Origin of the sequence: Alloyangia pacifica (assembly GCF_003111685.1) — a bacterium.
Classification (GTDB): domain Bacteria; phylum Pseudomonadota; class Alphaproteobacteria; order Rhodobacterales; family Rhodobacteraceae; genus Salipiger; species Salipiger pacificus_A.
Window position 1 is genome coordinate 2,502,677 of the sequence record NZ_CP022189.1, and the last position, 55,938, is coordinate 2,558,614.

Consider the following 55,938-nt stretch of genomic DNA (forward strand, 5'->3'; position numbering starts at 1 on the left):
CATCCTCGGTCCTGGTCCATTCGTAAAAGCCGCTCGCCGGGATCAGGCAGCGGCGCGCGCGGCAGGCGCCGCGGAAGGCGGGCTTTTCGGCGATGGTCTCGGCGCGGGCGTTGATCAGAAGTGGGCCGTCATTGGGCGCCTTGTACCACTGCGGGATGAAGCCCCAGCGCATCGAGACAAGCAGCCGCGTGCCGTCCTCGGAGCGGATCACGTGGACGTCGTTCGTTGGGCAAACGTTGTAATTGGGCACAGGCGGCAAGTCATTGCCGGGCATGGCCTCGAAGATCTTGGCCATGGCATCGTCAGGAAGGGTGACCGCGAAACGTCCGCACATGTGCGCTAGGGTAGCGCGCCGCGGGCTGCGCGCCAGCCCCTCAGATGTCGCGCCATTCGCCCGGCGGGATGCCGTCGAGCGTCCAGGCCCCCACCGCCCAGCGGACCAGCCGCAGGCAGGGCAGCCCCACATGCGCCGTCATCCGCCGCACCTGCCGGTTGCGCCCCTCGGTGATCTTCAGCTCGATCCAGGCATCGGGCACCGATTTCCGGAAGCGCACCGGCGGGGTGCGCGGCCAGAGCTCGGGTTCGGGGATCAGGCGCACTTCGGCCGGGCGGGTTATGCCATCCTTGAGCTCCACGCCCTTGCGCAGCTGCGCGAGCTGCGCCTCGGTCGGCGTGCCCTCGACCTGCACGAGGTAGGTCTTGGGCTGCTTGAACTTCGGGTTCGAGATGCGCGCCTGCAGCTTGCCGTCGTCGGTGAGGATCAGCAGGCCCTCGCTGTCGCGATCGAGCCGTCCCGCGGGGTAGACGCCCGGCACCTTCACATAGCTCGACAGCGTCTCGCGCGCGCTGCCTTCGGTGCCCTTGTCGGTGAATTGCGACAACACGTTGAATGGCTTGTTGAGAAGGATCACCCGGGCCATGTCACGCCTCCCATCTCACACCTCCCTGCGCGCGGCAAAGAACTCTTTCAGCAGCATCTCGGCCTCGGGGGCGGCGAGCCCGTCGTAGACCTCGGGCACATGGTGGCACTGCGGATGCGCGTAGACGCGCGCGCCCTGCGCCACGCCGCCGGACTTGGGGTCAGACGCGCCGTAGTAGAGCCGCCGGATGCGGGCGAAGGAGATCGCCGCGGCGCACATCGGGCACGGCTCCAGCGTCACGTAGAGATCATGCTCGGGCAGCCGTTCCGAGCCGAGCACGGCACATGCGGCGCGCAGGGCCAGAACCTCGGCATGGGCAGTGGGATCGTTCAGCTCGCGCGTGCGGTTGCCAGCCGAGGCCAGCACCTCGCCCGCGGGCGAGACGATGACGGCGCCCACCGGCACCTCGCCGCGGGCGGCGGCCGCGCGCGCCTCGGCCAGCGCCTGATCCATGTGAGAGCGAAATTTCATCCCGCTCGCTTAGCGCGAAGCGCGGCGCTTGGCGAGTCGGCTTCCCCCGGCCCCGCCGATGCAGTATGGCGAAAGGCATGAGCAAACCCCCGTCGCGCCCCGCCAAACCCTCCGGTCCCAAGTCCCGTGCCAGCACGGGTCCGAAGGCTGCTCCGAAAGCCGGTTCGAAGCCCGGCGCCAGGCCAGGATTCAAGGGCGGACCGAAGGGTGAATTTGCAGGCGGTGCGCGCGGCGCAAAGCCCGAGGGCAAAACGTTCGGCAAACCGGCCGGTAAGCCCGCCACCAAGCCCAAGGGCCGCGGCATCGTCCGCGACGAGGCAGAGTACGCAAGCGCTCCGCGCGGCGGTTTCAAAGCGGGCGGCAAGCCCGGTGCGACGCCCGCCCCCCGCGGTGCCCGTCCCGGCCCGAAGCCTGCGCCCGAGCCTCGGCCGACCGGCACGCCGATCGCCACCGAGGACGGCCGCATCGCCAAGGTGCTGGCCCGCGCCGGGGTCGCCAGCCGCCGCGAGGCGGAGAAGATGATCGAGGAGGGCCGCGTGTCGGTGAACGGCAAGGTGCTGGAGAGTCCCGCGCTCAACGTCACCGCGAAGGACCGGATCACCGTCGACGGCGTGCCGCTGGCCGCGCCCGAGGCACCGCGCCTCTGGCTCTATCACAAGCCTGTCGGCCTCGTGACCACCACCAGCGACGAGAAGGGCCGCGAGACGATCTTCGACCGGCTGCCCGAGGATCTGCCGCGGGTGATGAGCATCGGGCGGCTCGACCTCAACTCCGAGGGGCTGCTGCTGCTGACCAACGACGGCGGCATCAAGCGCAAGCTCGAGCTGCCCTCGACCGGCTGGCTGCGCAAGTACCGCGTGCGGGTGAACGGCTCGCCCACCGAGGACATGCTGAAGCCGCTGCGCGCGGGCATCATGGTGGAGGGCCAGAAGTTCCAGCCGATGGAGGTCACCCTCGACCGCCAACAGGGCGCCAATGCCTGGCTGACCGTCGGCCTGCGCGAAGGCAAGAACCGCGAGATCCGCCGCGCCATGGCCGATATCGGCCTGACGGTGAACCGGCTGATCCGCGTGTCCTACGGGCCGTTCCAGCTCGGCGAACTGAAGGAAGGTGAGGTGCAGGAGCTCCGTCCCAAGGTTGTACGCGACCAGCTCGGGCTGGAGGGCGCGAAACCCGACAAGCCAGCGCCCCAGCGCCAGCGCCGCGGTCCACCGCCCAAGAAACGCTCCTGACGAAAGCGAATGCGGCGGCAGGCGGGCGCAGGCGCCCAAATGCGGTCATTCTTGTCCTAATGCGCCGTTAACGCTCAAGAAGTTTTCACGGATTGGGCGGGATGACGCCCTCATTTCGCCCGGATTCGGCGACAATCTCAGGGGCATGAGCACACTTCTCGCCCTGACCATCCTTGCCGCGACCTCTGCCCTCGTTCTGGGCAATATCCGCGTTGTCGCGATCGACACCTTCCGCGCGCTGGCCGACGCCACCTCCCGCGCCCGCGCCAGTGGCACATTGGGCGCGAAACTGGCCTTCGGGCTGCTCTGGCTGATGATCTTCCTGCTTGGGTATGTATGACCCGGCCCCGTCCCGACCAAGCGCGCGCCGCCTGACGGTGCCGCCCCCTTCCCGGTTGCCCGGTCAGAGACCCGCGGCCGTCATACCATGGACCCAACCACGGACCTGAGCATGAGAATGACACGACCTTCTCGCCAGCAGCCCCAATCCCCCGGCCCGCTCGAATCCGGCATTGGCGTCCTGATGCTCGCGGTCTTCCCGCTGCTGCTGCTGCTCTTCCAGGGCCCGCCCGCCACCGCATTCACCGCCGTGCTGATGCTTTCGCTCTTCGCTGTGGCGGTGCGGCTGATCCACCGCGGCGCGACCATTGCCGCGGCCTATGATGCCGCAGAGAGCGCCAAGGCCCCGCGCCTGCCCCGCAAGATGATCGGGTCGGCGCTGCTTGGCCTGCTTGTGATGATTCTCGCCGGGCACCATTTCGTCTCCCTGGTGATGCCCTTCGGGCTCGGCGTGCTCGGCTTCGGGCTCGGCGTCGCCGCCTTCGGCAGAGATCCGCTCACCGACAAGGAAGGCGCCCCCGGCGAGGAGCTCCGCCAGCTGCGCACCCAAGAGACGCTCGACCGGATCGACGCGGCGATCACCGTCGCCGTGGCCGATGTTGCCGCGCTTGGCGATGCAGAGCTCAGCCGCCGTGCCGAAGCCCTTCAGTGCGGGGTGATGGGGCTGCTGCACGCGATATCGCAGGATCCGCTTGCCGCACGCCGCCTGCGCAAGCCCGTGGCGCGCTTCCTCGACCTTCTTGGCAAGGAGAACGCCCGGCTGATCGACGCCTGGAACACCGACGACCGCCTTCGGGCGCGGCGGCGCTACCTCGGTCGGCTGACCGCCCTCGGCGAAGCCTTCGAGGACCGCCTGCGCAAGGCAGGCGCCGAGCAGGGCCGCGACGCCTACGACGTCGAAGCGGAGCTTCTGTGGAACCGGATGGTCGACAAGCAGGTCGCCTGAGGCTTCCCTACCGGAACTCCCCCCTAGCAAGTACCCTGCGAACCGCTTAGGTTCTTGTTGAACCGAGAGAGCTTGCGGGGACCATCATGACCGACAAGGGCTTGCGCAAGGTGGCCTACGTGCTGCTGATCGTGCTTCTCTTCGGAGTCACTTCCGGCTGGCTGGGAGGGCTCTGACCTTGGCACAACGCTACGGCGGAAAGTACAGCCCCGACGGGTCTTCCACCGACGGCAAGACGCAGGACGAGCGCCCGCTCTACCATGGCGCGCGCGTCGATCCCGTTGGCGCACGCTCGAACGTGCTCTTTGTGCCGCCCATCATCCTTGCCGCGACCTCGCTCACGTCCGGCGCCGCCGGGCTGGCGGTCGGGCTGGTCGGTGCCGGCGTGCTTTTGCTGGGCGCCTGGCTGCTGCGCGACGGGCTGCGTGCCCAGGCCGCCTACGACGAGCGCAAGATCGCCCGCCGCCCGGCGATTCCCCGGAAATTCTTCGCCGCGGTCTGCGCCGGTGTCGGCGTCGGCCTCGCCGCCCTCAAGACCGATCCCGGCATGGTCGCCCCGGTGCTCTACGGCCTGTCGGCCTTTGCGTTGCACATCGGCGCCTTCGGCATCGATCCGATGAAGCACAAGGGCATGGAAGGCGTCGACACCTTCCAGCAGGACCGCGTTGCCAAGGTTGTGGACGACGCGGAGACCTATCTTACCGCCATGGAGGACGCGGTGCGCCGCGCTGGCGACCGCCAGGTCGAGGCGCGCGTGCAGCGCTTCCATTCCAAAGCCAAGGACCTCATCCGCACCGTCGAGGAAGACCCGCGCGACCTGACCGCCGCGCGCAAGTACCTGGGCGTGTACCTGATGGGCGCGCGCGACGCCGCGGTGAAATTCGCCGACATCTACAGCCGCACCCAGGACCGTGGTGCGAAATCCGATTTCATGATGTTGCTGACCGACCTCGAAGAGAGCTTCGGCCAGAAGAACCAGAAGCTCCTGCTGGATAACAATGCCGATCTTACGGTGGAAATCGACGTGCTGCGCGACAGGTTGCAGCGCGAAGGCGTGCGACTGAAAAAGCCTGAATGAGAGACAGTCACGGAGGAAGTCCGATGTCCGAGAATGTGAGAACCAAGGCCCAGCAGGAGCTGGCACTGGTGGAAGAGGTGAATGCTGTGATCCTGCCCGACCCCAAGCCCGCGGATGAGGTTGAGAGCTTCGAGGCGGCCTCCCCCGAGGTGACCGAGGAGATCCGCGCGCGCATGGACGAGATCGACATGGATGACACCCAGTCGATCGTCTCCTTCGGTTCCGCCGCCCAGGCCGAGCTGCAGGAGATCAGCCAGGCGATGCTTTCCGACGTGCGCAACAAGGACGTCGGCCCGGCGGGCGACAGCCTGCGCGACATCGTCACCACCATCCGCGGGTTCTCGGTTTCGGAACTGGACGTGCGCCGCAAGCGCAGCTGGTGGGAGAAGCTGATCGGCAAGGCCGCCCCAATGGCCAAGTTCACCGCCCGCTACGAAGAGGTGCAGACCCAGATCGACAAGATCACCGACAACCTCCAAAAGCACGAGCATACGCTGCTCAAGGACATCAAGTCCCTGGATATGCTCTATATCAAGACCCTGAACTTCTACGACGAGTTGGCGCTCTACATCGCCGCCGGCGAGAAGAAGCTCCAGGAAATCGACGCCACCGGCATTCCCGCCCGCGAAGCGGCCGTCGAGGCCGCGTCCGAGGATCAGAAGGTGATGAAAGCGCAGGAACTGCGCGACCTGCGTGCCGCCCGCGACGATCTCGAGCGCCGCGTGCATGACCTCAAGCTGACGCGGCAGGTGACCATGCAGTCGCTGCCCTCGATCCGGCTGGTGCAGGAAAACGACAAGAGCCTCGTCACCAAGATCAACTCCACGCTGGTCAACACCGTGCCGCTCTGGGAAACCCAGCTGGCGCAGGCGGTGACCATCCAGCGCTCGTCCGAGGCCGCCGCCGCCGTGCGCGACGCCAACGACCTGACCAACGAGTTGCTCACCTCGAATGCCAAGAACCTGCGCGAGAGCAACGCCGCCATCCGCACCGAGATGGAGCGCGGCGTTTTCGACATCGAGTCGGTCAAGGAGGCCAATGCCGACCTGATCGCCACGATCGAGGACAGCTTGCGCATCGCCGACGAAGGCAAGGCGCGCCGCGCCAAGGCAGAGCAGGATCTCAAGCACATGGAGGCCGAGCTGCGCGACACGCTGGCCTCGGCCAAGGCGCGCTCCACCGGCACCGGCGACGTGGCGGCGACCTCGGTTCCCGCGGGGTCGTGACCATATGCGGAGGTGGGCTCGTTTCGTACTGGGTATCTTGGTTTGCGCGGGCCTCGCGGCCTGCGACAGTTCCGCCCTTGCACCGCGCAGCACCGGCGTGATGCCCCAGCCCCGCCCGTCGGGGCTGAGGCCCGAACCGCCGGCCGCGATCGCCACCCCGCGCCAATCCCTCGCGAGCTACGATCTCGAGGTTTATTACGCGAGGGTGCAGGCGGACCTGCTCTCGCAGGGGCTGCTGCGCACCGATGGCGGCGGTCCCGACACCCCGATCACCGACACCATGCTGGCGCGCAACTTCGAACGCATCGCGCTGGCCGAGGAATACGCCCGCGGCGAGGGGCTGAAACCCTCGCGCGGCGAGCTAGGCCGCGTGAAGAAATGGGAACAACCGGTGCGGGTCTCGATCGAATTCGGCGCGCACGTGCCGGAAGACCAAAAGGTGACCGACAGCAACATGCTCGGCTCCTATGTCAGCAGGCTCGCCAAGATCACCGGCCACCCGATTTCCATGTCGACCAATCGACCCAACTTCCACGTGCTCTTCATGTCGCAGGACGACAAGGCCGACGTCGCCCCGCGCATCAAGCAACTCGTGCCCGACGTGAACCCCACCGCGCTGTCGGTCTTCGACAACCTCCCGCGCGAGATCCACTGCCTCGTCATCGCCTTCTCCGAGGAACCGGGCGGCTATGCCTACGGCCAGGCGATCGCGGTGATCCGCTCCGAGCACCCCGATCTGCTGCGCCGCTCCTGCGTGCACGAGGAGGTGGCGCAGGGTCTCGGCCTTGGCAACGACAGCCCCGAGGCGCGGCCTTCGATCTTCAATGACGACGACGAGTTCGCCCTGCTCACCAGCATGGACGAGAAGATGCTGAAAATCCTCTATGACCCCCAACTCAAGCCCGGCATGGATGCCGCCGCCACGCGGCCGATCGTGGCGGAGCTTGCCGCGCAGCTCACCGGCGGGCTCGGGCCGAGCTGAGAGCGGGTCAAGACGACGGGCCACCACAAGGTCAGACCAAGACAGGAGACGATCATGGGTATTTTGGATTTCCTCTCGGGACAGTTCATCGACGTCATCCACTGGACGGATGACACCCGCGACACGATGGTCTGGCGCTTCGAGCGCGAGGGGCACGAGATCAAGTATGGCGCCAAGCTGACGGTGCGCGAGGGGCAGGCAGCGGTTTTTGTCCACGAGGGCCAGATCGCCGATGTCTTTACCCCGGGTCTCTACATGCTCGAGACCAACAACATGCCGATTATGACCAGCCTGCAGCACTGGGATCACGGCTTCCGCTCGCCCTTCAAGTCCGAGGTCTATTTCGTCAACACGACGCGCTTCAACGGGCTGAAGTGGGGCACCAAGAACCCGATCATCTGCCGCGACCCCGAGTTCGGCCCGGTGCGGCTGCGGGCCTATGGCACCTATTCGGTGCGCGTGTCGGATCCGGCGAAATTCCTCGTCGAGATCGTCGGCACCGATGGCGAGTTCACCTCGGGCGAGATCAGCTTCCAGATCCGCAACATCATCGTGCAGGAGTTCTCACGCCTCATTGCCTCCTCGGGGATCCCCGTGCTCGACATGGCGGCCAACACGCAAGAGCTGGGCCAGATGCTGTCCAAGGGCATTTCGGCCACCATCGCGGAATACGGGCTCACCCTGCCCGAGCTCTACATCGAGAACATCTCGCTGCCCGACGCTGTGGAACGGGCGCTCGACAAGCGCACCTCGATGGGGGTGGTCGGTGATCTCGATGCCTACACCCGCTTCCAGGCTGCCGAGGCGCTGGGGGCCGAGGGATCAGCGGCCGGGCAGGCCATGGGCACCGGCTTTGGCGCCGGCATGGGCATGGCGATGGGGGGCGCGATGACCGGCGCTCAGGCAGGGCCGTGGGGCGCGCGTCCGCAGCAAAGTGCTGCCGCCGCTCCGCCTCCCCCGCCGCCGCCGCCGGTCGAGCACGTCTGGCACGTGGCTGCGAATGGCGAGACGCAGGGGCCTTTCTCCAAGGCGCGCATGGGCCGGATGGTGACCGAGGGACAGCTGACCCGTGAAAGCTATGTCTGGACCCAAGGGCAGGACGGCTGGAAGCGCGCCGAGGACGTGACCGAGCTGGCACAGCTCTTCACTGTTCTGCCGCCGCCTCCACCGGGAGCGTGACGGGACTGTAGGAGGCGGGCACCGGCGCCTCCGTTTCCGCCTGCCCCAGCAGCGCCGGGGCAAGGCAGGCATCCGCCGGGAAGCTCACCGCGTCGTCGCGCGTCGCCGGGAAAGGCCGCGTGGGGCTCACTTGCGAGGCGATCACCAACCGTCCGTTCAGGCACAGGTCCTGCGCCGCGTTGCCGATGTTGAAGCCGAAGCCCTCGCGCCCGCAGTCGGTGCCGAAGCCGTTCATGTTCCACGCCTGCGGCATCGGGCTTTGCTCGCTGAATACCTCGAAGGCGTCCTGTTTCGGGCGGAAGGTCAGCGACCAACTGGTTTCGTCGGTCTTCATCCCGAGCGCCCAACGACCGATCGGCTCGTCCTCGAAATAGCCATCGACCATGAAGCACTCGACGTCCTCGGCATAGACGTAGTCGCGTTCGGCCAGCGCCGCATCGATGGCGATTGCCCCGCGCATCTCGTAGCCGCCGTTGCCCCGCCACTCGAAGCGCCAAGCCAGATCCGAGGCCAGCCCCGTGCCCGGCCAGCCCGCCACCGCAAGCGCCGCAATGCCCGCGCCTTTCGTCCAACTCCGCATGTACTGCTCCGCCGTGCCTCGCATGCGCATCAGCGTAGACACTGCGGCTCGGAATGCAAAAGTGCCGAGAGTGAACTTGTCGTGTGCGCGCCTTCCTCAAGGCGGGGGCGCGCGCAACGGGACGGCGAAACCTCTTCGGGCAAGAGCCCCGTATCAAAACCGGTTTTCACCGCCGCTCGCTCCGCCTAGGGTGGCCCTGCCGGAAAAAGGCGGATCTGGAGGACCTTCGGGCATGAACGAAACCCACCGTTTTCCCTGCGAACAATGCGGCGCCGACTACCGCTTCGACCCGGCGTCCAACGAACTGGTCTGCGACCACTGCGGCCACAGCCAGCCGGTCGAATCTGCCGGTCCTTGGGAAAGCGACATCCGCGAACTCGACTTCCGCGCCGCCATGGACAACCTCCTGCCGTTGCAGGAGATGGAGGAGTTGCGGGTCACCAAATGCCCGAACTGCGGCGCCGAGGTGGAGTTTGACCCAGATGCCCATGCCACAGAATGCCCTTTCTGCGCGACGCCAGTGGTCGCCGATACCGGCACCAACCGGCAAATCAAGCCCAAGGGAGTGCTGCCCTTCGCGCTTGACGAAACGACCGCGCACAAGGCGATGAACGATTGGCTCGGGCGGCTCTGGTTCGCGCCGAACGGGCTCAGGGACTACGCGCGCAAGGGTCGCAAGATGCAGGGGATTTACGTGCCCTACTGGACCTTCGACGCCAAGACCCGCAGCGCGTACAGCGGCGCGCGCGGCACCGTCTACTACGAAACCCATACCGTTATCCGCGATGGCAAGCGCCAGCAGGTACAGGTGCCCAAGGTGCGCTGGACCCCGGTGCGGGGACGGGTGGCCCGGTTCTTTGACGACGTGCTGGTGCTGGCCTCGAAGTCGCTGCCCAAGCGTTTCACCGACGCGCTCGAGCCCTGGGACCTCAGCCGGCTCGAGCCCTACCGCCCCGAGTTTCTCGCCGGGTTCCGCGCCGAGGGCTACCAGGTCGACCTTGACGCCGGCTTCGTCGAGGCGCGGCACCTCATGGACCGGCAGATCACCCGCGACATCAAGTTCGACATCGGCGGCGACCAGCAGCGGATCACCTCGGTCGACACGCAGGTCTCGGAGGTCACCTTCAAGCACGTGCTGCTGCCGGTCTGGCTGGCGGCCTACAAGTTCCGCGGCCAGACCTACCGCTTCGTGGTCAATGGCACCACCGGGCGGGTGCAGGGCGAGCGCCCCTGGTCGGCCTGGAAGATCGCCGTGGCGATCATCCTCGGCACCATCGCCGCAGCGCTGATCGGCTACATGTTGTCACAGTCGCAGGGCAGTGGCGGCTTCACGGTGCCCATTGGCTATTGAGCGCGACCGGGGCTCCGCGCTAGGTATAGCGCTAACACATCTCAGAACACGAGGGAGCGCGAGATGATCCTCTGCTGTGGCGAGTCGCTGATCGACATGCTGCCCCGGACCAGCTCCGGCGGCGAGCCCGCCTTTGCCCCGGTGGCCGGTGGCGCGGTGTTCAACACCGCCATAGCGCTGGGGCGGCTGGGGGCGCCTGCGGGCTATTTCGGGGGCCTGTCCACCGACCTCTTCGGCACCATCCTCGCCGAGGCGCTGACCGCCTCGCAGGTGGATTTTGCCGCCTGCCCGCGCTCCGACCGCCCCACGACGCTGGCCTTCGTGACCCTGGTCGACGGGCACGCGCGCTATGCCTTTTACGACGAGAACACCGCCGGACGGATGCTGGCGGAGTCTGACCTTCCCAAGCTCGGGGATGAGACCTCAGCGCTCTTCTTCGGCGGCATCAGCCTCGTGTCTGAGCCCTGCGCCGACACCTATGCCGCACTCTGCGCGCGGGCGGGAGAGCGGGTGGTGATGATCGATCCCAACATCCGCCCCGGGTTCATCAAGGACGAGGCGCGCTACCGCACCCGGCTCGCCGGGATGCTGGCGCGGGCCGATATCGTGAAGATCTCGGACGAGGACATGGAGTGGCTCGGCACCACTCCCGAGGCGCTGATCGCGGGCGGCACCGCGCTTGTGCTCGAGACCCGTGGTGCCGAGGGCGTTCTCGCGGTGACCGCGCGCGGCCGCATCGACGTGCCCGCGACCCGTGCGACGGTCGTCGACACCGTCGGCGCCGGCGACACGTTCAACGCAGCGCTGCTGGCGGGGCTGGAGCGGGACCGCCTGCTGACCCGCGCCGCCCTGCGCGAGGCCACCCTCGACGCACTGCGCCCGGCGGTTGCACTCGGCGCGCGGGCGGCAGCGGTGACCGTCAGCCGCGCCGGCGCCAACCCGCCCTGGGCGCACGAACTGGAGGCCGGCGCATGAGGGCGCTGATCCAACGCGTCTCGGAAGCCAGCGTGACGGTCGAAGGCGCGGTGGTCGGCGAGATCGGCCCGGGCCTGCTGATCCTCATCTGCGCCATGCAGGGCGACACCGAGGCGCAGGCCGACAAGCTTGCCGCCAAGATCGCCAAGCTGCGCATTTTCCGCGACGACGAGGGGCGGATGAACCGCTCGGTGCTCGACACCGGAGGCGCGGCGCTGGTGATCAGCCAGTTCACCCTCGCCGCGGACACCCAGCGCGGCAACCGCCCCGGCTTTTCCGCCGCCGCCGCCCCGGCGGAGGGCGAGCGGCTCTACGAGTATTTCGCCGGGCGCGTAGCGGCGCAGGGCATCGCAACTGCCACCGGCCGCTTCGGCGCCGACATGAAGGTGGCGCTGCTCAACGACGGGCCGGTGACGATCTGGATGGACAGCGAGGACTGAAGCCCCGCCGGATCACAGTGTCGATCCGTCGACCAGCGTCCCGCGCAGGTAGGCCAGCCGCAGAACTGCACGGGCCAGCGCGTACCTCTGGGTGATCTCTTCCTCCTGCGCCCGCAGCGCGCTCGAAAGAGGGCCAAGGAGCTCCGCCGCGGTCATCTGCCCGGTGCGTTCCATCTGCCTTGCGCGAACTGCCTCCGCCACGGCCGAAGCCCGCATCTTTTCCGCCTCGCCGAGCCCAATGCGTAGGGCCTCGCGCTCCCGTGCCACCGCAGCGATCTCGAAGTCGCCCGGGGTTGACTCCACCGGCGACCAGCGCGGGCCCGCGGTCGGCGGAGCCCAGTCCCCCGCCTCGCTGCCCTCGCCGTCATAGCCAAAGGCTTCCTCCAGCGCGGCCAGTTCCTCGGGCGAGCGGCGCGCATCAAGGCCATCGAACAGCATGTTAAGGGTCCGGCGTTCCTGCGCCTCGACTCCGGCGCGCAGGATACCGGCCTGCAGCTCCGAGAGCAGCGGCGGCGAGACCAGCTCGCGTATCGCGCCGATGCCCGCAACTCCACCGAGCCGGCTGTCGCCCATCGCCGCCAACTCGGAGCGGGCGCGCTGCGCCTCTGCCCCGGCATCGACCCGTTCCGCGCGCAGCCACGCCACCCGGGCGCGCAGCTCTTGCAGGCGCTGCGCGGGGACGAGGCCCGCCGCGACCGCCCGCGCAATCGGCCAGTCTAGCGAGGCGACATCGCGATAGGCCGCCTCGAGCAGGTCCGCGCGAGCGTGCGCCTCCTCGGCATCGAGATGGTGACCGATCGCCTCGAAGACCTGCCCGTTTGCCCCGTCCACCAGCGTCAGCGCGGCCTGGTCAATCTCGGCCAGGGCGAGGTCGCGTTCGGCCTGCTTGCGCGGCGTGTCGAAGCGCTCGGGCCGGGACTGAACGCTCTGCGACATATGCGCCAGCACTGCCAGCGACAGGTGCGGGCCGAGATCCGGCAGCCAGTCCAACTCGTCGGCCTTGCCACGCAGCCAGGCCAGGCGCAGCTCGGAGACCGACCGGAAGCCGCCGCCCTCCAGCACCGCACGCGCGATGGCCGCGTAGGGCGTCCCGGGCAGAATTGCTCCCGGTCTTTGCGCCAAGGTTCCGATCACTTTGCCCCGACCGTCGGCGCGCAGGCGCATGGCCTGCGGCGCGGTCGTCCCAACGGGGTCCGAACCCGCGTTGGTGTATACTTGCATGCATCCGGGCAGCAACGCGACCAGCGCAATGCCGCAGCCCAGACGGAAAGACGATGCACGCATCTCTCCTCCCCTCGATCACTCGTTCAACACACGCGGCAACGCGCCGCTCTCCTACAATCCCGCAGGGCGAGAGATCCCACCGCCCGGCACCATTTGCCCCGGACGTGGCAAGGCGGCCACGGCGCGCCGGTCAGGACGCGCCGTAGCCGCACTTGTCGAAGATCGCACCGCTCTGCCTGAATCGGGCCGCTCTTGTAATGGGACCGGCGACCGTGCTCCTGCACCGGGGTTACCTTATTTTCGCCACATTCAACGAGCTCACGGGTGCGCACGGCCCACGATCGCGACGCTGTCGTTGCTGGAATGCCGCATGGTCGCCGGGGCGACAGTTCAGCCCAGCAGCGCGGAGATGAGAGGAATCTTGTGCGGCGCATCGCAAAGAGTGAGCAACAGCTCGGAAAGCTCGGGCTCGTCCACCCGCTTGGCGGCGGCCTTGGGAGTGAACCACTTGCGCTTGCGTTCCTTGCGCTCTTTCCAGTCGCGCGAGAGCGTGTCGACGATCATCGGATAGACCCGCACACGGCAGCGCAGCGCCGTGCCGTCATCGCGCTGCTTCGGGTAGTGATAGACGCCGATCTCTTTCTTGCCGATATGCCCCTTGGCCCCCGCTTCCTCGAGCGCCTCGATCTCGGCCGCAGCCCAGGGCTTCTTGCCGTCCATCTCCCAGCCCTTGGGCATCACCCAGCGCCCGGTATCGCGCGAGGTCACCATCAGCACCCGAAGCTTTCCGGTCTTGTCCCATTGCATGGGAAGCGCCGCGATCTGCTCACCGAGTGAGGTCATTCCGTCCGATACCTATTGGGAAACCCAAGCCTGTTACGTGAGCAATGTAACCAGGATGTGACGACGGACAATGCGGGACGCTGAAACGGCAAAGGGCGACCCGGTCCGGGCCGCCCCCAGGCAGAAGCACTTGGCGGGATCAGTTGTCGTCTTCGGCTTCGGCCACCATGCGCGCGTCCTCGCGCAGTTCTAGCCACATCGCGTTCATCACCGCGAAGAGCGCCGCCAGCGGGAGGCCGAGGATCCAGGCGAAATACCACATAAGGTCTCTCCTTGTTTCAGTAGGCGCTGTGCGAGCGTGTCACGTCTTCCTCGGTGACCTTGCCCCAGAGCACTTTGTAGACCCAGGCCGTGTAGGCCAGGATGATCGGCAGGAAGATCACCGTCGCAACCAGCATGACAAAGAGCGTCAGGTGCGAGGACGAGCTGTCCCAGACTGTGAGCGAGCTGCGCGGATCGACGGTCGATGGCAGGATGAACGGGAACATGGTCAGCCCGACGCTGGAGATCACCCCGAGGATCGCCAGTTTCGACCACAGGAAGGTCGAGACCTCGAACCCCTCACGCAACCCGCGCACCGCCATAAACATGCCGCTGAAGCCGAGGATCGGCGCGATCAGTATCCACGGGCGCTCGGCATAGGCCATGAGCCACGAGCCCTCGTGCGCCACCTGCTTGAAGAGCGGATTCGAGGGGCCGTCCGTCACGATCTCCGAGGTGATGTGGAAGCCGTCGATGCCGAAAGCCAACCACAGCCCCGCCAGCGCATACCCACCGGCGGCAATCATCCCGGCCACGGTGCCGATGCGCTGCGCACGGAAGGCGACCATTCCTTTGGTCTTCACCGAGAGCCAGGCCGCGCCGTGCATGATCAGCATCGACAGCGAAACAACTCCGCAGAGCAGCGCGAAGGGCCGCAGCAGCCCGAGGAACTTGCCATAGAAGGTACCGTCGTACATCGGCATCAGGTCCTCGGTCAGGTGGAAGGGCACGCCCAGCAGCACATTGCCCACCGCCACACCGAAGAGCAGCGCCGGGGCCGCGCCGCCGACGAAGAGCGCCCAATCCCAGCCGCTGCGCCAGCGCGCACTCTCGCGCTTGGAGCGATACTTGAACCCCACCGGGCGCAGGATCAGCGCCGCGAGGATGGCGAACATCGCCAGGTAGAAGCCCGAGAAGCTGACCGCGTAGAGCGGCGGCCAGGCGGCGAAGATCGCGCCGCCACCGAGGATGAACCAGACCTGGTTGCCCTCCCAGACGGGTCCGATGGTGTTGATCACCACGCGGCGCTCGACATCGGTCTGGCCGACGAAAGGCAGCAGAGCGCCGACCCCCATGTCAAAGCCGTCGGTGAGCGCGAAGCCGATCAGCAGCACGCCGAGCAGCGCCCACCAGATCAGGCGGAGAACTTCGAAACTGATAAGATCATGCAAGATCATGACGGTTACTCCGCAGGTACATCGGCAAAGGGGCCCTTGCCGTCATGAGTGCGCAGCCGGTGCTCGTGCCGCGTCATCCATTGTTCGGTTTCCTCGACATCCTCCTGCGGACCCTTGCGGATGTATTTCAGCATGAGGCCCATCTCGATGATGAAGAGCACGGTGTAGAAGAGCGCGAAGCCCGCGAGGGTGAACAGCAAGTCGCCAACGCTCAGGTTCGAGGCCGAGAGCGCGGTTGGCAGGATGCCGTCGACCGTCCAGGGCTGGCGGCCGTATTCGGCCACGATCCAGCCCATCTCGGCGGCGATCCAGGGCATCGGGATCCACGCTACGGCGAGCATCAGCGCCCAGCGGGGATATGTCCCGCGTCGGAAGTTGCTGAGCACGAAGAAAAGCCCGGTGAGCGCGATGAACGAGAAGCCGAGGCCGACCATGATGCGGAACGACCAGAACAGCGGTGCCACGCCCGGCACGGTGTCATCGGCCGCCATCTTGATCTGCTCCTCGGTCGCCTCGCGCGGGTCGTCCACATAGCGCTTCAGCAGCAGCGCGTAGCCAAGGTCGGCCGAGTGCCGCTCGAAGCTCGCCCGCACCTCCTCCGGGGCGGCGTCGCGCTCGGCGCGGATCGTCATCAGCTCGTCATAGGCGATGATGCCCGAGCGGATGCGCTGCTCGGATTCCGCGACCAACTCATTGATGCCGGGGATTTCCTCGGTCAGCGAGCGGGTGCCGATCAGCCCCATGACCCAGGGAACATGCACTGCGTAATGGGTCTCGCGCGCGTTCTGGTCGGGAAAGCCAATCAGGGTGAAATGCGCGGGGGCGGGCTCGGTCTCCCACATCGCCTCGACGGCGGCGAGCTTCATCTTCTGGGTGTGGCTGGCCGAGTAGCCCGACTCGTCTCCCAGCACGACCACCGACAGCGAAGCCGCGAGCCCGAAAGAGGCCGCGACCGAGATCGACCGGCGCGCCAGCTCCACGTGGCGGCCTTTCAGCATGTACCAGCACGATACGCCCAGCACGAAGATCGAGGCGGTGATATAGCCCGCCGAGACGGTATGCACGAACTTGGCCTGCGCCACCTCGTTGAAGACCACCTCGGCGAAGTTGGTCATCTCCATGCGCATGGTCTCGGGATTGAACTCGGCCCCGACCGGATTGACCATCCAACCGTTGGCGATGAGGATCCAGAGCGCCGAGAAGTTCGATCCGATCGCCACCAGCCACGCGACGATGCAATGCCCGACGCGCGACAGCTTGTCCCAGCCGAAGAAGAACAGCCCGACGAAGGTCGCCTCGAGGAAGAAGGCCATCAGCCCCTCGACCGCCAGCGGCGCGCCGAAGATGTCGCCGACGTAGTGGCTGTAGTAGCTCCAGTTCATGCCAAACTGGAATTCCATGGTGATCCCCGTGGCCACCCCGAGAACGAAGTTGATCCCGAACAGCGTGCCCCAGAATTTCGTCATCTGTCGCCAGATCGGACGCCCCGTCATCACGTAGACCGTCTCCATGATCGCGACGAGGATCGACAGACCCAGCGTCAGCGGCACGAAGAGGAAGTGATAGAGCGCCGTCATCGCAAACTGCAAACGCGACAGCTCGACAACATCGAGCTCCATGTCAGTACTCCTCTGCGCATGTGGCCTAGAGGCAGGCTCCCTGAACGGCGGCCCCGAGCCCCTTGGTCCACAAGTTAAATTTCGAGGTGGGCGGCCACTTTTTACCGAACGACACCCTTCAGGTGCCCTGCTACACCCCGCCATTGTGACAGCGGATTGATCTGCATCAAGTTCATCATGTTTCTGGGATATAGCTTTTGAGATCGATCACCTGATCGGCAGCCGCCAGTTCCGCGGCGCGGTGCGAGGCCGTGACAATCGCCGCGGCTGGCAGAAATTTCCTCACCCCCACCAAGACTTGTCTGGCGGCTTCCGGATCGAGCCCCTCGGTTGGCTCATCCAGAAGCAGCAGCTTCGGGCGGCGCAGCAACGCCCGCGCCAGCACCAGGCGGCGGGCCTGACCGCCCGAAAGACCGGACCCGCCCTCACCCAAAGGTGAACAGAGGCCGCCTCGCTCCGCGACCGTCTGCGCCAGATGCACTGCCTCCAGAGCGTCCATCGCCTCGGCCTCGCTCAGCCCGGGGCGGGCGAGCGCGAGATTCTCGAGGACCGTGCCAGACACCAATGCCGCGCGCTGCGGCACGAGGGTGAGTACCTGGCGCAGTTCTTTGTCGCGCCACGCGGTCAGGGGGCGGTCCAGCAACAGAACCTCACCCGCCGTCACAGGCTCCAATCCGGCGACAACGTCGAGCAGGGTCGATTTTCCGAGCCCCGAGGCGCCGCGAAGGGCGAGGGTCTCCCCCGCCCGCACCGACAGCGAAAGGTCGTGCAGCAGGAGCCGGGACCATCCAGGCCGCGCCAGAGAGAGGTGCCGCAAGGACAGAACCTGCTCCGAGGTTGTCGCCGCGGGGGCGGCGACGCGAGCCGTGGGGGAGAGAGACCGCACCGGCGGGTCGGCCAGAACCCGGCCCGCCGCGTCGCGCATCCGGCCGATCTCGGCCATGCCCCGGCGCAGCGGCAGGAGCGTCTCGCCAAGCGCCAGCGCCACGAAGACGCCGATGGCGGCAAGCGCCGGGTCGAGGTCGGTCTCGGCCACCAACCAGCCCGCCAGCGCGAAGACCCCAGCCGCGACCAACGTCACGATCGCCGAAAGCGCCTGCCCTGCCGCGGTGTCGATGCGATCGAGACGGTCCATGGCGTCGCGCGCCTCGGCCTCGGCCCGGTCCAGCCCTGCGCGCCAGAGCGGCAACGCCCCCTGCAGGATCGCCTCTCGCCGTCCGCGGAACAGGCCGATGGCGCGGCGGCGCAGGGCTTGCGAGGCCTCCTCGCCCCGCGCCGAGAGGCGCAGCGTCGCGCGCGCCACCCGCCAGAGCACCACGCCGCCGCCCAGCAGGTACCCCCCCGCGACCGAGAGCGCGATGCCATGCGAGGTCAGCGCCCAGAGCCCGAAGAACACCGCGACATGGGTCAGCAGCGCCGCGGCGATGGGCAGCGCCAGCCGCAGCACCACCCCGTCGAGCGCGTCCACGTCGGCGGTGATCCGGGTCAGTGCTGTGGCGCCCCGCAAGCGCCGCAGGTCGCTCACGGGAAAGCGCTCGAGCCGCCCGAGCAAGGTGACTCGCAGCGCCGCGAGGGCGCGCAGCGTGGCGTCATGGGTCAGCAGGCGCTCGCCATAGCGCGCCGCGGCCCGGCCAAGTGCCAGCCCGCGCACGCCCGCACTCGGCCGGAAGACGTCAAAGGCGATGCCCACCCCCGCGACACCCGCCATACCCGTCGCGGTGATGAACCACCCCGAGAGGCCGAGCAGCGCCGCGCCCATCAGCAGCACGAGCACCGCGAGCACCGCGCCGCGCCACATCGCAAAGGGATGCGCCCGCCACAGCAGGCGGAGGACCTGCCAGAGCTTCAGCATGGGGCGGGCTCCAAGTCGACGATCCGGTCCATGGCCCGGGCCAGCGCAGGGTCATGGGTGGCGACGATCACCGTGCGCCCTTCGTCGGAGAGCCCCTTCAGCAGCGCGATGATCGCGGCGCCGGTGCTGGCGTCGAGATCGGCGGTGGGCTCGTCGGCAAGGATGACATCGGCGCCACGGATGAGCGCGCGGGCCAGCAGCAGCCGCCGGGCCTCGCCACCCGAGACCCCCGCCCCGCTTTCGCCGAGGACCGTCTCCAGCCCCTCGGGAAGCGCCGCGACGAAGCGCTCGGCTCGGACCCGGCGCAGCGCCTCAAGAGGCACCTCGCCGTCCGGCTTGCCGGTCAAGAAGGCGCGTAGCGTGAGCTCGGGGATATGCACCAGCTGCGGCACATAGGCGATGCGTGCACGCCAGGCGTCGGCGATCGCGTGGTCGAGCGCCTGTCCGGCCACCCGCAGCTCACCCTGGCTCGGCACGAGCAGCCCCGCGATCAGGTCGAGTGCCGTGGATTTCCCAACCCCGCTGGGCCCGCGCAGCGCCAGCGAGCCGCCCGGCCCCACCTCGACGTCCGGCAACGCCACCGACTGCGCGCGCCGCCGGACCCGCACCCCGGTCAACGTCACCGTAGCAGGCCCGGCTAATGCCACGGCCTCCGCCCCCTGCCCCAGCACCGCGATCGCCTCCGAGGTGTGCAGCGCCGCAAGGTCGTCCGCCACCGCCTCGGCCGCCGCCTTGTCGTGCCACGCCGAGGCGAGATCGCGCAGAGGCTGGAAGAAGTCGGGTGCCAGGAGCAGCAAAAACAGCCCCTCGAACAGCGTCAGCTCCGGCCCGAAGAGCCCCCAGGTGCCGATCCCGATTTCCCCCAGCAGCGAGAAGCCGACGTAGACCGCCACCATGGCCACCCCGAGCGCCGAGAAGAGCTCGAGCACGGTCGAGGAGAGGAAGGCCACCCGTAGCACGGCCATGGTGCGCTCCCGAAGTGCCTCGGCGCGGACCTCGAACGCGGCGCGCGAAGCCTCGGCGGCGTTGAGAAGCAGCAGGTCCGGCAGCGCCGAGATTCGGTCGATCAGCAGCGTGTTCATCGCGCCCATCTCCACCATCTGCTTTCGGCTCGCGTCCTGCGCCGCCATGCCCACAAGCGCCATGAAGAGCGGGATCAGCGGCCCGGCGACCAGCAGCACCAGCCCCGCCGCCCAGGAGATCGGCAGGATCACCGTAAGGTAGAGCAACGGCAGCACCCGGGCGCGCGCCATGGCCGGGCGGAAGCGGGTGACCCAGGGGCCGAGCGCAGCCAGCTTCTCGGTCAGCAGGGCCGCGAGCGCCGCCGAGGACGTTTCGCCCACGCGCAGCGCCTCGCGATTCAGCAGTGCCTGCCTCTGAGCGTGCAGCGTCTCGTCGGCGGCGCGATAGGCCAGCCTTGCGGCCCGGCGCTCGGCCCAGCCGCGAAAGAGCCCAACCAGGGCGAAGGCGAGCGCCATCCAGAGCGTGCGCGAAAGCGGCGCACCCTCGGCCCAGCCAGCAATGCCCCAGGCCAGCGCGGCAGCCTGCGGCAGCCAGAGCACGGCAGCGAGCGCGGAGAGGCGCCCAGCCAGGTTCAGCTGGTGCCGCGCCTCGGCGCCGAGCAGGCTCTCGGCCCGCGACCGCTTTGGCTCAGGGCCTGAGGACATGGCGGCTCCGTGAGAAAATCCGTTTCTCGCTCAATGTGATAGATGATCCGCCGGGGTTTCAACCCCAAGCCACTCCACGCGTCACTCTGACGCCGTTTCCGCGGTCCGCTCCGCGGGCAACCCGGCAATACATGCGCGACTGCCGCGCCGGAGATTGCGCCGAAAGATTGCGCGTGCCACCTTGCTTGCAGCAGCCGGACAGGAGATTTCCCCTATGCCCCAGCCCCCTAACCGCGCAGGAGCCCGGACATGAGCGCGCTTGAAGACGTTCTGTCCGAGATCGATTCCGCCAATGCACAGGACCCGAACCGCGAAGGAGGCCAACCCGCCGCGCTGCTCTACGGCGAACGGATGAGCGCGGAGCTGGCCCGGCTTTTCCCCGAGGCCTCGGAGATGCTAAAGATCGCCGCGCGCGGCCAGCACGTCGAGCGCTGGCTGCTGCCCCGCGACTCCTATCCGATGGACCGCGCTGGCTACTTTGCCTGGCGCAAGGAGCAAGGCCGCCGCCACGGCGCGCGGCTCGCCGGGATGATGTCCAAGGCGGGTTTTGACACCGAGGCGCAAGAGCGCGTGGGTGTGCTGCTGCGCAAGGAGGGTATCAAGCGCGACGCCGAGGTGCAGGCCCTCGAGGACGTGATCTGCTTCACCTTCCTCAAGTGGTATTTCTCCCCCTTCGCCGAGGGGCGCGACGCCGAGGCGCTGCAGCGCATCGTCGAGAAGACCGCGCTAAAGATGTCGCCTGAGGGCCGCGCGCGGGTGCTGCAGGAGTTCGACCTGCCCGAGCCCTTCGCCGGGGCGTTCCGCGACTGAGCCGGGCAAAGTCCATCGAAAGAACCTGCCAGAGTTTACGAAAACACTTGCGGTGCTACGTGACGCCGCAGGACAGACTATCGAGACCTGATGACATGACCAGATCCGCCCTCATCGTCGCCCATGGCAGTCCCTCCGATCCCGATCCGCAGGAAGCGGCACTGAAGGATCTCGCGGCGCGCATCGGTGCTCTGCTGCCCGGTTGGCGCATCGGCGGCGCGACCCTGGCGAAGGAAGGGGCCTTCGACGCGGCGGTAGCCGACCTCGGGGCTCCCTGGATCTACCCCTATTTCATGGCACGCGGCTATTTCACCAAGAAGGTGCTCGCCGAACGTGCAGAGCCTCTGGGCCTGCGGGTGCTGGAGCCCTTCGGCACCGAGCCCGCGCTGGTGACCAGCGCCGCCCATGCGCTGCAGCGCGCGCTTGGCGACAAGGGCTGGCAGGCGGCAGAGACAACTCTGCTGGTCGCCGCGCATGGCAGCAACGTGTCGCGCACCAGTGCCGAGAGCGCGCGCGACTTTGCCGCCGCATTGGAGGCCGAGATCGGATTCGCCAAAGCGCGCGTCGGCTACGTGGAAGAGCCCCCCTACCTGAATGAGTCGGCCCGCGGACTCGGTCAGGCGATCTGCCTGCCGCAATTCGCGCTCAACGCCGGCCACATGCTGGAAGATGTTCCCGAGGCGCTGGCGGAGGCGGACTTCGCAGGCCCGGTGCTCCCCGCCTTCATCGACTGGCCAGAGATCCCCGAACTGATCGCGCAAAGCCTTGAAATGCAGGCTTCCTCCGCCTGACGTGAGGGGGCGCAAACACAAAAAGAAGGCCACCGCGACGCGGTGGCCTTCTTTTTTGCCGTCCCCCGGTGGGGAGTGGCGGACCGAGGAGGATTCGAACCCCCGACCCCTTGATTCGTAGTCAAGTACTCTATCCAGCTGAGCTATCGGTCCGTGAGGGCGGGGTTTAGAGTTTGTTCGGAGGATGCGCAAGAGAGATTTCGAAAAAACTTCCCATCTTACCCTAAGTCACCGTTAGGAAGGCGAATTTCGAAGCAGGTGCCGCCCTTGTCGGAGCGCAGCAGCTGCAGTTTCCCGCCGTGATTCCGCACAAGCTCGGCGACAATCGCCAAACCGAGTCCCGCCCCGCCCTTGCGCGCACCGCCCTGGAAGGGCTGGAACAGATGCTCGCGCGCTTTCGGCGGCAGGCCGGGGCCAGTGTCGGTGACCTCGATCACCCAGGCGTCCTCCTCGGCGCGGGCCGAGACGGCAATCTCGCCCTCCACCCCCGAGCCGGTGATCGCCTGCCGGGCGTTGCGCACGAGATTCGCGATGGCGCGGTAGATCTGCTCGGGATCGCCGCGAACCTGCATCGAGGCGGGAATGTCCTCCGACAGGCTCACCTCGTGCTCGCCGATCGCCAAGCGCTCGGCCTCGAGCACCTCGTTGACCAGTTCGGCGAGGTTGAACTGGGTGAGCATCGGCGCGGGCTCCTCGGCCTTGCCGAAGGCCAGCGTGGTCTCGCAGAGCGACACGGCGCGGGTGATCGAGCTGACCAGCTTGGGCGCCATGCGCTTCACCGCCGGGTCCTCGGACATCTCGATGCGGTCGGTGAACAGCTGCGCCGAGCTCAGGATGTTGCGCAGGTCGTGGCTGACCCGCGCCACGGCGCCGCCGAGTTGCGCCAGCCGCTCCTTCTGCCGCAGCGACTGCGAAAGCTGGGTCTCGAGCGATTTCAGCGCCTCCTCGGCTTCGCGAATCTCGCGCACGCTGGCGATGGGCTTGATGATCCGCCGTGCGTCCTCGGGATCCTCGGCGTAGCGCTGCATGTGGCCCACCACGCCCTTGATCGGCTTCACCAGCAGCACCCGCACCGCGAGGAAGAGCAGCAGCGCAGTGATCAGCGACAGCAGCGCCGAGACCAGCAGGACACCGAGGCCGAAGTCGATCATCGCGGTGCGCAGCGGGAGGCTGTCCATGGTGACCTCGATCAGCTCGCCGCCGTCGTCCTTTGGATAGCCCAGAACCCGGATCAGCCGCGGCTGGGTATCGACGAGCCGAAGCAGCGCGTCCTTCATCAGGATCAGCGGCCCCGCTTCGCGCAGGTCGTAGGTCTCGTCCACCGAGCCCGGCATCGGCGACGAGAGCGCCAGTTCGCGCCGCTCGTCGCGCTGCAGCACCACGTTGTAGACACCGGCGTTGTCCAGCAGTTCGGCCTCGAGCTCGGGAGCCAGTACATCGTCGGCCAGCAGCGCCAGAGAGGCGATCTGCGCGCGCTCGAGGTGGTCGGTGAGGAAATCCTGCCGGAATCGCGCCACCGAGGGCACGAAAATCAGCACTTCGGCCAGCATCACGAAAACAGTCGTGAGGACAAGAAAGCGGCCTGAGAGCGAGTTGAACATGAAGGGCGGTCTTGAGCTTTCAGGGGAGCAGGCGTTGAACTGTTCGTGTAACAGCCTTGACCGTGCGGTTTTCAAACAATCTGGGTGTGAAATAGGATCCGGCAACCCGTTTGTTAAGCTCCCCCAACGTCGGATAGGGCGCGACCATGCCCGCGATCTGCGCGATCTTCACCTTCGCCGAGATCGCAAGCGCCCATGTGGAGATAAGATCTCCAGCCTGCGCGCCGACAATCGTGGCCCCCACGGGCCGCCCCCTGTGCACAATGACCTTGGCGAGCCCGGCGGTCTCACGCTCGGCGATGGCGCGGTCGTTGTGCTGCAGCGCCTCGCGCAGCACCTCGGGCTTGTCGCCGTAGCGCTGCCGCGCTTCGACCTCGGTCAGGCCGACATGGGCAAGCTCGGGCCGCGTGTAGGTGGCGCGCGGGATGTGGTGGGCCGAGGCCTTGGCCGGCAGGCCGAAGAGCGCCGAGCGCAGGACGATGCCGGCGTGGTAGCCCGCGAGATGGGTGAACTGCAGCCCGCCCGCCGCGTCGCCAATGGCATAGACCCTGCGATTCGTCGTGCCCAGACCGGCGTCGACCTTGATGCCCGTCTTGGTCGTCTCGATCCCGGCCGCCTCCAGGCCGAGGCCCTCGGTGTTCGACCAACGCCCCGCTGCCACCAGCAGGTGCGAGCCGGTGAGGCTCTTGCCGCTGTCCAGTCGCAACTCTATGGCGCTGCCCTGCTGGCGCGCCGCCGTCACGGTTTCGCCCTCGAGAATCGTCACCCCCTCGCCGCGCAGGTGATCGAGCACGATGGCCGCCATTTCAGGGTCCTCGCGCCCGAGCGCCCGGGCCCCCTCGACCACGGTGACCTGCGCCCCGAGGCGGCGGAAGGCCTGCGCCATCTCCATGCCGATGGGGCCGCCGCCGAGAATCAACAGATGCGCGGGCAGCTCTTCCAGCTCCCACAGGGTCTCGTTGGTCATGTATCGAACGTCAGCCAGCCCCGGGACCGGCGGCACGGCGGGGGCCGAGCCGGTGGCAAGCACGATGCGGCGCGCGATGATGCGGTGGCGCCCTGCCTCGACCTCGCGCTCAGACACGAAGCGCGCCTGCGCACGGATCACCCGCACGCCCAGCCCTTCGAAACGCTCCTGCGAATCCACCGGGGCGATGCGGGCGATTGTCTCCTGCACATGCGCGCGGACGCGAGGCCAGTCGACCCGTGTCGGCGCAAGATCGACGCCGAATGCCCCCGACACCTCGGGCACATGGGCCTGCGCCGCGGCGGCGATCAGCGCCTTGGAGGGCACGCAGCCGTAGTTCAGGCAGTCCCCGCCCATCTCGCCGCGCTCGACCAGCACCACGCTGGCCCCCATCTGCACCGCGCCCGCGGCGACCGAGAGCCCGCCCGAGCCCGCACCAATGATCAGAAGGTCGGTCTTAATCGTTTCCATCGAACTGGTCCCTTGATCTCAGATACCCTTGCGCCCGCGCCAGGCTCTCAAAACGATGGGCAGCGCCGCCAGCGCGGCAAGCCCCAGCAGCGGGCCGATGACCTGCGGCGCCCAGAGCAGGCTCAGGTCCGGCGTCTCGCCCCGATCGAAGACCGAGCCGACTCCTACCCCGATCGAGGTGAAGACCAGCGCTCCCGGGATGATGCCCAAAGCGGTCGTCCAGGCGAAGTTCCAGAGCTTGACCCCCACCAGCGCGGGCAGCAGGTTCGCCACGAAGAAGGGCACCGCCGGCACCAGCCGCAGCAGCAGAAGCACGCTCACCTCGTTCTGCCGCAGCCCGTCGCGCAGCGCCCGGAGCTTGCCCTCGGACCCGTCGAGCTTGGCCGAAAGCACCCGCCCGAGCCCGGCACGCGCCGCGAGAAAGATGACGACAGCGCCAATGCTGGCCGACAGCATGTTCAGCGCTGTGCCCGGCACGAGGCCGAAAAGAAAACCGCCGGTCACCGAGGCGACGGCGGCCCCGGGCAGCGAGAAAGCCACGATGGCGACGTAGGCCGCCACGAATCCCCCGGCCACCGCCAGGTAGTTGCTGTCACGCAGCGCCAGCAGCGCCACCCGATTCTCGCGCAGCGTGTCGAAACTGATGTAATCGCGCAGCGTGAGTGCACCAGTCACCGCCACAATTGCTATGAGCGCCAGCGGCAGGTGCCGCAGGAGCCGCGCACGGGTCGGCGAAGGCGTGGGGTCCTGATCTGTCATCCCCCTAGAATGGCGTGTGGAATCGCCCGCGCACAGCCCTATCACGCGGCCTTGATCACGCCCTGCCCCTGCGGGCGATTTTGCGCCTCGAGCGCCGACGGCGCCAAGGCACACCGCGCGCCGCACCGGAATTCTTGCCTTCAGCCCCGGTTAGAGGTTTGACATGGGGGCCACTCCTGCCTATAGCACGGGCCTCGAATGACCCGGCCCGGCGAATCCGCTTAGGGCCTTCTGTGATGTAAGCTCTTGCTGCCAATCCACTGGCGCACCGGGCGGACGCCGCAGGCAGCAATGAGACCATGTAGACAGACCGGCCTCCCCCGAGGCCAGATCAGACGGAGAAGAGCGCGATGAAACGCACCTTTCAGCCTTCGAACCTCGTTCGCAAGCGCCGCCACGGCTTCCGCGCACGGATGGCCACCAAAGCTGGCCGCGCGATTCTGAACGCGCGCCGCGGCCGCGGCCGCAAGAAGCTCAGCGCCTGAGCCGCGCGCTCTGCCCATGGCGGAGCGTGTGCACAAGACACCGGCCAAGGCCGCTTCGGGACAGACCGAGGCGGCCTTTGCGCTTGGCGTGCGTGCGGATGCGGAACTCAGCAACCCCCAAGGCGATGCCCTGATGGGGACGGACACCCCGAAGCTCGAGGTCCTGCGCAAGCGCAGCGATTTCCTCGCGGCGGCGCGTGCCCGGCGACAGCCGGTGCCGTCCTTCCTGTTGCAGGCGCGCTATCGAGATGACGGCTCGGACCTTATCCGCGTGGGCTTCACCTGCTCGAAGAAGGTCGGCAATGCCGTCGCCCGCAACCGCGCCAAGCGCCGGCTGCGCGAGATCGCGCGCCTCGGTCTGCCAGAACTCGGCAAGCCGGGCTGGGATTACGTTCTGATCGGCCGCGCCGGCGCCACCGCCGAGCGCGAATTCACCGCGCTGCAGGGCGAGCTTGTGCAAGCGGTGCGGCAGATTCATGCGCCCCGGAAACCCCGGAAGCCGCAATCGTGAGCCCGCTCGCGCATATTGCCGCCCTGCCCGTCCGCGCCTATCGCCTGATCTTCTCGCCCTGGGTCGGCCATGGCTGCCGCTTTCAACCGACTTGCTCCGCCTACGCGCTGGAAGCGCTTGAAAGGCACGGGGCGGTCAAAGGCTGCTACCTGACGATCCGCCGCATCCTGCGCTGCCACCCGCTCGGCGGGTCCGGCATCGACAATGTCCCCGATTGAGGCCACTCATGTTCGACGACGCCGACGACATCCACCCGCTGTTCTACGGCGCCCCCAAGAGCACCGAGTTCAAGAAGCTGCGCAAGCGCATCGTGCAGAACACGCGCGAGGCCGTCGAGCAATACGGCATGATCGAGCGCCGCGAGGATGGCAGCCTGCCAAAGTGGCTGGTCTGCCTCTCGGGCGGCAAGGACAGCTACACGCTGCTCGCGGTGCTACACGAGCTGAAGTGGCGCGGCCTGCTGCCCGTGGACATCCTCGCCTGCAACCTTGACCAGGGCCAGCCGGGCTTTCCCGCGACGGTGCTTCCCGAATTCCTCGAGAAGATGGGCGTGCCGCACCGGATCGAGTATCAGGACACCTACTCGATCGTCATGGACAAGGTCCCGCAGGGCCGCACCTATTGCGCGCTCTGCTCGCGCCTGCGCCGCGGCAACCTTTACCGCATCGCCCGCGAGGAGGGCTGCTCTGCGGTCGTGCTCGGCCACCACCGCGACGACATCCTCGAAACCTTCTTCATGAACCTCTTCCACGGCGGGCGCCTCGCGACCATGCCGCCGAAGCTGGTCAACGAGGAGGGCGACCTCTTCGTCTACCGTCCGCTGGCGCATGTGTCCGAGGCCGATTGCGAGAAATTCGCCCGCGCGATGAACTACCCGATCATCCCCTGCGACCTCTGCGGCTCGCAGGACGGTCTGCAGCGTCAGCAGGTGAAGCAAATCCTCGATGGTTGGGAAAAGAACTCGCCCGGCCGCCGGCAGGTGATGTTCAAGGCGCTGACCAACGTCCGCCCCTCGCACATGATGGATTCCAAGCTCTTCGACTTCGCCGGGCTGATGCGCGACATGACCAAGCGCGCGCCGGATGCCGACGACGGGATTCCCGACCTGCGTTAAGCCTCGCCTCACCCCTTTGCGCTAAAAGTGGTCCCGTCTCTGACGACGCAGGGGGCGCATCATGCCGCCGGATCACGCACATAGGTCATCTTTCCGCCTGGGCGCGGCGCGGGCGCGTGGGGTACTGCACCGCTGGATGCTCGGGCCGCACATGCTGGCCTTCCTCCCCGCCATCTCTCTCGCCGGGTTCTGGCTCGGCGGGGAAGTCCTGCTGCTGGCACTGGCCCTGACCATTCCGCTGATCTACGGGCTTCTGCTCACCGGCGACTCTGCGGCCGCGCTCGGCTCCGCCCGCGGCGGCGGCGACCTCGTCAGCATGGCCATGGCCCAGGAGCTTGCCGAACACAGCTTCGAGCGCGCCCGCGCCGCGGAAACGCACACCGCCTGCCTACTTTTCGAAGCCGAGGGGCTGGAGGCCATCTCGCGACGCATGGGCGAGGATGTGGCGGAAACCCTGCGGGCTCTGTTCCTCCACCGCCTGCGCGAGACGCTGCGCCCTGAGGACAGCGCGATGCGCATCGGCGACTCGCGTTTCATGGCGCTGATCGCCCCCGGCCTCCGCCTCGATCTCGAGACCCTGCTCGCCCTCGCCGACCGGCTTCAGCACGCGCTGGAAGAGCCCGCCACCACCGACACGGGCGTGCATTACCTTTCGGTCGCCGTAGGTTTCTGCGGCTCCTCGCGGCTGCGCAAGGGCGCCGGGGGCTCCGACATGCTCGACTGCGCCCAGGCCGCGCTGCGCGAGGCGATGGACAATGCCCCCTCCGCCATCCGCCCCTGGAGCGAGGGGATGCGCGCTGAGCGCCGCGCGCGCACTGCCCTGCTTTCGGAGGTCGAAACCGCCCTGGCCAAGGGGCAGATCCAGCCGTGGTACCAGCCCCAGCTCTGCACCTCGACCGGCGAGATCAGCGGTGTCGAGGCGCTGGTGCGCTGGCTGCACCCGCAGCATGGCATCGTGCCGCCCGCCCGGTTTCTCGACGCGCTGCAGGAGTCGGGCCGCATGGAACAGCTCAGCGACGCGGTGCTGCACCACAGCCTGACAGCGCTGCGCGGCTGGGATCAGGACGGGCTGCGCATTCCCCGCGTCAGCATCAACTTCTCCGAGGTCGAACTGCGAAACCCGCGGCTCGTGGACCGGCTGAAATGGGATCTCGACCGCTTCGGCCTGCCCGCGGCCCGGCTTGGAGTCGAGGTGCTCGAAACGGTGATCGCCGAAAGCTCGGACGGCATCATCGCGCGCAATATCTCCGCCCTGGCGCGGATCGGCTGCCGCATCGATCTGGACGATTTCGGCACCGGCCACGCCTCGATCGGGGCGCTGCGCCGGGTCACCGTGCACCGGCTGAAAATCGACCGCAGCTTCGTCACCCGCATCGACCGGAGCGAGGACCAGCGGCGCATGCTCGCGGCGATTCTCGGGCTGGCCGACCGTCTGGGTCTGGAAACGGTGGCCGAGGGCGTCGAAAGCAGCGGCGAACACGCGCTTCTGGCCCAGCTCGGCTGCGACCACGCACAGGGATTCGGAATCGCCCGCCCCATGCCTGCGCCGCAACTCGCCGATTGGGCGCGCGCACACGCGCAGCGCATCGCGGCCGCGCAAAGGCTCGGGCGCAGCAACGGCTGACCTGCAGCGCCGCCCCATCTGACCGCCGCGAGGACCCCGGACCCGCCCAGATCGACGTCCACGCGGGCGCCCATGCCGGCCAGACATCTGCCCTGCTCCGCCGAAGTCGTGGAGAGGACATGCTGAATGCGGGGCCCAGGGTCACGCAACCGGAGCGTCCCGGCAAGCCTCTGCCCAGCCGAACTTGGCGGAACGGTCTGCGCTTGGCTTGCTTGATCCAACCTGCCGGCGCCGCCCCACACCTTCGTAACGCCACGCTCCATGGTCCGAAACGCCGACAAACCCCCTTGCCTGTCATGATTCGGCTTGACCTTTGGGGGTCCGCCCTGTTGAACCCGGCCTTGACTTTCCAAGGACAGGTGGCGGTCTCTCGCATGGACAATCAGAACAAGAATCTGCTCATCGCTACGGCGCTGAGCTTCGTCGTGATCCTCGTCTGGTTCGTGCTCTTCCCGCCACCCGAAGCCACGGTGGACGAGACGGCGCAAACCACCGAGCAGACGCTCGAGACCGCGCCCGGCGTGAGCGCGCTGACGACGGCGACCGACCCGGCAGCGTCCACCACCGCCGGCACCGCGGCCCCGGCGCCCGCGCTCGAGACTGCGCGCGTCGACATCGCCGCACCGAACCTGATCGGCTCCATCGCCCTCACCGGCGGCCGGATCGACGATCTGAAGCTGAGCCAGTACCACGAGACCAACGACGAGAGCTCGCCCATGGTGACGCTGCTCGAGCCCGTGGGCAGCGACAGCCCCTATTACGCCGTCTACGGCTGGGCGCCCGGCAATGGTCTGCAGGTCAGCGACGTGCCCGGCCCGAACACCGAGTGGAGCGTGGAAAGCGGCGAGTCCCTCGATGTGGACAGCCCGGTCACCCTGCGCTGGGACAGCCCCGCCGGCCTGATCTTCCGCCGCACCTTCACGGTGGACGACAAGTTCATGTTCCGCGTGACCCAATCGGTCGAGAACACCTCGGGCGCCGAGGTCTCGGCCGCGCCCTACGGCATCCTTGCCCGCCACGGCGAGCCGGCGGACCTGAAGAACTTCTTCGTTCTGCACGAGGGCGCGATGTCGATGACCGACGGCACCCTCGCCGAGAACAAGTACAAGAAAATCCGCGACTTTGACCCGGCGGCCGAGGCGGGCACCCGCGCCGAGACCTACCAGGTTTCGGAAAACGGCTGGATCGGCTTCACCGAGCATTACTGGGAAACCGTGCTGATCCCCGACAGCGGCACCAGCTACCGCCAGGCGATCAAGTACAACGAGGCCCGCGACATCTATCAGGCAGAGATCGTTCTGCCGACGCAGACCATCGCCCCCGGCGCCACCGCCGAGGTCTCGACCCGCATGTTCTCGGGCGCCAAGGTCTGGGAAGTGATCAATGCCTACCAAGACCAGGGCGTCGACCGCTTCGTCGACAGCATCGACTGGGGTTGGTTCTTCTTCCTCACCAAGCCCATCTTCTGGCTGCTGCACCACTTGCACCAGTGGATCGGCAACATGGGCGTGTCGATCATCGCGCTGACCATCTTCCTCAAGGCGCTGCTCTTCCCGCTGGCCTACAAGTCCTACGTCTCCATGGCGAAGATGAAGGAACTGCAGCCGCAGATGGAAGAGCTCAAGAAGAAGGCCGGCGACGACCGCCAGAAGCTGCAGCAAGAGATGATGGCGCTTTACAAGCGCGAGAAGGTCAACCCGGCCTCGGGCTGCCTGCCGATCCTTCTGCAGATCCCGATCTTCTTCTCGCTCTACAAGGTGATCTTCGTCGCGTTCGAGCTGCGGCACGCCCCCTTCTTTGGCCCGTTCCAGGACCTTTCGGCACCTGACCCCACGTCGCTCTACAACCTCTTCGGCCTGCTGCCCTGGGCAGCGCCCGAGGTGGGCAGCACGCTGGCGCTGATCTTCATCGGCATCCTGCCGATCCTGCTCGGCATCTCGATGTTCCTTCAGCAGAAGCTCAACCCGACGCCGACCGATCCGGCGCAGGCGATGATCTTTGCCTGGATGCCCTGGGTGTTCATGTTCATGCTCGGCGGCTTCGCCTCCGGCCTGGTGCTCTACTGGATCACCAACAACACGATCACCTTCACCCAGCAGTACCTGATCATGCGCAGCCACGGGGCGAAGCCTGATGTCTTCGGCAACATCAAGTCGACCTTCAAGCGCAAGCCCAAGGACGCGAAGTCGGGCGGAAAATGAGCGGACGGGTCACCCAGATCTGGCGCCACCCGATCAAGGCCCATGGCCGCGAGGCGCTGGACCGGGTGACCCTGCGCGCCCATGAATGCCTGCCCTTCGATAGGGCCTGGGCCGTGGCGCATGAGCTCTCGGACGCGGACGGCTCCGAATGGGTCCGCTGCGGCAACTTCAGCCGGGGCGCCAAGGCGCCCCAGCTCATGGCGATCAGCGCCGAGATGAACGAGGCGGCGGGCACCATCACCCTGCACCACCCGGACCGCCCCGACCTGACCATCGATCCCGACCGCGACGGCGAGACGTTCCTCGGTTGGGTTCGCCCGCTGATGCCCGAGGACCGCACGCAATCGGCGCGGCTGATCCGGGCGCAGGCGCGCGGCATGACCGACGCGGCCTTCCCCTCGATCACCCTGTGCAACATGGCCTCGCACCGCGCGGTCGAAGCCCAGATCGGCCAGCCGCTGTCGATTCACCGCTGGCGTGGCAATATCTGGCTGGACGGGCTCGGGCCCTGGGAAGAATTCGACTGGGTCGGGCGCGAGATTCGCATCGGCGGCGCGACCTTGATCGTGCGCGAACGGACCGGCCGCTGCGCCGCCACCACTGCAAACCCCGAGACAGGCCAGCGCGATGCGGATACGCTTGGTACGCTGCGTCACTGGGGACATACGGATTTCTCGGTGCAGGCCGAAGTGACGACGGGCGGCGAGATCGCCCATGACGACGAGGTGACCCTGCTGTGACGACCCCCCTTCCCTTTCCCATCGCCGAAGAGCCTGATGACGCGACCCGCGAGGCGGCGCGCAAGGCCTTTGCCGGCGACGTCCAATTCCTCAAGGGCGTGGTCGCCATGGACGGGCTGCCGCCCGACGACCGCCCCGAGGTCTGCTTTGCCGGGCGCTCCAATGTCGGCAAGTCGAGCCTGATCAACGCGTTGACCGGACGCAAGGGGATCGCCCGCGCGTCGAACACGCCGGGCCGGACGCAGGAGATCAACTTCTTCACGCTGAACGAGAGCCACTATCTCGTCGACCTTCCGGGCTACGGCTTTGCCAACGCACCCGTCGCGGTGGTCGAGAAATGGCAGCGTCTGCTCAAGCAGTATCTCTCGGGTCGCGTCTCTCTGCGCCGCGCCTTCGTGCTGATCGACGCCCGTCACGGGGTGAAGGCCGTGGACGAAGAGATCATGGACCTTCTCGACAAGTCCGCCGTGACCTTCCAGGCGGTGCTGACCAAGACCGACAAGCTCAAGGCCAATGACCTCGACAAGATCCTGACGCAGGTGCGCGAAAAGCTCTCGAAGCACCCCGCGGCCTATCCCGAGATCGTGCTCACCAGCTCGGAAAAGGGCGACGGCATTCCCACTTTGAGGGCAATCATCGCCGGCCTTTCCTGAATTTCCTCTTCGCAATTCCCGGCGTTGGGACTAGTTCTGCCATCCAGAGCCTTTCCCGCATCGAGGATGCACCCCAGATGAAGAAGCAGACGATGAACCGAGACTGGATCGCCACCGCCCGCACCCTGAACGAAGCCCTGCCCTACCTGCAGCGCTACACGGGCGCGATCGTGGTGGTGAAATTCGGCGGCAATGCCATGGGCGATACCGACGCCATGGCCGAATTTGCCCGGGACATCGTGCTGATGCGTCAGGTCGGCGTGAACCCGGTCGTCGTGCATGGCGGCGGCCCGATGATCAACGACATGCTTGCTAAGCTGAACATCCAGTCCGAGTTCAAGCGCGGCAAACGGGTCACCGATCAGGCCACCGTCGAGGTGGTCGAGATGGTGCTGACCGGCCTCGTGAACAAGCGCATCGTTCAGGCCATCATGGACGAAGGAGGCCGCGCAGTTGGACTCTCGGGAAAGGACGATGATCTCATCGTCTGCGAGGCGGACGATCCGGAGCTGGGCTTCGTCGGCCGCCCCGTCGAGTGCAACGTGCAGGTGCTGCACGACCTCTTCGCCGCCGGGATCATCCCCGTGGTCGCCCCTGTCGCCACCGGCATGGACTACCTCGAGACCTTCAACGTCAACGGCGACACCGCCGCCGGCGCGCTCGCCGCGGCGCTGAAGGCCGATCGCCTGCTGCTGCTGACCGACGTGTCGGGCGTCAAGAACAAGGCCGGCGACGTTGTCACCCAGATGACCCCCGAAGACGTCCGCGCCATGACCGCGGACGGCACCATCGCCGGCGGCATGATCCCCAAGACCGAGACCGCGCTGAAGGCGGTCGAGGAAGGCGTGCGCGCGGTGGTCATCCTCGACGGACGCGTGCCCAATGCCTGCCTGCTCGAGCTTTTCACAGAGCATGGCGCGGGGTCGCTGATCCGCCGTGCCGATCTGGAACCCGCGCGCCCACGCAGCTGAACAGCGGCGCGTGGCCTGAAGGGAGAGGGCTATGAAACGTCTCATCCTCATGCGCCACGCGAAATCCGATTGGTCGGTCGGCATGCCCGATCATGCGCGACCGCTCAACCCGCGCGGGCGCAAGAGCGCAGAGGCGCTCGGGGTCTGGCTCCGGGCGCAGGAGATCCTGCCCGATCAGGTGCTCTGCTCGTCAGCCGCGCGCACCTGCGAGACCCTGGACCTGCTACACCTCGGAGAAGTTGCGACCCGGTTCGAGGACCGGCTCTACCTCGCAGAGCCGGCAACACTGCTGAAGAGCCTGCAGGCCGCGAAGGGCAGTACCGTTCTTATGCTCGCGCACAATCCGGGAATCGGCGATTTCGCGCGGGGACTCGTTGCGCGCGCTCCCTGGCACCCGAAATTCGGCACCTACCCCACCGGGGCCACGCTGGTCGCGAATTTCGAGATAGGAGAGTGGTCGGATGCGCGCATGGGCGGCGCCCTCTGCCATGCGTTCATCGTGCCGCGCGAATTGCTGTCCTGAGAAGCCGCTGACACCGCGATATGCAGAAAAAGTGACGCCCGCGATCCCCCTCCCAAAGGATCGCGAGCGCCGCTGTGCCGGTCACTAGGCGAAGTCCCTGACGTTACGTGGTCCGGGTCAGCCGCATCGCATCGCACATCCTCCCCTACGGCGATCCGATCTCGGCCGACGCTCGGTCGACCACGTTGCGCAAGTCCCTTCTTGAAAACCGGTACAGATTTCTTTCGGCTCTTGGCCAAAAGCGTCAAAACTGAGACGCTTCGTAACGGACTGTAACACAAATGACAAAAAAACGAGCCCCAATTTAATGGGGCTCGTGTCTAAATTTCAGGTTTTTTCTGTGGATTAGTGCCCGAGAATTTGGCTTAGGAAGAGTTTCGTCCGCTCGTGCTGCGGATTATTAAAGAATTCCTCCGGCTCATTCTGCTCCACGATCTGTCCGGCATCCATAAAGATGACCCGATTCGCGACCTGCCGGGCGAATCCCATTTCGTGCGTGACACAGAGCATGGTCATCCCCTCTTCGGCCAGTTCGACCATCGTATCGAGCACTTCCTTGATCATCTCGGGGTCGAGCGCCGATGTGGGCTCGTCAAAGAGCATGATGCGCGGCTTCATGCACAGCGAGCGGGCGATCGCCACGCGCTGCTGCTGGCCGCCCGACAGCTGGCCGGGGTACTTGTTGGCCTGCTCGGGGATCTTCACCTTCTCGAGGAAATGCATCGCGGTCTCTTCCGCTTGCTTCTTGGGAATCTTGCGAACCCAGATTGGCGCGAGCGTGCAATTCTCGAGGATTGTCAGGTGCGGGAAGAGGTTGAAGTGCTGGAAGCACATGCCGACCTCGGAGCGGATCTTGTCGATATTCTTCAGATCCGAGCTCAGCTCGATGCCGTCGACAACGATGCTGCCCGACTGGTGCTCCTCCAGGCGGTTGATGCAGCGGATCATCGTCGACTTGCCCGACCCCGAAGGCCCGGCGATGACGATCCGCTCGCCGCGATAGACAGTCAGATCGATGTCGCGGAGCACGTGGAAGGTCCCGTACCACTTGTTCATGTTCGTGATCTGGATGGCCACCTCGTCGGAGACCTTCATCTGGCTGCGATCGACTTCGCGTGTTGCAAGTTCAGACATAAAAGGTCTCCTTAGCGGTGCTCTCTACGGAGCTTTTTCTCGAGGAAGAGCGAATAGCGGCCCATGCTGAAGCAGAAGATGAAAAAGCACAGGCCGATAAAGACGAAGAGTTCCCAGTAAACGCCGTTCCAATCGGTGCTTGCCCGGATCGAGCTGGACAGGCCAATGGGATCGAGAAGGCCGATGAAAACGACCAGCGTCGTATCCTTGAAAAGGCCGATGAAGGTGTTCACGATCCCCGGGATCGAAATCTTCAGCGCCTGCGGCAGGATGATCAGCCGCATCGACTTCCAGTAGTCCAGCCCCAGCGCGTCGGCGGCCTCGTATTGGCCCTTTGGCAGGGCGGCAAGACCGCCCCTTACCACCTCGGCGATATAGGCCGCCGAGAAGAGGGTCACCATGATGATGACGCGCAGCATCAGGTCGAAGTTGGTGCCCGGCGGCAGGAAGTAGTTCAGCAGCAGGGACGCGGTGAACAGCCAGACGATCAGCGGCACGCCGCGGATGATCTCGATGAAGGCAACCGAGAACTTGTTGATGATGAACATGTCCGACTGCCGCCCCAGCGCCAGGAGGATACCCAGCGGCAGCGACAGGACGATGCCCGACACGCCGATGATCGTGGCCAGAAGGAAGCCGCCCATCTTCTGGGTCGCCACGGGCTGCAACGCCAGCGGCACAACCGAGGCCAGCGCGTCGGCGAGCGGGCCGCAAACGAACAGCCAGTAGACCACCGGCACGACGATCGCCAGGATAACCGACAGCAGCGCGCCGATCTTCGGCGCGGCATAGGTCATGATCGCCCAGCTGATGACGAAGCCGAGGACCGCCGCGATCGGCCCCCAGAGCGAGCCGCCCCAGATCAGCCAAAAGAGCAAGAAGGGCGCGAGTGCCGTAACCCAGAGTATCTTGCGCGGCACCGAGCTGAACAGCACCGGGGCGACCGCGGCAAGAAAGAGGAGGAAGGCCAGGATCGGGCGCCAGTAGAGCTCCTTGGGGAAGAAGCCGAAGACAAGCTGCGGCCAGCGCTCTGCCAGCACCGCCCAGCAGGCAACCGAGGCATCGGCGCCATAGCGCTCTGCCGCCAGCGCGCGGCACTCGGACAGGTTGGAGGCATCCCAGATGCCCCGCAGCGCCCAGGGCAGAAGGTGGCTCAGGGCGGCATAGATCACCCAGAGCGAGAGCAGGGTGAGCAGGATGTTCAACCAGCTCGAGAAGAGGTTCTCGCGGATCCACTTCACCGCACCGATCTGGGTAAGCGGTGGATCCTGCTGGTCCAGCATGGTGTCGCGGACAAAGGGGACCGTCTGTGCGTGGGTATCGCTCATGTCACCGCTCCTTCAGCTTCACAGAGGAGTTGTAGACGTTCATCACGCCCGAGATCAGCAGGCTCAGCACCAGATAGAACAGGCCCAGCAGCAGCATGCCCTCGAGCTCGCGGCCGGTCTGGTTGATAGTGATGCCCCCGAGGGTCGAGCGCACGTCCATGTAGCCCACCGCGATGGCGAGCGAGCTGTTCTTGGTGAGGTTGAGGAACTGCGAGATCAGCGGCGGGATGATCACCCGCAGCGCCTGCGGCAGGATCACCAGGTTCATCGTCGTGCCCGGACGCAGACCCAATGCGTAGGCTGCCTCGGTCTGGCCATTGGAAATCGCGAGGATACCGCCGCGCACGATCTCGGCGATGAAGGCGCCGGTATAAAGCGACAGGGCCAGCCACAGGGCGATCAGCGAGTTGCGCAGGTGCACGCCGCCGTCGAAGTTGAAGCCCCCCAGCTCGGGCTTGTCGAGCGAGGCGCCAAGCCCCACCAGGACCACGATAAGCGGGACGAGGATTGCAGCAATCTGCAGCGGCAGGGTCATCGGTCGCTTGCCCGTGGCCTCCTGGATGCGCGCAGCGCGCTTGCCGAGGAATTTTGCGCCGATCCCGCCCGCGATGAGCACCGTGATGATCAGCAGCCAGTCCCAGAAGGAAGAGGTCGGGATGACCTCGCCGACTTCAGCGCCGCCTGCGGCGCCATCCCCCGAGGCGCTGCCCGAGCCGGCTGCGGTGTCGTTTTGACCGGTCTGTACGCCTGCGCCGCCGGTGGCGATGCGGCTCGCGCCGTAGGTGCCGGCCATGTTGGTGCCGGGCGTTGCGGCCGCGGCGGGCGCCTCTGGCTCGGGGGCGGCGATCTCGTTGCCCCCCAGCGAGCGGCTGAACACCACGTTGGGAATGTAGACGCCGCGATTGGTGATCGCCACGCTCTCACCCAGCAGCATCGAGGAGCCGTCCTCGCCTCGGAAGTCCCGCGGGGACGGCATGGATTCGGTCATCAGCGCGAAGATCAGCACGATCCACAGCAGCAGCGGCACGTTCCGGAAGCCCTCGACGTAGACCGCGGTCAGCCGCGAGACGACCCAGTTGTTCGACAGTCGCAGCACGCCCGCGATCACGCCCAGCACCGTGGCAAGGGCACAGCCCAGGACAGCCACGAGCAGCGTGTTGAGGATGCCCACCAGCGCCGCCCGACCGTGGGTCATCTGGTTGTTGTAGTCGATGAGCTGCTGGTTGATGTCATAGCCTGCGGGCTGCGACAGGAATCCGAAGTTGAAGTCCTTGCCCAGTGCCTCGAGGTTATGGATCGTGTTGGAAATCAGCCACGACAGCAGCAGCCCTATCAGGACCATCGCGACGACCTGGATGGTCATCGAGCGGTAGCGCGTGTCGAAAATAAGCTGACTCAGCCGGAAGCCACGCTCCGGCGGATCCGAGATGGTCGCCATTTAGTTCTCCCCGGACGCTTCCGTCACCGAAGGATACCGCGGTGGTTGCTCCACCGTCTGTCCTGCCGGAAGCGCGCTTTCGTATTATGAAGGCGAAATCGTCTTGATAGCTGGAAAGGGGCGCAGGTTGTCCCTGCGCCCCTCGCCAAGTCCGGTATTAGCGGAAGGGCGGGCTGTAGAGCAGGCCGCCTTCGGTCCACTGCGCGTTCAGGCCGCGCGACAGGCCGATCGGGGTGGCTTCGCCGATGTTCTTCTCGAAGATCTCGCCGTAGTTGCCGCCCGCCATGATGGCGCGCTTGGCCCATTCGGCGTCGAGGCCGAGCATCGCGCCCAGTTCACCCTCGGTGCCGAGCAGACGGTTGATCTCGGGGTTGTTCGTCGGTGCCGAGGACAGCTCCGCGATGTTGGCCGAGGTCACGCCGTATTCTTCGGCCGCGATCAGCGCGTTGAGAGTCCAGCGGGCGATGTCGCCCCACTCGCTGTCGCCGTGGCGAACGAGCGGACCGAGCGGCTCTTTCGAGATGATTTCCGGCAGGATCACGTGATCCGACGGGTTCTCGAAAGTGGCGCGGGTGGCGGCGAGGCCCGACGCGTCGGTCGTGTAGACGTCACAGGCGCCGGCAAGGTACTGCTGCTGCGCTTCGGCGTTGGTCTCGATCGGAACCGGCTCGTAGCTGATGTTGTTGGCGCGGAAGAAGTCCGCGAGGTTCAGCTCGGTGGTGGTGCCGGTCTGGATGCAGACGGTGGCGCCATCGAGTTCCTTGGCCGAGGCCACACCCAGCGACTTCGGAGCGATGAAGCCCTGGCCGTCGTAGTAGTTCACGCCAATGAATTCGAACTTCAGGTCGACGTCGCGCGAGAAGGTCCAGGTGGTGTTGCGGGCCAGCACGTCGATCTCGCCGGACGCCAGCGCGGTGAAGCGGGTCTGGCCGGTGGTCTGCGTGAAGGCAACCTTCATCGGATCGCCAAGGACCGCTGCGGCGAGCGCACGGCAATATGCCACGTCAAAGCCCTGCCACACGTTGTTTGCATCGGGCGCCGAGAAACCGGCGAGGCCCGTGGACACACCGCACTTCAGCTCCCCCCGCGCTTTCACGTCGTCCAGGGTCGCGGCGCCGGCTGCACCGGCCGCGAGTGCGGCGACGGTCAGAGCGCCGAGAGTTACGGTCTTTTTCATGTTAACCTCTTCCTGTTGTCCGGCCCTCTTGAGCCGGTTCCTTGATCCTTGCTGGATCGGCTTATTAGCCAGGGGCTCCCTCCCTGTGCTGAGGGGAGTTTGGGAGGAAAGTTTTGGCTAGGTCAAGCCGCTCCGGCGCGAAAAGGGCATGCAAATGCCCGGATCTTACGCAAGGATCCCTTGAGAGGTTTGAGATTAGGCAGCTTGGCAGAGGGCAAAAAACCGGTGCGCGTGCAGGAATGCCAGGCGTTTGATTTCCGCCGCTTGCTGCGCTTCCTCGTCCTCTCCCCAAAGCTCTTCCTGGAAGGTTTCGTCGAGACGCGACAGTGCCCAGAGTTCCTCGGCATCGTGCTCGCTTCGAGTGGCTGCAAAACCAAGCACCAGCGAGCCGGTCAGCGCAACAAGGTCGTGGAAAGCTGCCAGCTCGAACGGACTGAACGCGTGGGTGCGCTCCGCAAGAAGGCGCAGCGCCGCCTCGGGCTGCGCGGCATGCATGATCCCGGCGCGCGGCTCGAGCCGCGCTCCCATCTCGCGCGCCGCCCAGTCGAGCAGCGGATCCCAGCGTTCGGCCTGCCGCGCGACCAGCTCCGCCGGGCTCTCGGCGCGGTAGCACAGCAGATCGCTGTCGCCGTATTCCGCCAGCATGTCGGCCACCTCGGGGTGCTGCGGCGCGACCTTGTCGATGGCGCTGTTGGCGGTGCGGGTAAAGGGCATGGTGCGCGGGTCGATCTTTTCGTCCTGCGCGCGCCATTCCTCGGCCATGGCCTCGGCGATCCCCCGGCTCGGCACCACCAGCGGCGCCTTGCCCGGCGTGCGCAGCGGGCGCCCGTCGAGATGTACGATGTAACCGCCCTCGGCCGTTTCGACCGTGGCGTCCTTGTAGAAGCGGCGGGGGGCCCATTCGCTCATGCGGCTTGGCTCCAGAGTTGGTCCAGCAGCGCCGGAAGCGCGCGGATGTCGTCGATGATGGTGCGCGCGGACGCAAGCCGCGCGCGGTCGTGATAGCCCCAGCTGACACCGATCCCGTGGACCCCGGCGTCGCGCGCCATGTCCATGTCGAAGCTGGTATCGCCCAGCATGACCGCCTGATGCGGCGCGACGCCGGCCTCGGCCAGTGCCGCCTCGATCATCTCGGGATGCGGCTTCGAGGGATGATCGTCGGCGCATTGCTGGGTGACGAAGAGCCGGCGGATGCGATGCGCGTCGACCAGCCGGTCGAGCCCGCGGCGCGACTTGCCGGTGGCGATGCCGAGCAGCCACTCGGGTCGGGCGTGCAGCGCGTCCAGCACCTCGCGGACGTGCGGGTAGAGCGGCGAGCTGGCCTCGGTGCCATTCTCGGTTCGCAGGCGCATGTAGGAGGCCTTGTAGCCCTCGACCATGGCCTCGAGGGTGGCGGCATCGACGCCCGGGGCGAGCCGCGCCACGGCCAGAGGCAGCGACAGCCCCACGATGCCGAGGATCTCTTCGCGGCTCGGAGCCTCCATGCCGACCCCGGCAAAGGCCCCGCGCATCGACGCGAGAATATCCGCCTGGCTGTCGACCAACGTGCCATCGACGTCGAAGATGATCAGCTTCAGATCCATGGCGCCCGCCTCCTCAGTGCAGCTCTTCGAAGGGATCGTCCGCGGCGAGATCCTCGGTCCAGCCGAAGGTCTCCCAGCTCTGTGCCATGTGGTCTGGCAGCGGCGCGGTGACGGTCATCGGTTTCTTGGTGACCGGATGCAGGAAGGTCATCGAGCGCGCGTGCAGGTGCAGCTTCTTCGAGATGATGCCGCCGAGCTGCGCGCCCCAGCCGTCGCCAAGGTTCTCCTGCCCCGAGCCGCCGTATTTGCCGTCGCCGATGATCGGATGTCCGATCTCGGCCATATGCGCGCGCAGCTGGTGCGTGCGGCCCGTCACGGGCTCCATCGCCACCCAGCTCGCCCGCCCGGCAACCCGGTAGAGCGTGGCATAAAGCGTATGCGCGCGCTTGGCGCCGGGGGTGCTGTCGATGTCGCGCGGGTGGATCGCGCGCATCTTCTCGCCCTCGCCCGAGGCGCCATGGCCGCCGGCCTTCACCAGCCCATACTTGATCTCGCCGAGGTAGGGCGTCGGCACCCCGGCCACCAGCCCCCAATAGATCTTGCGGGTTTCCTTGTGGCGGATCGCGGCGGTAAGCGCCTGCGCCATCTCGCGGGTGCGCGCCAGCAGCAGCACGCCCGAGGTGTCCTTGTCGAGCCGGTGGACCAGTCGCGGCTTCTCGTCGTTGCCGAACTTCAGCGCCTCCGACAGCCCATCGATGTGGCGGGTCTGCTTGGAGCCGCCCTGCGTCGGCATGCCCGGCGGCTTGTTGAGCGCGATGATGTGATCGTCCTTCCAGAGCACGCAGGACTGGATCAGCTTGGTGTCTGCATCCGAGACCTTGGACTTCGGCGTCGCTGCGAGCTTGGTCATCTCCTCGGGCTCCGGCAGCGGCGGAATGCGCACCTGGTTGCCCACCGCGAGGCGCGTCGAGGCTTTCACCCGACCGCCATCAACCCGGATCTCGCCCTTGCGGCACATCTTTTCAATGCGGCCCTGCGGGACGTGCGGGAAATGCCGCTTCATCCAGCGGTCGAGGCGCTGATCGCCGTCGCCCGGACCCACGGTGACTGTCTGAACGCGGCTCATGCGAAGAAACTCCGAGTGACCAGCAGCCCCGCGAAGAGTGCTGCCAGCGAGACGGCCACCGAGGCCGCCACGTAAAGGCCCGCCTGCGCGACATCCCCGCGCTCGTAGAGCGTGGCGAAATCCAGCGAGAAGGCCGAGAAGGTTGTGAAACCGCCCAGCACGCCGGTCATCAGGAACGGCGCGAAGCGGTTGGAGGTATTGGCGAGGATCACCACGAGGGCCCCCATGGCAAAGGAGCCGAGGATGTTCACCGTCAGCGTCCCCCACGGGAATCCCCTTCCGAGCAGCCGCGTCATGGCGAGGCCGGTCAGATAGCGCCCGCTGGCGCCAAGCGCTCCCCCGAGCGCAACTTGTAAGACCGTGAGGATCATCCGCGGGACATGTGCGAGGGGGCGCGGAATGTCAAGATTTTCGGGGGTTCGGAGCCAATGCTGCGGCGCATGGCCGCCATGTGCGCGCGTCCGGCACGCGCCGCGCCGAGAGAGCGCTCTGGCCACGCCGCGACTGCCCCGGGATATTTCCGCCTAGGAGAAGCTCAAGGGGACCGCTCCCTCCGCAGCTTCGCAAAATACTCCAGGCGCTTCTTCAGGTCGCGCTCGAAGCCGCGCTCGACCGGGGTGTAATAGCTGTCTCTGCCGATCTCCTCGGGGAAGTAGTCCTGGCCGGAAAAGCCGTCCTCGGCATCGTGGTCATAGGCGTAGCCGCTGCCGTAGCCCTGTTCCTTCATCAGCTTTGTCGGGGCGTTGAGGATGTGCTTGGGCGGCGGCAGCGAGCCGGTCTTCTTCGCAGCGGCGCGAGCGGCCTTGTAGGCCACGTAGGTGGCGTTCGATTTCGGCGCCAGCGCGAGGTAGACCAGCGCCTTCGCCAGCGCCAGCTCGCCCTCAGGAGAGCCGAGCCGCTCGTAGGTCTGCCAGGCCTGCAGGCAGATCGCCTGCGCCTGTGGGTCGGCAAGCCCGATGTCCTCGACCGACATGCGGGTGATGCGCCGAGCGAGGAAGCGCGGGTCCTCCCCGGCCTCGAGCATCCGGGCGAACCAGTAGAGCGTGGCATCGGGGTCCGAGCCGCGCACCGATTTGTGCAGCGCCGAGATCAGGTTGTAATGCCCGTCGCCGGACTTGTCGTATTGCGCGGCGCGGCGCATGAGCCGGGTCGAAAGCGCCTCTGTGGAGAGCACGCCCTCGACAGTCCAGGCCGCGATCTGTTCGACCAGGTTGAGCAGCGCGCGACCGTCGCCGTCAGCCATTTCCAACAGCGCCGCGCGGGCGGCCCCGTCGAGCGGCAGGGGGCGGCCCAACTCCTGCTCGGCGCGCTGTGCGAGACGCTCGAGATCGTCCCGCGAGAGTCGCTCCAGCACCAGCACCTGCGCGCGCGACAGCAGCGCCGCGTTGAGCTCGAAGCTTGGGTTCTCGGTGGTGGCGCCGACAAGGAGGATCGTGCCGTCCTCCATATGCGGCAGAAAACCGTCCTGCTGCGCCTTGTTGAACCGGTGGATCTCGTCGACGAAGAGCAGCGTGCCCTGGCCGTTGCGGTGGCGGATACGGGCGGCCTCGAAGACCTTCCTCAGCTCGGGCACGCCGGTGAAGATGGCGCTGATCTGGACGAAATGCAGGTCGGTGGCATCCGCCAGCAGCCGCGCGATCGTGGTCTTGCCGACTCCGGGCGGACCCCAGAAGATCAGGCTCGAGAGCGCGCCCGAGGCGAGCATGATGCCGAGAGGCGCCTCGGGACCAAGGACATGCGCTTGGCCGATCACCTCGCCGAGCGCCGTCGGACGCAGCCGATCCGCCAGCGGGCGGGGACCGCTCCGCTCGGGCTCGGGGCGACTGCCCGGGGGGGCGTCGAAGAGATCGGCCACGCGCGGTGCCCTCAGACGCGGAAGCGCAGCGAGATGCGGCCATTGCCGCGCTGCGCATCAATCTGGACGCGTGGGACGGCGCTCTTCAGCAGCCCGTCGACGTCGCCCGGCAGTTCGATGCCGTGACCGTTGACCGCGCGCAGCAGGTCCCCCCGCTGCAGGCCGATCCGCGCGCCCCAGGGGCCGGGATCGACCACCACCACGCCTTCACCGCCCGACAGAGGCAGGCCGAGTTCGGTCTGCACCGCCGGGTTCACACGCGCCAACGTGAGGCCGGGCAGCACCGCGCGCTCGTCCAGCGTCACGCGCTGCTGCGGCGGATCGTCGGGGGCGGCGATCATCGCGACCTTGGCCTGCTGCTGCGTACCGTCGTGCAGATAGGTGACCTCTGCCTCGTGGCCGAGCCCGGTGACCGACATGCGGTAGAGCATCTCGGCGGGGGTGTTCACCCCCTGACCATCCACCGCCAGCACCACATCGCCAACGTCCATCCCGGCCTGCGCGAAGGGGCTGGCCTCGTGCAGCTCAGAGACCAGCACGCCGCCGGGCAGCCCCATGCCGAGGCTCTGCGAAAGGTCTGCGTCGACGCTCTGCCCGCTCATCCCCGCCCAAGGCCGCTCGAAGGACGTCTTGCCCGCCTCGGCCTGCTCGACGAACTGCTTCACCAGCGCCGAGGGGATGGCGAAGCCGATGCCGTTGGAGCCGCCCGAGCGGGTGAGGATCGAGGTGTTCACGCCAATGAGCTGGCCCTTGACGTCGATCAGCGCGCCGCCGGAGTTGCCCGGGTTGATCGGCGCGTCGGTCTGGATGAAATAGCCGCGGGCATTGCCGGTCGCGGTGCCCGACCGCGCGAGCCCCGAGACGATCCCCGAGCTCACGGTCTGCCCGACGCCGAAGGGGTTGCCGATCGCCAGCGCCAGCTCGCCCACCTCCACGGTGTCGCTGTCGCGCAGCGGCAGGAAAGGCATGCCCTTGGCGCCGTCGAGCTTGAGGATGGCGAGATCGGCCTCCTCGCCCGCCAAGAGCACCTCGGCGTCGTATTCGGCACCATTGTTGAGCACCACGCGAATGTCGGTGGCCTGGCCGACCACGTGGTAGTTCGACACGACGATGCCGTCTTCGGACAGGATCACCCCCGAGCCGAGCGAGTTCTGCACCCGCGGGCGGCCGCGGAAGTCTTGGAAAAGGTTCCCGAAAAGCGGATCTCCTGCAAACGGACTGCGGGCCTCGACCACGCGGCTGGCGTAGATGTTCACCACCGCGGGGGTGGCCTGTTTCACCAGTGGTACGAAGGAGAGGGAAATCTCCGCCTGGCTCTGCGGAACCTGGGTCTCGGCAAGGGCCGGGGCTGCGGTGACGGCGATGGCAAGTGCGGGAATGATCAGGATGTTTCGGAGCATTGTGCGGTCCTCCAGTGCCCTTGGATATGTCGAGGCAAGGGCGCGATTGCAAGTCACGGGCCAGTGCGCTTTGCGTGCGCATTTCGTGCACATGCCGCCGCCCTCCCCGCCGCGGAGGCTGGAAAAGCCCCGCGCGCCGTGCCAGAAGCCGCCGCGTCAGACATTGGAGTGCTCCTCATGCAGATCGTCTCGCTCATCGCCCGCCCCGGCACATTGGACACCGCGCTGGTCGAGAGCCTGCGCAACGCCTTCGGCGGCGGTCCGGTCACCGTGCTCTCGGACGGTGAGGCGGCGGAATTCCCGGTCGAGGCAATGCCCGGCAATTTCGGGGAGGTGCGCAGCTCGCTTACCGCGCAAGCCGACGTCAACATCCTGCCCGCCGAGGGGCGCCGCAAGAAGATGCTGCTGGCGGACATGGACAGTACGATGATCCAGCAGGAATGCATCGACGAGCTGGCCGAGGAAGCCGGAGTCGGCGCGCATGTGAAAGAGATCACCGCCCGCGCGATGAACGGCGAGCTCGACTTCGAGGGCGCGCTGACCGAGCGCGTGGCGCTGCTCAAGGGCCTGCCGGAGAGTGTGATCGGCAAGGTGCTCGAGACCCGCATCACGCTGATGCCGGGCGGGCCCGAGCTGGTCGCGACAATGAAGGCGAATGGCGCCTATGCCGCGCTGGTATCGGGCGGCTTCACCGCCTTCACCGCGCGCGTTGCCGAGAGGATCGGCTTCGACGAGAACCGCGCCAACAAGCTGCTGGTGGAAGACGGCAAGCTGACGGGCGTGCCGGCGCAGCCGATCCTGGGGCGCGAGGCCAAGGTGCAGGCGCTGGAGGAGATCAGCGCGCGGCTCGGCATCTCCGAGGCAGACGTGCTGGCGGTGGGCGACGGGGCGAATGACCTGGGCATGCTCGGCCGTGCCGGCTTCGGCGTCGCGTTGCATGCGAAGCCCTCGGTTCAGGCGGAGTGCGACCTGCGGGTGAACCTCGGCGATCTGACGGCGCTGCTGTTCCTGCAGGGCTATGCCCGCAGCGATTTCGAGGGCTGAACGGACGGCGGTTGGGAAAGGAGCAAGGAGGGATCAGACCCTCTTGGCCTTCCGCCTATTCACCCCGGCGCGATTGCAAAGAGAAGAAGGGGCGCTCTTGGCGCCCCTTATCCTTTCATGCGGCAAAGAGCGTGTCGAGGGGACGGACCTCGCCGGTCACCAGCCCGTCGAAGTTGCACAGCTCGGGGTTGAGAAAACGGTGCACGTCGGGATGCGCCGGATCCGCGACGCCAAGCCGCACCAGAAGCGAGGCCATGACGCATTCCGCCGCGCGGGTTGCGCCGTCGAGAATCTTCACCGCGACGCCGAGGCCACGCTGCGGCAGGATCGCGACGAAATACCCCTCGGCGCCGGTCTTGATGGCAACCGGCTCGAGCGCGGCGCGCATCAGCAGCGTGCAGGCGCGGCCCTCGCCGGCGACGAGATCGGGATAGGTGTAGATCGACTCGACCAGCTGCGCCCCGGCGCGGCTGAGACCGTCGTAGCGGTGATGCGCGCCGGCGAACCAGGCCATGGCCCGCGCCATGCCAAGCATCGAGGTGGCAAGGTTTGGCGCCGAGCAGCCGTCGATGCCGTAGCAGGGGCTGACCTCGTCGGTGACGGTCTCGAAGGCGTCGCGCACTGCAAGTTGCACCGGGTGTTCGGGAAGAACGTAGTCCGGGCCCGCACCGAGATACTGGCTCAACGTCAGGAAGCCGGCGTGTTTGCCCGAGCAGTTGTTGTGCACCCGGCAGGGGCTTTTGCCCTCGCGGATCATCTGCAGTTTCAGCGCCTTGTCCCGGCTCGGCTGGGGGCCGCAGCGCAGGTCGTCGTCGGAGAGTTCGAGGTCGGCGAGCCAGGCCTCGACCGCCCCCACGTGCATCGGCGCGCCCTGATGCGAGGCGCAGGCGAGCGCCAGCTGCGGCGGCGTCAGGTGCCAGGCCTCGGCGGCGCCCGAGGCGACCAGCGGCAGGGCCTGAATCATCTTCGACGAGGAGCGCGGGTAGACCACCGCCTGCGGGTCACCCCAGGCCTCGACGATGCCGCCGGATGTGTCACAAATGACCGCATGGCCAAGGTGCAGGCTCTCGGTCAGCGGTCCGCGGCGAACCTCGACGAGGGGCACGGCAGCGGTGACGGTGTCTTGGGGCATGTGGGTCCTCACAAACGAGCGATATTCTGCCATCGGGGCTTTCTCGCCCCGCGTGTTTCGGTCTATTGTCCCGCCGTCGAGCACGAATGGTCGCGCCGGTCAAGAGACCGACAGATGTCTGGAACAGAGCTGTCACAGGTCGGGGCGCGAACGGGCAACAAGAGGCAAGCACGGCTGGAGGCTGCAGGTATGAAGTCAATTCTCGGTGGGGTTCTGGGCGCGGCGCTCGCGCTTGGCGCGACGGCTGCGGTTGCGCAGGAGGAAAGCACCAACCGGGTGAACGCGATCACCGACTGGTCGGTCTTCGAGGGGCAGAGCCCCCGCGAATGCTGGGCGGTGACCACCTACAAGGAAAGCGTCAACACCAAGGACGGCCGCGTCGTATCGGTGAAGCGCGGCGACATCCTGCTTATGGTCTTCTACCGTCCCGAGGCCAATGTGATGGGTCAGGTGGCGTTCACCGGCGGTTATCCCTTTGCGGGCGGCTCGACCGTGGCCGTGGACATCTCGGGCGAGAAGTTCGACCTCTACACCGAGGGGGAATGGGCCTGGCCGGCGACCCCGCAGGACGATGCCAAGATCATCGCGGCGATGAAGCGCGGCTCCGACGCGGTGCTCAGCGCCGGTTCGAGCCGCGGCACCAAGACCAAGGACACCTTCTCGCTGCTCGGCTTCACGGCCGCGGTGGAAGACGCCCAGAAGCGCTGCAGCGGCTGAGCCGCAGGCACGTCGCCCTCGGGGCCGAAAGGCCGCAGGTCTGTTGAATTTTTCCGGGGCCATCCGCAGATGAGCTTCTTCAAGGGAACGCGCCTGCGCGTTCCCTTTGACTTATTGCAGCCGAATCCTGTATGGAGAGGCCTTCTTTTTCCGAGGATGACGTGATGACTGCCAGCGCGCCGATCACCCAGGACGTGGTGACGATCCCCCGCAAGCTGCCGGAAGACGGCAAGCTGAACCTCGTCGGGCTGACCCGCGACGCCCTGCGCGCCGCGTTGATCGAGGCCGGAACGCCAGAGAAGCAGGCGAAGATGCGTGTGGGTCAGATCTGGCAGTGGGTCTATCACTGGGGCGTGCGCGACTTCGCCGAGATGACCAACCTCGCCAAGGACTACCGGACGCTGCTCGATGACAAGTTCACCATCGACCTGCCCGAGATCGTCTCGAAACAGGTTTCGGAAGACGGCACCCGCAAGTATCTCGTGCGGATCGCCGGCGGACACGAGGTCGAGGTGGTCTACATCCCCGAGGAAGACCGTGGCACGCTCTGCATCTCGAGCCAGGTGGGCTGCACGTTGACCTGCTCGTTCTGCCACACCGGCACGCAGAAACTGGTACGCAACCTCACCGCGGGCGAGATCATCGGCCAGGTCATGCTAGCACGTGACGACCTCGGCGAGTGGCCCGAACCCGGTACAGGCACCGGCGAGAGCGGGCCGCGCCTCTTGTCGAACATCGTGCTCATGGGCATGGGCGAGCCGCTCTACAACTTCGACAACGTGCGCGACGCGATGAAGATCGCCATGGACGGCGAGGGGATCGCCCTGTCGCGCCGCCGCATCACCCTCTCGACCTCGGGCGTGGTGCCGGAGATCGCCAAATGCGCCGAAGAGATCGGCTGCCTGCTGGCCGTAAGCTTCCACGCCACCACCGACGAGGTGCGCAACAAGCTTGTGCCGATCAACAAGCGCTGGAACATCGAAGAGCTGCTGAACACCCTTCGCGAGTATCCGCGCTTGTCGAATTCCGAGCGCATCACTTTTGAGTATGTGATGCTCAAGGACGTGAACGACACCGATGCCGATGCGCGCCGCCTGGTGAAGCTGATCCAGGGCATTCCCGCCAAGATCAACCTCATCCCGTTCAACGAATGGCCCGGCGCCCCCTACCAGCGCTCGGATTGGCCGCGGATCAAGCAGTTCGCCGACATCATCTACAAGGCAGGTTACGCCTCGCCGATCCGTACCCCGCGCGGCGAGGACATCATGGCCGCCTGCGGCCAGCTGAAATCGGCCACCGAACGCGCCCGCAAATCGCGCAAGCAAATCGAGGCCGAGACTGGCCTCGGCGGCGCGGCTTGACTTACCTGATTTAAACAATCAGGATTACCTCACCCAGCCAGTCCCGTCTTCGGGACAGCCCGGATCGACGGCCCTTCAGGGGCGACTGGCTGGGAGAGGTTCCATGCGACATGAACGGTTCGACCGGGTGGCTCTGCGCCCCGCGGAAACGCGGGTGGTACAGCTGCTGCGGCTCTGGCGCGAGGCGGACGAGGCCACTGCGCAGCTCGAGCTGCGCGATGCGCTCGGGTTCAGCCGCGCGCGTTCCTGCCTGCGCGCCTTCGGGGACTTCGCCGAGATCCTGACCCGCCACGGCTGGCACGGGCCGCTGATTCTGCCCACCGACGCCTTGGGCGTCTCGGACGACGAGCGCGCGATCGCGCGTTTCGTCATGACCGCCACCGAGCAGGACCGCGACCTCGCGCTGGCCGAGGCCGCCATGCTGGTGCTGCCGGCGCATATCCTGCCGCTCGCCAATGCCGCCGAGCGGGTCGGCCTGCCGCTGCTCTGCGAGGAATGCCGCAGGCGGCTGGAGTGTTCGCTCAACTGACCGCTGCCTCCATCGCACAATGCGACACTGGGCCCCTTGACCTTCCAGTGACTGGAACCCCTATGTAGGGAGCCGACCAGTATTGGAAGGAGTCGCGCCATGGCCCAAGACAGCCTGCGCTTCGAAGTGACGAAGATGACCTGCGGCGGCTGCGCCGGACGCGCGCAAAGGGCGCTCGCGGGGGTCGAGGGGGTCACCGACGCCTCGGTGAACCTCGCGACGAAGATGGCGCATGTGGAGGGCAGCGCCGGCGTCCCTGCCCTGCGCGCCGCGCTCGACAAGGCGGGCTACCCGGCGCGCGAGGCTGCCCTGCGCCTCGGCATCGCGGGGATGAGCTGCGCCTCCTGTGCGGGGCGTGTGGAGCGGGCGCTGGCGGGTGTACCGGGTGTGCTCTCGGCCAATGTGAACCTCGCCAGCGAGACCGCCGAGGTGAAATTGCTCGCGGGCTCCGCCGAGGCTGCCGCGCTGATCCGCGCGGTCGAGGGGGCGGGTTACAAGGCCAGCCTCACCAGCGACGACAGCGCCGAACAGGCGGCGCGCAAGACCGCCGAGCAGGCGGCGCTGAAGCGTGACCTGATCATTGCCGCCGCGCTGACAGCGCCAGTCTTCCTGATGGAGATGGGCGGGCATTTCATCCCCGGCATGCATCATTTGATCGCCGCGACCATCGGCACCACCAGCGCCTGGTTCATCCAGTTCGTGCTGGTCACCGCCGTGCTCGTGTGGCCGGGCCGGCGCTTCTACCAGATCGGCCTGCCATTGCTGCTCAAGGGCGCTCCGGACATGAACTCGCTGGTCGCGCTCGGCACGCTGGCGGCCTGGCTCTATTCCACCGTCGCGCTCTTCCTGCCCGGGCTGCTGCCCGAGGGCACGCGGGCGGTCTATTTCGAGGCCGCGGCGGTCATTGTCACGCTGATCCTGCTCGGTCGATTCCTCGAGGCGCGGGCGAAGGGCCGCACCGGGGCGGCGATCAAGCGGCTGGTCGGGCTGAAACCCTCAACCGCGCGGGTCGAGCGCGGCGGCGAGATCACCGAGCTGCCGATTGCCGACGTAACGCTGGGCGATGTGCTGCATGTCCGCCCCGGCGAGCGCATCGCAGTCGATGGCGAGGTGCTCACCGGGCGCTCCTACGTCGATGAAAGCATGATCACCGGCGAACCCGTGCCCATCGAGAAATCCGAGGGCGCCACGGTCGTTGGCGGCACGGTCAACGGCGCGGGCGCACTCAGTTTCCGGGCGACGGCTGTCGGCGCAGACACCATGCTGGCGCGGATCATCGCCATGGTCGAAGAGGCGCAGGGGGCCAAGCTGCCGATCCAGGCGCTCGCCGACAAGGTGGTGATCTGGTTCGTGCCGGCGGTCATGGCCGTGGCTGCGCTGACCTTCCTGGCCTGGCTCATCTTCGGCCCCTCCCCCGCCCTCACCTACGCGCTGGTCGCCGGGGTCTCGGTGCTGATCGTCGCCTGCCCCTGCGCCATGGGGCTCGCCACGCCGACCTCGATCATGGTGGGCACCGGGCGGGCGGCCGAACTGGGTGTGCTCTTCCGCAAGGGGGACGCGCTGCAGCGGCTTGAAAGCGTCGGCATCGTCGCCTTCGACAAGACCGGCACGCTAACAGAGGGCCGCCCCGAGCTCGTGCGCAAAACCGCCGCGCCGGGCTTCGCCGAGGCCGAGGTGCTGCGCCTTGCCGCCAGCGCCGAGCAAAGCTCGGAGCATCCCATCGCGCGGGCGCTGGAGCGCGCCGCCGAGGGCCCCCTTCCAAAGGCCGAGGACGTCGAGGCGATCGCGGGGCATGGTCTCAGCGCCACCGTGGACGGCCGCCGCATCCTGGTTGGCGCCGCCCGACTGATGGCGCGCGAGGGCATAGATCTCGGCCCGCTCAGCGCCGCGCATGACGAGATCGCCGGTGCCGGGCAGACGCCCGTGCTGGTTGCGGTCGATGGGCAGATCGCCGGGGCGTTGGCCGTCGCCGACAAGGTCAAGCCGGGGGCCAGGGCGGCGGTTGCGAAACTGCACGAGATGGGGCTCAAGACCGCGATGATCACCGGCGACACGCGCGCCACGGCGCGGTCCATCGCCGCCGAGCTCGGCATCGACCACGTCGAGGCCGAGGTGCTGCCCGAAGGCAAGCGCGACGCGGTGCGGGCGCTGCGCGATGAGCATGGCGCCGTGGCTTTCGTCGGGGACGGCATCAACGACGCCCCGGCGCTGGCCGAGGCCGAGGTGGGTCTCGCCATGGGCACCGGCACGGATGTCGCCATCGAAAGCGCCGACGTGGTTCTGGTCTCGGGTGACACGAAAGGCGTGGTCGAGGCGGTGCATCTCAGCCGCGCGGTGCTGCGCAATATCCGGCAGAACCTCTTCTGGGCCTTCGGGTACAACGTCGCGCTGATCCCGGTGGCGGCGGGTGTCTTCTACCCGGCGTTCGGCACGCTGCTCTCGCCGATGCTGGCGGCGGGGGCGATGGCGCTTTCGTCGGTCTTCGTACTGAGCAACGCGCTGCGGTTGCGACGGCTGGTCCCCGCCATGCCGCCAGAGACCCGCCCGCACCGGGCACAAGGCCACAGCCACGAGGAGGCGCACGTATGAACATCGGAGACGTCGCGATCCGCGCCGGGCTGCCGCCCAAGACCATCCGCTATTACGAGGACATCGGCCTCGTGACCCCACACCGCGGCAGCAACGGGTACCGCGCCTTCACCGAACGGGACGTGCACAAGCTGGCCTTCCTGGCACGGGCCCGCGCGCTCGGGTTCACCATCGAGGACTGCCGCGCTCTGCTCGCCCTCTACGAGGACGAAAGCCGCGCCAGCGCCGAGGTGAAGCACATCGCCGAGGAGCATCTGGCGCAGATCGACGAGAAGCTTTCCCAGCTTCAGCAGATGCGCGACACGCTTGCGCATCTGGTCCAGGCCTGCCACGGCGACGACCGCCCGGATTGCCCGATCCTCACGGACCTTGCCCGCAGCCAGGGCTGAACTTCAGTCCTGAAGCTCCAGCCCGAGCAGCGCCGTGCGCGTGGCGCGCCAGACCGGCAGGACCACGTCCAGGCTGTCCGGAGGCAGCGGCGCACCCGCGCGCGCCCTGTCCTCCTGAAGGCGCAGCACCCGGTGCAGCGCACTGGCGCCGAAGACCGCCGCGGAGCCGGCGATGCGGTGAACCTTTTCGGCGTAGCGCTCGGGCTCGATCCCCGCGCCCAGCTCCTCGGCCAGACCGGCGAGGCCGGTCTCGGTTTCCTGCAGGAAACGGTCGCGCAGGGTGGCGAAAAGCTCGGGCCCGAGCGACTCTGCCGCCGCGCCGAGCGCGACGTCGTCGAGCACATCCTCGGCCGTCCCTGGTGGGCCATCCGCGCCGGTGCCGGAGCGGTCGGTGCTGCTGTCCGCCCTCGGCGCGAGGCCGGAGATCACCTCGGCCAACGCGCGCCAGGTGATCGGCTTTGTCAGCGTGGCGCTCATGCCAGCATCGCGGAAGCGCGCCACGTCGGCCGGCAACGCGTGGGCCGTGAGTGCGACGATCGGTGTCTCGACGTTGGCGCCGCCGCCGACGCGGATGCGCCGCGTCGTCTCGACCCCGTCGAGACCAGGCATGGAAATGTCCATCAGCACGATGTCGAAGCGCTCTGTCGCGGCGATGCGCAGCCCCTCGGCGCCGTCATGCGCCTCGGACACCGAATGGCCCATCTTGCGCAGCATGGCCGTCGCGACGAGGCGGTTCACCGGGTTGTCCTCGACCACGAGGACCCGCGAAGGGGCCATCTCGGGGATGGACTCGACCGGCTGCGTCAACACCGTCTTCTTCGGCGCGCGCTCGGCGGGCAGAGAGACATGGAACCGCGTGCCCTCGCCCGGATCGCTCTCGACCGAAACCTCGCCCCCCATGGCCCGCACCAGCCTCCGTACGATGCCAAGGCCGAGCCCGGTGCCCTCGGCGGCCCGCATGTAGGAGGAGTCGAGCGTGACGAAATCCTCGAAGATGCGTTCGAGCTGGTCCTGCGGAATTCCGATGCCGTTATCGTCGACCTCGAAGGTCAACCTCCCGTCCTCCGACAGGGCGAAGAGCGAGAGCTGGATCTCGCCGTTCTCGGTGAACTTGATCGCATTGCCGACGAGGTTCACCAACACCTGCCGAAGCCGCGCCCGGTCACCCATCAGCAGCGGGACGGCCTCATCGGGCAGCCGGACCTGCAGCATGTTGCCCCGCGCAGCGGCGGTGGGGCGCAGCACGTCGACAACCTCGCGCGCCAGGTCCACCGGGCAATAGGGCGTGCGGGCGAAGCTGAACCGCCCGTTCTCGAGCCGCGAATGGTCGAGAACGTCGTTCACGTGCTGCAGCAGCACGTCGCCGGCGCGGCGCAGGATCTGCAGGTATTCGCGCTGATCGCGGCCCAGTTCGGTCTCGCTCAGCAACTCGAGCGCGCCGATCATCCCGTTCAGCGGGGTGCGCATCTCGTGGCTCATGATCGCGATGAAGCGGGCCTTGGCCTGCTCCCCCTCGACGGCGCGGTCCCGCGCCTCGACCAGCTCCTCCTCGGCGCTGATGTCGCGGGTGATATCGCGGAAGTAGATCGCCCGCAGCAGATCGCCCTCGTGCTCGGTCTCGGTCACCGAGAGTTCCATCGGGTAGCGGCTGCCATCGGCCCGCACGCCCTCGCACCGCACCCGCCCGCGCCCTGCGTGGCGTCCAAGGCCCTGACCTTTGGCCTCTTCGCTGTCTTTCGGAAACAGCAGCGTCGAGACGCGCTGGCCCAGCACCTGCCGACGGTCATGGCCCGAGATACAGCCCGCCGCACCGTTGAACTGCAGGATGACCCCGTCACGATCTGTGACCACGATCCCGTCGAGCGCGGTGGAGACCACCGCCTCGAGCCGGTGGTTTGCCTTCGCCCGCCGTTGCGCCTGGTCGCGCGCCACATGCATCAGCTGCCAGAGCGCCACGACGCCGAGCGCCAGCGCCAGCACGAGGATCAGCGCCATGCCCGAGAGGCGCACGAGCGAATTCATCACCTTGCGCCGCTGCATGTCCGAAGCCGCCGAGAAGGCCCGCACCCCCGAGAGCGAGACTTCCCGCACGGCGAGCCGCACCTGCTCGGCCTCGGTGCGCAGCTTCGGCAGCGCAGCCAGGAGCCCACTGTCGGGGCCATCGAGATATGGCACGGCCCGGTCGAGAAAGGATCTCACCGTCTCCATCGGCTGCTGCGCGCTCGGCGTATTCACGATGCCGGCGTAAAGCGCGCCCCGCGAAACGGTCTTGTATCGGCTGAAGAAAATATCAAAGGCCAACCGCAACTCTTCGATCCGCAGATATTCGACGGGCCGGTCCAGCTCGCTTTGCAGGCGGCTGAATTCCACCTCCATTTGCGCCAGCGACCATTGACCATTGTCCGAATTGGCGGTGGCGAGCCCCTGGATCTGCCGGGCGGCATCGACCGTCAGCAACACCAAGGCCGCGAGACACAAAACGATAAAGGGCGCGCTCAGCGCGGCCCAGCGTTTGCGGGTTGGAAGGCTACTGCCCTCGTCGGAGGAGGTTGCGGCGCTCACGGCTCGATAACGATCCGGCTGAGCTGCCAGATGCTGCGCGCAAAGATGAT

General features: G+C 67.1%; 54 protein-coding genes, 1 tRNA gene and 1 pseudogene (2 of these 56 only partly in view). 28 read left to right on the forward strand and 28 right to left on the reverse strand.

The window, feature by feature from the left end; all coding sequences use genetic code 11:
• The 3 genes in view from CEW88_RS12090 to CEW88_RS12100 are tightly spaced (at most 40 nt apart) and all read right to left on the reverse strand, a layout consistent with a single transcriptional unit that may run on beyond the window.
• On the reverse strand, nt 1-334 hold the 5' portion of the coding sequence (locus CEW88_RS12090; RefSeq protein WP_108967113.1) for an SOS response-associated peptidase. Its footprint begins 326 nt before the window's first position; only the first 334 of its 660 coding nucleotides appear in the window; its start codon is at nt 332-334; its stop codon lies beyond the left edge, outside the window.
• 40 nt (nt 335-374) lie between these two features.
• Entirely contained in the window at nt 375-920 is a 546-nt protein-coding gene (locus tag CEW88_RS12095) for a pseudouridine synthase (RefSeq protein ID WP_108967115.1), read from the reverse strand.
• A 15-nt stretch (nt 921-935) separates the two neighbouring features.
• Nucleotides 936-1,391 (reverse strand): nucleoside deaminase, encoded by a 456-nt coding sequence (locus tag CEW88_RS12100; protein WP_108967117.1) that lies wholly within the window; start codon nt 1,389-1,391, stop codon nt 936-938.
• Between the two features lie 302 nt (nt 1,392-1,693).
• Between CEW88_RS12100 and CEW88_RS25205 the strand changes: the two are divergent.
• The 7 genes and pseudogenes from CEW88_RS25205 to CEW88_RS12135 all read left to right on the forward strand — a co-directional run.
• Nucleotides 1,694-2,614: pseudogene (locus CEW88_RS25205) on the forward strand (pseudouridine synthase); the annotation flags it as partial.
• Between the two features lie 154 nt (nt 2,615-2,768).
• Entirely contained in the window at nt 2,769-2,963 is a 195-nt protein-coding gene (locus CEW88_RS12110; RefSeq protein WP_108967119.1) for a hypothetical protein, read from the forward strand.
• 117 nt (nt 2,964-3,080) lie between these two features.
• Nucleotides 3,081-3,908, forward strand: a complete 828-nt coding sequence (locus tag CEW88_RS12115) for a hypothetical protein (protein ID WP_254694400.1) — start codon at nt 3,081-3,083, stop codon at nt 3,906-3,908.
• A 178-nt stretch (nt 3,909-4,086) separates the two neighbouring features.
• Nucleotides 4,087-4,986: a 5-bromo-4-chloroindolyl phosphate hydrolysis family protein gene (locus CEW88_RS12120; protein WP_108967123.1), complete on the forward strand. Its 900-nt coding sequence runs from the start codon at nt 4,087-4,089 to the stop codon at nt 4,984-4,986.
• A 23-nt stretch (nt 4,987-5,009) separates the two neighbouring features.
• Nucleotides 5,010-6,212: a toxic anion resistance protein gene (locus CEW88_RS12125; protein WP_108967125.1), complete on the forward strand. Its 1,203-nt coding sequence runs from the start codon at nt 5,010-5,012 to the stop codon at nt 6,210-6,212.
• Nucleotides 6,213-6,216: 4 nt separating this feature from the next.
• Nucleotides 6,217-7,194 carry a DUF2927 domain-containing protein gene (locus tag CEW88_RS12130; protein ID WP_108967127.1) on the forward strand — a complete coding sequence of 326 codons (978 nt, stop codon included), beginning with the start codon at nt 6,217-6,219 and terminating at the stop codon, nt 7,192-7,194.
• A 54-nt stretch (nt 7,195-7,248) separates the two neighbouring features.
• Nucleotides 7,249-8,373: an SPFH domain-containing protein gene (locus CEW88_RS12135; protein ID WP_108967129.1), complete on the forward strand. Its 1,125-nt coding sequence runs from the start codon at nt 7,249-7,251 to the stop codon at nt 8,371-8,373.
• On the opposite strand, the gene CEW88_RS12140 is transcribed toward CEW88_RS12135, so the two are convergent.
• Entirely contained in the window at nt 8,339-8,953 is a 615-nt protein-coding gene (locus CEW88_RS12140; protein WP_193989036.1) for a hypothetical protein, read from the reverse strand. The genes CEW88_RS12135 and CEW88_RS12140 overlap by 35 nt on opposite strands.
• A 232-nt stretch (nt 8,954-9,185) precedes the next feature.
• Here CEW88_RS12140 and CEW88_RS12145 point away from each other — a divergent pair, with 232 nt between their 5' ends.
• From CEW88_RS12145 to dtd, 3 genes are all read left to right on the forward strand, one after another.
• On the forward strand, nt 9,186-10,304 hold the full coding sequence (locus CEW88_RS12145) for a TFIIB-type zinc finger domain-containing protein (protein WP_108967131.1): 1,119 nt from the start codon (nt 9,186-9,188) through the stop codon (nt 10,302-10,304).
• Nucleotides 10,305-10,367: 63 nt separating this feature from the next.
• The gene (locus tag CEW88_RS12150) at nt 10,368-11,279 is read left to right on the forward strand and encodes a carbohydrate kinase family protein (RefSeq protein ID WP_108967132.1); all 912 of its coding nucleotides are present in this window, start codon (nt 10,368-10,370) and stop codon (nt 11,277-11,279) included.
• Entirely contained in the window at nt 11,276-11,719 is a 444-nt protein-coding gene (gene dtd / locus CEW88_RS12155; RefSeq protein ID WP_108967134.1) for a D-aminoacyl-tRNA deacylase, read from the forward strand. Before CEW88_RS12150 ends, dtd begins: the two co-directional genes overlap by 4 nt.
• 12 nt (nt 11,720-11,731) lie before the next feature.
• Here the strand turns inward: dtd and CEW88_RS12160 are convergent, their stop codons facing one another.
• The 7 genes from CEW88_RS12160 to cydD form a co-directional block, all read right to left on the reverse strand.
• Entirely contained in the window at nt 11,732-13,003 is a 1,272-nt protein-coding gene (locus CEW88_RS12160) for a hypothetical protein (RefSeq protein WP_108967136.1), read from the reverse strand.
• A gap of 330 nt (nt 13,004-13,333) precedes the next feature.
• Nucleotides 13,334-13,786, reverse strand: coding sequence for an NUDIX hydrolase (locus CEW88_RS12165; protein ID WP_108967139.1), 453 nt, complete (start codon nt 13,784-13,786; stop codon nt 13,334-13,336).
• Nucleotides 13,787-13,925: 139 nt separating this feature from the next.
• Nucleotides 13,926-14,048, reverse strand: coding sequence for a cytochrome bd-I oxidase subunit CydX (gene cydX / locus CEW88_RS12170; RefSeq protein ID WP_108967141.1), 123 nt, complete (start codon nt 14,046-14,048; stop codon nt 13,926-13,928).
• A 16-nt stretch (nt 14,049-14,064) separates the two neighbouring features.
• Nucleotides 14,065-15,225: a cytochrome d ubiquinol oxidase subunit II gene (cydB, locus tag CEW88_RS12175; protein ID WP_108967143.1), complete on the reverse strand. Its 1,161-nt coding sequence runs from the start codon at nt 15,223-15,225 to the stop codon at nt 14,065-14,067.
• A gap of 5 nt (nt 15,226-15,230) precedes the next feature.
• Complete coding sequence (locus CEW88_RS12180) at nt 15,231-16,844, reverse strand: cytochrome ubiquinol oxidase subunit I (RefSeq protein WP_108967145.1); 1,614 nt, start codon at nt 16,842-16,844, stop codon at nt 15,231-15,233.
• A 175-nt stretch (nt 16,845-17,019) separates the two neighbouring features.
• Nucleotides 17,020-18,696, reverse strand: coding sequence for an amino acid ABC transporter ATP-binding/permease protein (locus CEW88_RS12185; RefSeq protein ID WP_108967147.1), 1,677 nt, complete (start codon nt 18,694-18,696; stop codon nt 17,020-17,022).
• Nucleotides 18,690-20,363: a thiol reductant ABC exporter subunit CydD gene (cydD, locus tag CEW88_RS12190; protein WP_108967149.1), complete on the reverse strand. Its 1,674-nt coding sequence runs from the start codon at nt 20,361-20,363 to the stop codon at nt 18,690-18,692. The genes CEW88_RS12185 and cydD overlap by 7 nt, the downstream gene beginning before the upstream one ends.
• Before the next feature lie 249 nt (nt 20,364-20,612).
• Here cydD and CEW88_RS12195 point away from each other — a divergent pair, with 249 nt between their 5' ends.
• Nucleotides 20,613-21,173, forward strand: a complete 561-nt coding sequence (locus CEW88_RS12195) for a DUF4202 domain-containing protein (RefSeq protein ID WP_108967151.1) — start codon at nt 20,613-20,615, stop codon at nt 21,171-21,173.
• Nucleotides 21,174-21,268: 95 nt separating this feature from the next.
• Nucleotides 21,269-21,964 carry a CbiX/SirB N-terminal domain-containing protein gene (locus CEW88_RS12200; protein WP_108967153.1) on the forward strand — a complete coding sequence of 232 codons (696 nt, stop codon included), beginning with the start codon at nt 21,269-21,271 and terminating at the stop codon, nt 21,962-21,964.
• 76 nt (nt 21,965-22,040) lie between these two features.
• On the opposite strand, the gene CEW88_RS12205 is transcribed toward CEW88_RS12200, so the two are convergent.
• The 4 genes from CEW88_RS12205 to CEW88_RS12220 form a co-directional block, all read right to left on the reverse strand.
• Nucleotides 22,041-22,117 (reverse strand) — tRNA-Arg (locus tag CEW88_RS12205).
• A gap of 65 nt (nt 22,118-22,182) precedes the next feature.
• Complete coding sequence (locus tag CEW88_RS12210) at nt 22,183-23,565, reverse strand: sensor histidine kinase (protein ID WP_108967155.1); 1,383 nt, start codon at nt 23,563-23,565, stop codon at nt 22,183-22,185.
• A gap of 19 nt (nt 23,566-23,584) precedes the next feature.
• The gene (locus CEW88_RS12215; protein ID WP_108967156.1) at nt 23,585-25,003 is read right to left on the reverse strand and encodes a dihydrolipoyl dehydrogenase family protein; all 1,419 of its coding nucleotides are present in this window, start codon (nt 25,001-25,003) and stop codon (nt 23,585-23,587) included.
• An 18-nt stretch (nt 25,004-25,021) separates the two neighbouring features.
• Entirely contained in the window at nt 25,022-25,762 is a 741-nt protein-coding gene (locus CEW88_RS12220; RefSeq protein WP_108967158.1) for a TVP38/TMEM64 family protein, read from the reverse strand.
• A 350-nt stretch (nt 25,763-26,112) separates the two neighbouring features.
• On the opposite strand from CEW88_RS12220, the gene rpmH reads away from it, so the two are divergent.
• The 10 genes from rpmH to CEW88_RS12270 all read left to right on the forward strand — a co-directional run bounded on the left by rpmH (nt 26,113) and on the right by CEW88_RS12270 (nt 34,584).
• Nucleotides 26,113-26,247, forward strand: a complete 135-nt coding sequence (gene rpmH / locus CEW88_RS12225; protein WP_066102660.1) for a 50S ribosomal protein L34 — start codon at nt 26,113-26,115, stop codon at nt 26,245-26,247.
• Between the two features lie 133 nt (nt 26,248-26,380).
• Nucleotides 26,381-26,758 (forward strand): ribonuclease P protein component, encoded by a 378-nt coding sequence (gene rnpA / locus CEW88_RS12230; RefSeq protein ID WP_108967806.1) that lies wholly within the window; start codon nt 26,381-26,383, stop codon nt 26,756-26,758.
• Nucleotides 26,755-26,976, forward strand: a complete 222-nt coding sequence (gene yidD, locus CEW88_RS12235; RefSeq protein ID WP_108967159.1) for a membrane protein insertion efficiency factor YidD — start codon at nt 26,755-26,757, stop codon at nt 26,974-26,976. The genes rnpA and yidD overlap by 4 nt, the downstream gene beginning before the upstream one ends.
• 8 nt (nt 26,977-26,984) lie before the next feature.
• Nucleotides 26,985-27,872 (forward strand): tRNA 2-thiocytidine(32) synthetase TtcA, encoded by an 888-nt coding sequence (ttcA, locus tag CEW88_RS12240; protein ID WP_108967161.1) that lies wholly within the window; start codon nt 26,985-26,987, stop codon nt 27,870-27,872.
• A 61-nt stretch (nt 27,873-27,933) separates the two neighbouring features.
• The gene (locus CEW88_RS12245; RefSeq protein WP_254694401.1) at nt 27,934-29,496 is read left to right on the forward strand and encodes a putative bifunctional diguanylate cyclase/phosphodiesterase; all 1,563 of its coding nucleotides are present in this window, start codon (nt 27,934-27,936) and stop codon (nt 29,494-29,496) included.
• Between the two features lie 374 nt (nt 29,497-29,870).
• A complete protein-coding gene (gene yidC, locus CEW88_RS12250) occupies nt 29,871-31,697 on the forward strand; it encodes a membrane protein insertase YidC (RefSeq protein ID WP_108967163.1) in 1,827 nt (608 codons plus the stop codon).
• A complete protein-coding gene (locus CEW88_RS12255) occupies nt 31,694-32,437 on the forward strand; it encodes an MOSC domain-containing protein (protein ID WP_108967165.1) in 744 nt (247 codons plus the stop codon). The genes yidC and CEW88_RS12255 overlap by 4 nt, the downstream gene beginning before the upstream one ends.
• On the forward strand, nt 32,434-33,090 hold the full coding sequence (gene yihA / locus CEW88_RS12260; protein WP_108967167.1) for a ribosome biogenesis GTP-binding protein YihA/YsxC: 657 nt from the start codon (nt 32,434-32,436) through the stop codon (nt 33,088-33,090). The genes CEW88_RS12255 and yihA overlap by 4 nt, the downstream gene beginning before the upstream one ends.
• Nucleotides 33,091-33,167: 77 nt before the next feature.
• Complete coding sequence (gene argB / locus CEW88_RS12265) at nt 33,168-34,061, forward strand: acetylglutamate kinase (protein WP_108967169.1); 894 nt, start codon at nt 33,168-33,170, stop codon at nt 34,059-34,061.
• A 31-nt stretch (nt 34,062-34,092) separates the two neighbouring features.
• Entirely contained in the window at nt 34,093-34,584 is a 492-nt protein-coding gene (locus CEW88_RS12270) for a SixA phosphatase family protein (protein WP_108967171.1), read from the forward strand.
• A gap of 345 nt (nt 34,585-34,929) precedes the next feature.
• Here CEW88_RS12270 and CEW88_RS12275 read toward each other — a convergent pair whose 3' ends face one another.
• From CEW88_RS12275 to CEW88_RS12320, 10 genes are all read right to left on the reverse strand, one after another.
• On the reverse strand, nt 34,930-35,718 hold the full coding sequence (locus CEW88_RS12275) for an amino acid ABC transporter ATP-binding protein (RefSeq protein ID WP_108967173.1): 789 nt from the start codon (nt 35,716-35,718) through the stop codon (nt 34,930-34,932).
• Between the two features lie 11 nt (nt 35,719-35,729).
• Nucleotides 35,730-37,046, reverse strand: a complete 1,317-nt coding sequence (locus CEW88_RS12280) for an amino acid ABC transporter permease (RefSeq protein ID WP_108967175.1) — start codon at nt 37,044-37,046, stop codon at nt 35,730-35,732.
• A 1-nt stretch (nt 37,047) separates the two neighbouring features.
• Entirely contained in the window at nt 37,048-38,484 is a 1,437-nt protein-coding gene (locus CEW88_RS12285) for an amino acid ABC transporter permease (protein ID WP_108967177.1), read from the reverse strand.
• Nucleotides 38,485-38,641: 157 nt separating this feature from the next.
• Nucleotides 38,642-39,661, reverse strand: coding sequence for an amino acid ABC transporter substrate-binding protein (locus CEW88_RS12290; RefSeq protein WP_108967178.1), 1,020 nt, complete (start codon nt 39,659-39,661; stop codon nt 38,642-38,644).
• Between the two features lie 195 nt (nt 39,662-39,856).
• Nucleotides 39,857-40,570 carry an ATP12 family chaperone protein gene (locus CEW88_RS12295; RefSeq protein ID WP_108967180.1) on the reverse strand — a complete coding sequence of 238 codons (714 nt, stop codon included), beginning with the start codon at nt 40,568-40,570 and terminating at the stop codon, nt 39,857-39,859.
• Nucleotides 40,567-41,244: an HAD-IA family hydrolase gene (locus CEW88_RS12300; protein WP_108967182.1), complete on the reverse strand. Its 678-nt coding sequence runs from the start codon at nt 41,242-41,244 to the stop codon at nt 40,567-40,569. Before CEW88_RS12300 ends, CEW88_RS12295 begins: the two co-directional genes overlap by 4 nt.
• Before the next feature lie 13 nt (nt 41,245-41,257).
• A complete protein-coding gene (locus CEW88_RS12305) occupies nt 41,258-42,310 on the reverse strand; it encodes an RluA family pseudouridine synthase (protein ID WP_108967184.1) in 1,053 nt (350 codons plus the stop codon).
• On the reverse strand, nt 42,307-42,681 hold the full coding sequence (gene crcB / locus CEW88_RS12310; protein WP_108967185.1) for a fluoride efflux transporter CrcB: 375 nt from the start codon (nt 42,679-42,681) through the stop codon (nt 42,307-42,309). The genes CEW88_RS12305 and crcB overlap by 4 nt, the downstream gene beginning before the upstream one ends.
• Nucleotides 42,682-42,845: 164 nt before the next feature.
• On the reverse strand, nt 42,846-44,165 hold the full coding sequence (locus CEW88_RS12315) for a replication-associated recombination protein A (protein WP_108967187.1): 1,320 nt from the start codon (nt 44,163-44,165) through the stop codon (nt 42,846-42,848).
• A gap of 11 nt (nt 44,166-44,176) precedes the next feature.
• Complete coding sequence (locus tag CEW88_RS12320) at nt 44,177-45,565, reverse strand: trypsin-like peptidase domain-containing protein (protein ID WP_108967189.1); 1,389 nt, start codon at nt 45,563-45,565, stop codon at nt 44,177-44,179.
• Nucleotides 45,566-45,742: 177 nt separating this feature from the next.
• Between CEW88_RS12320 and serB the strand changes: the two genes are divergently transcribed.
• Nucleotides 45,743-46,609 (forward strand): phosphoserine phosphatase SerB, encoded by an 867-nt coding sequence (gene serB, locus CEW88_RS12325; protein ID WP_108967191.1) that lies wholly within the window; start codon nt 45,743-45,745, stop codon nt 46,607-46,609.
• A gap of 115 nt (nt 46,610-46,724) precedes the next feature.
• Here the strand turns inward: serB and CEW88_RS12330 are convergent, their stop codons facing one another.
• The gene (locus tag CEW88_RS12330) at nt 46,725-47,741 is read right to left on the reverse strand and encodes an asparaginase (protein ID WP_108967192.1); all 1,017 of its coding nucleotides are present in this window, start codon (nt 47,739-47,741) and stop codon (nt 46,725-46,727) included.
• 189 nt (nt 47,742-47,930) lie between these two features.
• Here CEW88_RS12330 and CEW88_RS12335 point away from each other — a divergent pair, with 189 nt between their 5' ends.
• From CEW88_RS12335 to cueR, 5 genes are all read left to right on the forward strand, one after another.
• Nucleotides 47,931-48,458, forward strand: a complete 528-nt coding sequence (locus CEW88_RS12335; protein ID WP_193989037.1) for an invasion associated locus B family protein — start codon at nt 47,931-47,933, stop codon at nt 48,456-48,458.
• A gap of 164 nt (nt 48,459-48,622) precedes the next feature.
• On the forward strand, nt 48,623-49,819 hold the full coding sequence (rlmN, locus tag CEW88_RS12340) for a 23S rRNA (adenine(2503)-C(2))-methyltransferase RlmN (protein WP_108967194.1): 1,197 nt from the start codon (nt 48,623-48,625) through the stop codon (nt 49,817-49,819).
• 103 nt (nt 49,820-49,922) lie between these two features.
• Nucleotides 49,923-50,348 carry a hypothetical protein gene (locus CEW88_RS12345; protein WP_108967196.1) on the forward strand — a complete coding sequence of 142 codons (426 nt, stop codon included), beginning with the start codon at nt 49,923-49,925 and terminating at the stop codon, nt 50,346-50,348.
• A 99-nt stretch (nt 50,349-50,447) separates the two neighbouring features.
• Nucleotides 50,448-52,937, forward strand: a complete 2,490-nt coding sequence (locus CEW88_RS12350) for a heavy metal translocating P-type ATPase (RefSeq protein ID WP_108967198.1) — start codon at nt 50,448-50,450, stop codon at nt 52,935-52,937.
• Entirely contained in the window at nt 52,934-53,326 is a 393-nt protein-coding gene (gene cueR, locus CEW88_RS12355; RefSeq protein WP_108967200.1) for a Cu(I)-responsive transcriptional regulator, read from the forward strand. The genes CEW88_RS12350 and cueR overlap by 4 nt, the downstream gene beginning before the upstream one ends.
• Before the next feature lie 3 nt (nt 53,327-53,329).
• Here the strand turns inward: cueR and CEW88_RS12360 are convergent, their stop codons facing one another.
• Together CEW88_RS12360 and CEW88_RS12365 are read right to left on the reverse strand one after the other, a co-directional pair.
• Entirely contained in the window at nt 53,330-55,888 is a 2,559-nt protein-coding gene (locus CEW88_RS12360; protein WP_108967202.1) for a hybrid sensor histidine kinase/response regulator, read from the reverse strand.
• Nucleotides 55,885-55,938, reverse strand: partial view of a molybdopterin-dependent oxidoreductase gene (locus tag CEW88_RS12365; RefSeq protein WP_108967204.1) — the 3' end only. The gene runs 450 nt beyond the window's last position; 54 of the gene's 504 nt are visible here — the last part of the coding sequence; its start codon lies beyond the right edge, outside the window; its stop codon occupies nt 55,885-55,887. Before CEW88_RS12365 ends, CEW88_RS12360 begins: the two co-directional genes overlap by 4 nt.

Coding starts and splice junctions, on each gene's coding strand:
- CEW88_RS12095 (WP_108967115.1), bottom strand. CDS start 920: ATGGCCCGGGTGATCCTTCTCAACAAGCCATTCAACGTGTTGTCGCAA.
- CEW88_RS12100 (WP_108967117.1), bottom strand. CDS start 1,391: ATGAAATTTCGCTCTCACATGGATCAGGCGCTGGCCGAGGCGCGCGCG.
- CEW88_RS12110 (WP_108967119.1), top strand. CDS start 2,769: ATGAGCACACTTCTCGCCCTGACCATCCTTGCCGCGACCTCTGCCCTC.
- CEW88_RS12115 (WP_254694400.1), top strand. CDS start 3,081: ATGACACGACCTTCTCGCCAGCAGCCCCAATCCCCCGGCCCGCTCGAA.
- CEW88_RS12125 (WP_108967125.1), top strand. CDS start 5,010: ATGTCCGAGAATGTGAGAACCAAGGCCCAGCAGGAGCTGGCACTGGTG.
- CEW88_RS12130 (WP_108967127.1), top strand. CDS start 6,217: ATGCGGAGGTGGGCTCGTTTCGTACTGGGTATCTTGGTTTGCGCGGGC.
- CEW88_RS12135 (WP_108967129.1), top strand. CDS start 7,249: ATGGGTATTTTGGATTTCCTCTCGGGACAGTTCATCGACGTCATCCAC.
- CEW88_RS12140 (WP_193989036.1), bottom strand. CDS start 8,953: ATGCGGAGTTGGACGAAAGGCGCGGGCATTGCGGCGCTTGCGGTGGCG.
- CEW88_RS12145 (WP_108967131.1), top strand. CDS start 9,186: ATGAACGAAACCCACCGTTTTCCCTGCGAACAATGCGGCGCCGACTAC.
- CEW88_RS12150 (WP_108967132.1), top strand. CDS start 10,368: ATGATCCTCTGCTGTGGCGAGTCGCTGATCGACATGCTGCCCCGGACC.
- dtd (WP_108967134.1), top strand. CDS start 11,276: ATGAGGGCGCTGATCCAACGCGTCTCGGAAGCCAGCGTGACGGTCGAA.
- CEW88_RS12160 (WP_108967136.1), bottom strand. CDS start 13,003: ATGCGTGCATCGTCTTTCCGTCTGGGCTGCGGCATTGCGCTGGTCGCG.
- CEW88_RS12165 (WP_108967139.1), bottom strand. CDS start 13,786: ATGACCTCACTCGGTGAGCAGATCGCGGCGCTTCCCATGCAATGGGAC.
- cydX (WP_108967141.1), bottom strand. CDS start 14,048: ATGTGGTATTTCGCCTGGATCCTCGGCCTCCCGCTGGCGGCGCTCTTC.
- cydB (WP_108967143.1), bottom strand. CDS start 15,225: ATGATCTTGCATGATCTTATCAGTTTCGAAGTTCTCCGCCTGATCTGG.
- CEW88_RS12180 (WP_108967145.1), bottom strand. CDS start 16,844: ATGGAGCTCGATGTTGTCGAGCTGTCGCGTTTGCAGTTTGCGATGACG.
- CEW88_RS12185 (WP_108967147.1), bottom strand. CDS start 18,696: ATGCTGAAGCTCTGGCAGGTCCTCCGCCTGCTGTGGCGGGCGCATCCC.
- cydD (WP_108967149.1), bottom strand. CDS start 20,363: ATGTCCTCAGGCCCTGAGCCAAAGCGGTCGCGGGCCGAGAGCCTGCTC.
- CEW88_RS12195 (WP_108967151.1), top strand. CDS start 20,613: ATGAGCGCGCTTGAAGACGTTCTGTCCGAGATCGATTCCGCCAATGCA.
- CEW88_RS12200 (WP_108967153.1), top strand. CDS start 21,269: ATGACCAGATCCGCCCTCATCGTCGCCCATGGCAGTCCCTCCGATCCC.
- CEW88_RS12210 (WP_108967155.1), bottom strand. CDS start 23,565: ATGTTCAACTCGCTCTCAGGCCGCTTTCTTGTCCTCACGACTGTTTTC.
- CEW88_RS12215 (WP_108967156.1), bottom strand. CDS start 25,003: ATGGAAACGATTAAGACCGACCTTCTGATCATTGGTGCGGGCTCGGGC.
- CEW88_RS12220 (WP_108967158.1), bottom strand. CDS start 25,762: ATGACAGATCAGGACCCCACGCCTTCGCCGACCCGTGCGCGGCTCCTG.
- rpmH (WP_066102660.1), top strand. CDS start 26,113: ATGAAACGCACCTTTCAGCCTTCGAACCTCGTTCGCAAGCGCCGCCAC.
- rnpA (WP_108967806.1), top strand. CDS start 26,381: ATGGGGACGGACACCCCGAAGCTCGAGGTCCTGCGCAAGCGCAGCGAT.
- ttcA (WP_108967161.1), top strand. CDS start 26,985: ATGTTCGACGACGCCGACGACATCCACCCGCTGTTCTACGGCGCCCCC.
- CEW88_RS12245 (WP_254694401.1), top strand. CDS start 27,934: ATGCCGCCGGATCACGCACATAGGTCATCTTTCCGCCTGGGCGCGGCG.
- yidC (WP_108967163.1), top strand. CDS start 29,871: ATGGACAATCAGAACAAGAATCTGCTCATCGCTACGGCGCTGAGCTTC.
- CEW88_RS12255 (WP_108967165.1), top strand. CDS start 31,694: ATGAGCGGACGGGTCACCCAGATCTGGCGCCACCCGATCAAGGCCCAT.
- argB (WP_108967169.1), top strand. CDS start 33,168: ATGAAGAAGCAGACGATGAACCGAGACTGGATCGCCACCGCCCGCACC.
- CEW88_RS12270 (WP_108967171.1), top strand. CDS start 34,093: ATGAAACGTCTCATCCTCATGCGCCACGCGAAATCCGATTGGTCGGTC.
- CEW88_RS12275 (WP_108967173.1), bottom strand. CDS start 35,718: ATGTCTGAACTTGCAACACGCGAAGTCGATCGCAGCCAGATGAAGGTC.
- CEW88_RS12280 (WP_108967175.1), bottom strand. CDS start 37,046: ATGAGCGATACCCACGCACAGACGGTCCCCTTTGTCCGCGACACCATG.
- CEW88_RS12285 (WP_108967177.1), bottom strand. CDS start 38,484: ATGGCGACCATCTCGGATCCGCCGGAGCGTGGCTTCCGGCTGAGTCAG.
- CEW88_RS12290 (WP_108967178.1), bottom strand. CDS start 39,661: ATGAAAAAGACCGTAACTCTCGGCGCTCTGACCGTCGCCGCACTCGCG.
- CEW88_RS12295 (WP_108967180.1), bottom strand. CDS start 40,570: ATGAGCGAATGGGCCCCCCGCCGCTTCTACAAGGACGCCACGGTCGAA.
- CEW88_RS12300 (WP_108967182.1), bottom strand. CDS start 41,244: ATGGATCTGAAGCTGATCATCTTCGACGTCGATGGCACGTTGGTCGAC.
- CEW88_RS12305 (WP_108967184.1), bottom strand. CDS start 42,310: ATGAGCCGCGTTCAGACAGTCACCGTGGGTCCGGGCGACGGCGATCAG.
- crcB (WP_108967185.1), bottom strand. CDS start 42,681: ATGATCCTCACGGTCTTACAAGTTGCGCTCGGGGGAGCGCTTGGCGCC.
- CEW88_RS12320 (WP_108967189.1), bottom strand. CDS start 45,565: ATGCTCCGAAACATCCTGATCATTCCCGCACTTGCCATCGCCGTCACC.
- serB (WP_108967191.1), top strand. CDS start 45,743: ATGCAGATCGTCTCGCTCATCGCCCGCCCCGGCACATTGGACACCGCG.
- CEW88_RS12330 (WP_108967192.1), bottom strand. CDS start 47,741: ATGCCCCAAGACACCGTCACCGCTGCCGTGCCCCTCGTCGAGGTTCGC.
- CEW88_RS12335 (WP_193989037.1), top strand. CDS start 47,931: ATGAAGTCAATTCTCGGTGGGGTTCTGGGCGCGGCGCTCGCGCTTGGC.
- rlmN (WP_108967194.1), top strand. CDS start 48,623: ATGACTGCCAGCGCGCCGATCACCCAGGACGTGGTGACGATCCCCCGC.
- CEW88_RS12345 (WP_108967196.1), top strand. CDS start 49,923: ATGCGACATGAACGGTTCGACCGGGTGGCTCTGCGCCCCGCGGAAACG.
- CEW88_RS12350 (WP_108967198.1), top strand. CDS start 50,448: ATGGCCCAAGACAGCCTGCGCTTCGAAGTGACGAAGATGACCTGCGGC.
- cueR (WP_108967200.1), top strand. CDS start 52,934: ATGAACATCGGAGACGTCGCGATCCGCGCCGGGCTGCCGCCCAAGACC.